Source organism: Acinetobacter boissieri, from assembly GCF_900096955.1.
In the GTDB taxonomy this organism is placed as follows: Bacteria; Pseudomonadota; Gammaproteobacteria; order Pseudomonadales; family Moraxellaceae; genus Acinetobacter; species Acinetobacter boissieri.
The window spans coordinates 115,344-173,014 of the sequence record NZ_FMYL01000004.1 but is presented as its reverse complement, the minus strand read 5'-3'; the positions used below and the strand labels follow the sequence as shown (position 1 = coordinate 173,014).

Below are 57,671 nucleotides of genomic sequence, written 5' to 3'. Positions count from 1 at the left end.
ATGCCTGCTATACTCGGTAGCAATTTATATTATGACAGATAATGATTAGGAAAAAATAATGTCATCGTCATCTCAAAAAAGATACAACATTACTTTGGCTTTACTTGCGTCTTGTATTGCCCAATCTATTTATGCAGATACGCCTACAACACATGTAGAAACCCTAGCAACCATTTTGGTTGAGGCGACACGTACAAATACAGATTATTTAAATACACCTGCTTCAGTGTACCGAATTGATGCGCCAAAAAATAAAAATAGCCTTGGTGTAAACCTGACAGAAGTGGTGCAAGGTGTCCCAAGTTTACAGCTGAATAATCGTCAAAACTATGCGCAAGACTTGCAATTATCTATGCGTGGTTTTGGCGCACGCTCTACATTTGGGGTGAGAGGGATTCGTATTTATGTTGATGGTATTCCTTCTACCATGCCAGATGGGCAGGGTCAAACCTCAAATATTGACTTAAATAGTTTAGATCATGTTGAAGTACTTACTGGTGCATTTTCATCACTGTATGGTAATTCATCGGGTGGTACATTGTTAACCACGACCAAAGAAGGAACGGGCCCAGATAGTGTGGCGGTTAACTATGGCGGTGGCAGTCATGGCAGTAATCAATCGAATATAATTTTACAGGGCGGTGCAAAGACAGCGTCTCAGCCTGCATACGTGATCAGTTCTTCTTATTTTAATACCAATGGATTTCGTGATCATAGCGAAGCAGATAAAGTACAAAATAATGCCAAGCTGACATGGCATTTAGATGATGGCAGTAAAATTAATTGGGTCACCAATTACACCAAAATTAATGCAGCAGATCCAATGGGCCTAACCCGTCAAGACTGGTTGAAAAATGCCAAACAAGCGGTGACATCTGCATATACGTTTAATACTCGCAAAGCTGTAGAACAGCTACAAACAGGTGCGACATGGGATAAACCGCTGACAGATCACCAATCTATTTCAGTGATGGGGTATGTTGGCCAACGTGAAGTCACACAATATCAGTCTATTCCCAAGGCGACACAAACCAATCCTAAACATGCAGGTGGTGTGATTGACTTTAGCCGTAATTATTATGGTACAGATTTACGTTGGACGGGGCGTGATTTATTGCCTAAGACCACACTCAATATTGGTGTGGCAATTGATGCTATGAATGAAAGTCGAAAAGGCTATGAAAACTTTATTGGTAATCAGTTGGGTGTATTGGGTAAGTTGCGCCGTGATGAAAATAATACGTTGTGGAATGTCGATCCATACATGCAAGCCTCTTGGCAGTTTTTACCGACATGGCGTTTAGACACGGGAGTACGTTATAGCAATGTACATTATGAATCTAAAGACCACTATGTGACTGCGACTAATCCGAATGATAGTGGCAAGACCAAATATAATAAAGTATTGCCATCGGCAGCGTTAAGCTGGCAGATTCTGCCTCAGCTTACGGCATATGCAAGTTATGCCAAAGGCTTTGAAACGCCAACATTTACTGAAATGGCGTATCGAACTGATGGCAAGTCTGGATTTAACTTTGATTTGTTGGCATCAAGCAGCGATAACTATGAAGTCGGTTTGAAAACAGACAATACTTTCGGCTTCTTTACCCTTGCAGCGTTTCAAGCTCGTACAAAAAATGACATAGTTTCAGCAGGTACATTAGATGGTCGTGCTACATTTCGTAATGCAGATCAAACGTTACGTGAAGGTGTAGAGCTGAGTTGGAATAAAAAACTGTGGCAAGACCTAACTGCCCGTGCGAGTTATAGCTATTTAGATGCCACATTTAATGCAGACATTCCTGCAAAAGGCAGTTTAGCTCGAATAAATAAAGGGACGTATATTCCTGGCGTTGCAAAAAATCAAGCCTATGCAAGTTTGGCATGGCAACCTGATATGGGTTTTTATACTGGTGTAGATGTGCGCTATATGGATAAAATTTATGTAGATGACCAAAACTCGGATACAGCCCCAAGCTATGTCGTCACAGCACTGAATATGGGATATCGTTACAAAATTAAAGATTGGTCATTAAATACCTATGCACGTTTAGATAATGTTTTTAATCGTCATTATGTTGGCTCTGTGATTGTAAACGATGGAAATGGACGCTATTTTGAGCCCGCAGATGGGAGAAATTGGAGTGCAGGTCTAAGCATTACAAAACCCTTTTAATCCTTTATTTTTATTATGAAAAGAGGTTGTATATGAGTGAGTTATTTCAATCTATTGCGTTCGATTCATTAACTTTAGAAAATAAAATTATTATTGCACCCATGTGTCAATATACAGCAACTGAAACAGGTAAACTGAGTTACTGGCATGAGCAACAATGGGCAAGTTATGCACTTTCTGGTGCAGGCATGTGTATTATAGAAGCCACAGCAGTTAACCCCGCTGGGCGAATTAGCTATGCAGATCTAGGCTTATGGAATGATGGGCAAGGCGAAGCCATGAAAGAGCTATTGCATAAAATAAGCGCTCTTTCACCAATGCCATTTGCTATTCAGTTGGCACATGCAGGACGTAAAGCATCGACCGAAGTGCCTTGGAAAGGGCGTGGTCAAATTAAAGCTGAAGATGTATTGGGTTGGGAAACTGTTGCACCAAGTCCAATTCCTTTTGTATCGGATGATGTTGCTCCTCATGAGTTAAGTATTAAAGAGATTAAAGCCATTCAACAAGATTTTGTAGATGCAGCTAAACGTGCAGTAGATGCAGGCTTTGCTTTAATTGAGTTACATGCAGCACATGGTTATTTGTTACATCAGTTTTTATCGCCGTTGTCGAACCATCGTACCGACGAATATGGTGGCTCATTAGAAAACCGCATGCGTATGGTGTTAGAAACTTTTCAAGCCATAAAAAATGCAGTACCTGATTATTTCCCTGTGGGTGTGCGTGTGTCTGCAACAGATTGGATGCAGGTTGAAAGCTGGGATGTTGAGTCAACTGTGCAGTTATCACAAGTCTTAGAACAATTGGGCGTGGCATATATTCATGTATCTAGCGGTGGTTTACATGAGTATCAGGTCATTGATGTGAAAGAAAATTACCAAGTTCCTTTTGCCCAGCATGTGAAAGATGCAATAAAAACACCTGTCATTGCGGTAGGTTTAATTACAGCGCCTCAACAAGCTGAGGACATTTTACAAAAACACCAAGCAGACGCTATTGCTTTAGGGCGTGTTATGCAATATAACCCACGCTGGCCATGGCATGCGGCCGCAAGTTTGGGTGTGGAAATACACATTGCACCACAATATTTACGTTGCCAACCGCATGGGGTGAAAGATTTATTTCAACCCTTCAGAACGAGTTAAACTGATTTAGAGAGTGTCACGTGTTACTGAGCATTATGTTCCCCATTTTTATATTAATCCTGATGGGGTATGCCAGTGTTGGCATGGGGCTAATTCAATCAGATCAAATCAAAGCATTAGGCACTTTTGTGATGAAAGTGTCTTTGCCCGCATTTATGCTGTATTCATTGTCGCAAGATAAACAGCTAGATCACTTGAGCATTGTTTCTTACTTTACGGTGTACGGTGTTGCATCATTGGCTATCTTTTTTATAGCCTATTACTGTTTCAAACATTGGTTTTTACAACGATCTGCTTCTGCAATTGTATTGTCTCTAGGAGCAACAACATCAAATACAGGTTTAGTCGGCGCTGCAATTTTACCTTTGCTCATTGGGCAAGAGGTCATACATTATTTAGCCCTTACGATTTTGTTTGAAAGCTTTATTTTGACCAGTTTAATGCTTTTTTTAGCAGAATCTGGTTTGTCTGCTTCTACACAATTTGCTGTACTCTCTAAAAAAACATTACACCATATTTTTAAAAACCCATTAATTTTAGCTATTTTAATTGGGCTATTGTGCCTTGTTTTTGACTATAGATTCCCTGCATTTCTTATGGAACCCTTTGCATGGCTTAGTAAAGTGTCTGCACCACTTGCCTTATTTGTGATAGGCGGTACGCTCAGTAAATTACGCTTAAGACAGATAGATCGGCAAGCTATCTATTTAATGCTATTTAAAACGTTCTGTTTACCTACTTTAGTTTTTACTTTATTTTTAATTCTCCCTAAAGCAGATGAAGCGATGGTTCATACAGCCGTAATCATTGCTATGCTTCCTATGCCTACGTTATTTATGACTTTAGGGCAAATTTATGGCATTGAAAAGAGAACCAATAACGCTTTTATTTTAAGTAATATTTCTGCTTTATGTATGCTCAGCACATGTATTTACTTTTGGTATTAGCTTTACTTAGCAACGGAAGAAGACATTTTAATGGGTTAAGGTATTCAAACAGGTAAAATATGATGTTAATTGCAACTAAAAATAAAGGGTTGTAAATATCATTAATAGAAAATGAAATCTTCAATGAAGATAAGGTATATCAGTAAAAATAATAATAAGTCCATTTTTGATGATATTGTTTTATGTTAATTGTTTTTTATCAGTAGCTTATGTTTTTTGTGAAAATGAGAAACTAGCATTTAATAAGATAACTTTAGCAAAATTTATTTTATAGTTTTATTGCATAACCAATACAAAAAAAGATGCTTTTATAAAAAAACAACACACGATACGGTATAAAAATCAATCAATAACGTTTTAAGTGTAACGAGAAAATAATGATATATCAGCAAAAAAATTTAGCATGGGTCTTAGGTTTTACATCTTGTTCAATGATGTATATGTGATTGTAAATAACGCTCATCCAACCTTTTTATATTATTATTTTGAGATCACATATGACACATTTAAAATCTTGGGCACTGACTTTAACTGCTGTAAGTATTGGCTTAACCGCATGTGCTGAAAAAAAAGTAGAACCGACAGAGTCTGCTACAGTAAAAAAAGACGTTGATATATTAACCATTGGCTTTCAAAAATCATCACTTAGCTCGATTGTTTTAAAATCCGAGCAAGAACTTTTTAAAAAGCAATTTCCAAATACACAACTGCAGTGGCGTGAATTTCCTGCTGGTCCACAAATGCTAGAAGCATTGTCTGTGGGGGCGATTGACTTTGGTTCGGTAGGCAATACACCACCAGTATTTGCGCAAGCGGCCAATAAAAATATCACGTATGTGGGCTATGAAAATATTCATCCAAAGTGGCAATCCGTTTTAGTACCACAAGATAGCTCGATTACCAGTATTGAGCAGCTCAAAGGAAAACGAATTGCTGTACAAAAAGGATCGAGTGCCCATGACTTACTTGGCCGTGTATTGCAAAAAGCCAATCTTAAATGGTCAGATATTCAACCAATATGGTTAGCCCCTGCCGATGCCCGTGCCGCATTTGATAAAAAATCAGTTGATGCATGGGTCATTTGGGAACCATTTTTGAGTGCAGCTGAGGTTGAAGGCAAAGCACGCTCGGTAATCGATGGTTCTAGCTTTGAAACCACATATAACTTTTTAATTAGTCGCCCTGATTTTGTGAAAGCACACCCTGAAGAAGTGAAAAAATTTATTGCGGTGTCTAATGATGCTGCCCGTTGGATTGTTGATCATCCACAAGAAACGCTCAAACTATACTCACAAACCATTGGCTTGAATGAAAATATTGCCCAGCGCGTGTTAGATAAACGTGATAAACCCTCGTTAATTCACAACATGAATGAAACGGTCACTCAAGCACAACAGCACATTGCAGATCGTTTTTATACTGAGCAATTAATTCCACAAAAAATAGATGTTCAACAAGCGGTTTGGCAAAACTCAGCACAGTAAATAGATGGGGGCGGTATGAAAATTTTTTGGTTTATTCCAACACATGGTGATAGTCGTTATTTAGGTACAAGCAAAGGTGCTCGCCAAGTAGACCATGCCTATATGAAGCAAATTGCAGTATCTGCTGATCGGTTGGGCTATGAAGGTGTACTGATACCTACAGGCCGTTCTTGTGAAGACCCTTGGATTGTGGCAGCCAGTTTAATTGATGCAACAACACGCCTTAAATTTTTAGTGGCATTGCGACCTGGTGTAACAACACCTGCATTGGCTGCACGTATGGCAGCAACATTTGATCGTTTGTCTGGTGGTCGTGTGTTATTAAACTTGGTCACAGGAGGCGATGAGCAAGAACTCAAAGGTGATGGTATATACGAAGACCATGCAACGCGTTATGAAACAGCCAAAGAGTACGTGCATATCTGGCGTGAAATTTTGACCCGCTCACATACAGGTGAGGGGCTTACATTTCATGGTCAACGTTTAAGTGTAGATGATGCCAAACTATTATATCCGCCTATTCAAAAACCGTATCCACCATTATGGTTTGGTGGTTCATCGGAAGTCGCAACTGATCTGGCGGCAGATCAGGTAGATACCTATTTAACATGGGGTGAGCCACCTGCGGCAGTGAAAGAAAAACTAGCAGTGGTTCGTGAAAAAGCCAAAGCACGTGGCCGTACCCTTAATTATGGTATTCGCTTGCATGTGATTGTGCGTGAAACCAATGCCGAAGCATGGGCTGCCGCCAATGATCTGATTAGTTATCTAGATGATGAAACCATACAAGCTGCTCAAAAGAAGTTTGCTCAAATGGATTCGGTGGGTCAACAGCGTATGGCCGCATTGCATGGCGGTAATAAGGATCGTTTAGAAATTTCACCAAATTTATGGGCAGGTATTGGTTTGGTACGTGGTGGCGCAGGTACAGCATTGGTAGGAGATGCTGAAACAGTAGCAGCCCGTATTAAAGAATATGCAGATTTAGGTATAGATACCTTTATTTTTTCGGGTTATCCACACTTAGAAGAGTCTATTCGTTTTGCAGAACTGGTATTTCCTCTATTGCCTTTGAAAGTACAACAAAAACTGACACAGCCAAGTTTAACAGGGCCATTTGGTGAAATTATTGCGCACAACTACACACCGAGTGAAAAAAATAAAGCACAGCAGGTGGCTACATGAGTCAGCAAAAAACAAGGGGGAGGCTAAATCCCTTAAAATACCTTTTACCGTGGCTTGTTCCAATTGGACTCATTGCCATCTGGCAAATTGCTTCTTCTTCTGGCGTACTGAGTGCACAAATATTACCTGCACCTAGTGCAGTGGTATTGGCATTTTGGCATTTATTATTGAGTGGAGAGCTTTGGCAAAATGTCAAAGTGAGTGCAGGGCGAGCATTATTAGGTTTGTTGGTGGGTGGCGGTTTGGGTTTTGTGCTTGGCTTACTCAACGGTTCATCAAAAATTGCATCTACACTTTTTGATACTAGTATACAAATGGTGCGTAATATTCCTGCCTTAGCACTGATTCCTTTAGTGATTTTATGGTTTGGTATAGATGAATCAGCAAAGCTATTTTTAGTCGCTGTTGGCGTTTTTTTCCCAATCTATCTCAATACTTATCATGGTATTCGTTCGGTTGATCCAGATTTGATTGAAATGGGTAAAAGCTATGGTTTAACACGTTGGCAATTGTATAAAGACATTATTTTGCCTGGGGCAATGCCATCTATTTTAGTCGGTCTACGTTTTTCACTGGGTTTAGTATGGGTGTTATTAATTGTTGCAGAAACCATATCTGCCCAGTCTGGCATTGGTTATATGACCATGAATGCACGAGAGTTTTTGCAAACAGATGTGGTGTTGGTCGGTATTTTATTGTATGCCTTGTTAGGTAAGCTGGCCGATGTGTTTGCTCATTATTTAGAGCGTTATTTATTGCGATGGCATACAGGGTATCAGGGTAAATAGGAGCAGTGAACAATGTCAAATTTAAGTGTGACCCATTTAGAGCAACAGGTTTTAACACGTTCAAGCCCTGTAGCACATACACCAGATGCCAAAGGCATTGAAATTCAAATTAAAAAACTTCATAAATATTATGGGCAAGTGACCGTTTTAGAAAATCTAGATTTAGATATAAGAGCAGGTGAGTTTTTGGCAATTGTTGGGCGTAGTGGTTGTGGTAAAAGTACCTTATTACGTTTGATTGCAGACTTAGAGCAAAGTAGCTCAGGTCAAATTTATTTGAATGGTCAAAATGCAAGTCATGAGCCAGATGTACGGGTCATGTTTCAAGACCCAAGATTACTGCCGTGGCGAAGTGTGGTAGATAACGTGAACTTAGGTCGCTCAAAGGCAGAAAAAGTACAAGCGTTTACCTTATTGGAAAAAGTGGGTTTAAAAGAAAAAAGCCAATTATGGCCAACACAGCTTTCAGGTGGTCAGCGCCAACGGGCGGCACTCGCAAGAGCATTATTGCATCGGCCTAAGGTTTTATTATTAGATGAACCATTGGGAGCTTTAGATGCACTGACGCGTTTAGACATGCAACAACTGATCGAAAATTTATGGTTAGATCAGGGATTTACTGCAATCTTAGTCACGCATGATGTCAGCGAAGCAGTACAGCTTGCTGACCGTATTATTTTACTCAATCGTGGTGAAATTGAATCACAATTTGCAGTGAATTTGCCAAGACCAAGACAAAAAAATACAGCATTTACACAGTTGGAACAACGTGTATTAAATGCTGTATTGGCTACTTAATTGGACGTAGCCACTCGGTAAATTCAATAATCGAGTGGCTTATTTGTCAAAGACTTGCTTGATATGCGCGTGCACGAGCAGCATGTAATTTTTTATAGCTGTCGATTAAGCGTAAATGACGGTCTAAACCTTCAAGTTGCATATTGGTTGGGGTGAGGCCAAAGAATTTAACCGTACCTTGTACAGAACCCAGTACGGCATCTATACGCTCATGACCAAACATACGGCGGAAGTTAAATAGGTAGTCTTCTAGCTCAAGCTCATCATCTAACATGACTTCTAAAACAACATTCATGGCTTGATAAAATAAGCCACGCTCTACCGTGTTGGTGTTGTATTGTAAAAAGGCCTCGACTAAATCTTTGGCTTCTTCAAACTGTTGTAGTGCAACATAAATGAGTAATTTAAGCTCTAAAAGCGTGAGCTGACCCCATACCGTATTGTCATCAAACTCAATACCAATGAGGGTTTTAATCTCGGTATAATCGTCAAGCTCTGCTTCTTCTAAACGCTCAACCAAAGCCTCTAAAGCGTCATCATCAAGTCGGTGTAAGTTTAAAATGTCTTCACGGAATTGAAGTGCTTTATTGGTGTTGTCCCAAATGAGGTCTTCAACTAAATAGACTTCTGAGTAGTCTGGTACTAAAATACGGCAAGCTGTTGCCCCAAGTTGGTCATATACAGCCATATACACTTCTTTGCCCATGTCTTCTAAAATAGCAAATAGCGTGTCGGCTTCTTGTGCTGAAGCTTGCTCACCTTGTGCAGAAAAGTCCCACTCTACAAATTCAAAGTCAGATTTTGCACTAAAGAAATGCCAAGATACTACGCCAGTTGAGTCGATGAAATGCTCGACAAAGTTGTTGGGTTCAGTGACGGCATGACTGCTAAATGTAGGTTGAGGTAAGTCATTGAGCCCCTCAAAACTACGCCCTTGTAATAGCTCAGTTAAACTGCGTTCAAGTGCGACTTCTAGTTTTGGGTGTGCACCAAATGACGCAAACACACCGCCTGTACGTGGGTTCATGAGTGTCACGCACATGACAGGGAATTGCCCCCCCATAGAAGCATCTTTAACCAATACAGGAAAACCTTGTTCCTCTAAGGCTTGAATGCCTGCCAAAATGCTTGGGTACTTTGCCAATACCTCTTGAGGCACATCGGGTAAGGTGATTTCTTTTTCTAAAATTTCACGTTTTACTGCACGTTCAAAAATTTCAGATAAACACTGTACTTGTGCTTCAGCTAAGGTATTGCCAGCACTCATACCATTACTTAAAAATAAGTTTTCAATCAAATTTGATGGGAAATATACGGTTTCGCCGTCAGATTGGCGCGTATAAGGCAGGGCACAAATACCACGTTCAGTATTGCCTGAGTTGGTGTCAAATAAATGTGAGCCACAGAGTTCTTCGTCTGGGTTGTAAATCTCTAAACAATATTCGTCAAGTAAGTCACTTGGCAGCTCATCATTTGGGCCGGGCTTGAACCAACGCTCATTTGGGTAGTGAACAAAATCTGCGTGTGCAATCTCTTGACCCCAAAATTGATCGTTATAAAAGAAATTACAATTGAGGCGTTCAATAAATTCACCTAATGCAGAGGCTAAAGCACTTTCTTTGGTTGCTCCTTTACCATTGGTAAAGCACATTGGAGATTGCGCATCTCGAATATGTAATGACCATACATTTGGTACAATATTTCGCCATGATGCAATTTCAATTTTCATACCAAGGTCGGCTAAAATTGCAGACATATTGGCAATGGTTTGCTCAAGGGGTAAGTCTTTACCTGTAATGTAGGTTTGTGAGGTAGGATTTGCATCTGCAATCAGTAATGCTTGAGCATCTGCATCTAAATTGTCGACTTCTTCAATAATAAATTCAGGGCCTGTTTGTACTACACGCTTGACCGTGCAACGTTCAATCGAACGCAAAATACCTTGACGGTCTTTGTCTGAAATATCATGTGGTAATTCCACCTGAATTTTAAAGATTTGTTTATAGCGGTTTTCAGGGTCAACAATATTATTTTGTGACAAACGGATGTTTTCTGTCGGAATATCGCGTGTTGAGCAGTACAGTTTGACAAAATATGCGGCACAGAGTGCAGAAGATGCTAAAAAATAATCAAATGGGCCTGGTGCAGAGCCATCGCCTTTATAGCGAATGGGTTGGTCGGCAATGACTGTAAAGTCATCGAACTTTGCCTCGAGTCGAAGGTTGTCAAGAAAATTGACTTTGATTTCCATGTGGGCACCTAATTGTTCTTAATCCATCAGTACGATAATGTGCTAAGAATTGGAGATAAAATTGAAGGCTATCGCATATCGAATGATATGAAGGGAGCAATGATTGCCATATTATAGGGCCATTTTAGACGATTAATGACTTTTGTGACATTTTATCTGACATGGGGGATAATACGGGGTCGATCTGTTTAAAAATAATACTTGATGTATTGATCATTTAATGCATAAACAAACTGCATTTTTCTTTGACTTTGCATAGTTTTACTATAAAATGTGCGCTTCCTTACCTGCAGGGTGATTGCAATGGTGCAAACATACCGAACAGGTGCTCAAAAGAGATTACTATGGCTAAGTTAAAAACACGCCGTGGTGCAGCTAAACGTTTCAAAGCGACTGCAAACGGTTTCAAGCGTAAACAAGCGTTTAAACGCCACATTTTGACCAAAAAATCTGCTAAGCGTATTCGTCAATTACGCGGCTGTGTAATGGTTCACGTGAGTGACGTTGCTTCAGTTCGTCGTATGTGCCCGTACATCTAAGGAGATTATAAATGGCTCGTGTAAAACGTGGTGTAGTGGCGCATCGTCGTCATAAAAAAATTCTTGCTCGTGCAAAAGGTTACTATGGTGCTCGTTCACGTGTTTATCGTGTTGCGTTCCAAGCAGTAATTAAAGCGGGTCAATATGCTTACCGTGACCGTCGTCAAAAGAAACGTCAATTCCGCGCATTGTGGATTGCTCGTATCAACGCTGGTGCTCGTCTAAACGGTCTGTCTTACAGCCGTATGATCGCTGGCTTGAAAAAAGCACAAGTGATTGTAGACCGCCGTGTGCTTGCTGACATCGCTATGCATGATGCAGTTGCATTTACAGCTTTAGCTGAAAAAGCTAAAACTGCGCTTACTGCATAAGTGTAAAGATTCAAAAAAAGGGCCGCTATTTAGCGGTCTTTTTTTATTTGCTGATTTACTTTTCAGACTTCCTTAACGTGACTTATTAAAAATAAAAATAAAAAAATCTTGAAAAAACATGATTGCTTTGTACAGAAGCAAAGCTTTAAAGTACATTAAATCAAATAAAAGCTGTTAGAATAAAAAGAATTTTACGTTTATTACAAAGATGCTTTGAGAGTAACTATGTCATTGGAAAACTTGACCACGGAAGCACTAACAGCGATCGCTGCAACACAAGACTTAAATGCACTTGACCAAGCACGTGTGCAATTTACAGGTAAAAAAAGCCAACTTGCCGAGCAGTCAAAAGCATTAGGTAAAATGGACCCTGAACAGCGTAAAGTTGAAGGGGCAAAAATTCACGCCGTACGTGAAGCCATTCAACAGGCATTGACCGAACGTCAACAGGTTTTAGCACAATATGCACTAGCGCAAAAACTTGCCAATGAAACCATTGACATTACCTTGCCGGGGCATGGCCAACAGGTGGGTAGTATTCACCCTATTACTCAAGTGCAAGAGCGAATTTGCCAGTTCTTTACCAAAGCAGGTTTTACAGTAGCAACAGGGCCTGAAGTTGAAGATGACTATCACAACTTTGAAGCATTAAACATACCGGGGCATCACCCAGCACGTGCCATGCACGACACATTTTATTTCGATGCAACGCATTTGCTACGTACACATACATCTGGCGTGCAAATACGTACGATGGAAACTTCACAGCCTCCTATTCGTATTGTATGCCCAGGTCGAGTGTATCGTTGTGATTCAGATCAGACACACTCTCCAATGTTTCGTCAAATTGAAGGCTTATATGTGGCTGAAAATACAAATTTTGCCGAATTGAAAGGCTTACTGATTAACTTACTGAATGAGTTTTTTGAAAAAGAGTTGAAAGTGCGTTTTCGTCCATCTTATTTCCCGTTTACAGAGCCAAGCGCTGAAGTCGATATTATGGATGAGCGTGGCAAATGGCTTGAAGTGTTGGGTTGTGGCATGGTACACCCAAATGTATTGCAAGCGGCAGGTATTGACCCCGAAAAATACAAAGGCTTTGCTTTTGGTTTAGGGGTGGAGCGTTTTGCAATGCTACGTTATGGTATTAATGATTTACGTATGTTTTACCAAAATGACGTACGTTTTTTACGTCAGTTTGCTTAATTTATTTTAAATAAAACAATGCATTGATGCAGATATGTTTATTGAGCAAGTAAATAAAATTTTTAAGGTTATATTCAATGAAAATTAGCGAAAATTGGTTACGTACGTGGGTCAATCCACCTGTAGATAGCGATACTTTAGCCGACCAACTCACCATGTTGGGGTTAGAAATTGATGATGTTTTACCTGTAGCAAAGCCTTTTTCGGGTGTAGTTGTTGGTGAGGTATTAACAGTAGAGCAACATCCAGATGCAGACCGCTTGCGTGTAACGACTGTAAATGTAGGGCAAGATGAAGCACTACAAATTGTATGCGGTGCACCGAATGTACGTGTGGGTTTACGTGTACCTGTGGCATTGGTGGGTGCAGTATTGCCGGGCGACTTTAAAATTAAAAAAGGTAAACTACGCGGTGTGGCATCTCATGGCATGTTGTGTGGCGCATCTGAAATTGATTTAGAAGATAAAATAGATGGTTTGCTTGAGTTACCAGTAGATGCACCAATTGGTGTAAATATTCGTGACTACTTAAGTTTAGATGATCAAGTACTCGATATTTCAATCACGCCAAACCGTGGTGATTGTTTTAGCTTACGTGGTATTGCACGTGAAGTGGGTGTAATTAACCAGCTTGCTGTGAGCACACCCGAGATCAAAGATGTTGCTTCAATACTCAACGAAGAAAAAGCAGTTGAATTGGCAACAGATGGTACAGCACGTTATTTAGGACGAGTGGTTCGCAATATTGACTTTAATGCAGTTACGCCAGATTGGATGGTACAGGTATTACAACGCTCAGGCATTCGTACACATAGCTTGTTGGTTGATATTACTAACTATGTACTGCTTGAACTTGGTCAGCCTATGCATGCGTTTGATTTAGATAAAATTGCAGGTAAAGTAACTGTTCGTCAAGCTAAACAAGACGAGCAATTGATATTGCTAAATGAGCAGACTGTTAAATTATCATCAGACATCATGGTGATTGCAGATGATGAAAAAGCCCTTGCTTTGGCAGGAATTATGGGTGGTTTTGAGTCACGTGTGACCGAAGACACAAAAGCAATCTTTTTAGAAAGTGCCTTTTTTGACCCATTGGCAATCGCTGGTCGCGCACGCCGTTTTGGTTTACATACAGATTCATCACAGCGTTACGAGCGTGGTGTAGATTTTGAATTACCACTACAAGCTATGCAAAGAGCTTCTCAGCTTATTCAAGAGATTGCAGGTGGTGAGTTTGGCCCAATTACGATAGTACAAAAAACCGAAAACCTACCAAAACGTACACAGATTTATTTAGAGTACACTCAAGTTAAAGCACTACTTGGTTACGACATTGCTCAAGATTTCATTACAGATGCACTCATGCGTTTAGGCTGTGATGTTGTTACTCAAAATGACACTTGGACAGTTACACCGCCATCGTATCGCTATGATTTAGTGATTTATCAAGATTTAATTGAGGAGATTGTGCGTATTCATGGTTATGACCATATTGAAGTGGCATTACCGAAAATAGATGTAGCATTGTCTCGTTATCAAGACCAATTTGAATTGACACAGTTACGTCAAACAGTTGTCACTTTGGGTTATCAAGAAGCGATCAGTTTTAGCTTTGCAGATGCAAAACTTGAGAAGCAACTGAACCCAAGCGTACAGCCACTCATGCTTGCAAACCCAATTTCAAGTGATTTGGCGGCAATGCGTAGTACGCTATTATCTAGTTTGATTCCTTGTGTACAATATAATTTGAATCGTCAGCAAAATAGAGTGCGATTTTTCGAGTTAGGCCTACGTTTTGATTATCAAAATGCCAGTCATTTAGATGAGTTAAAGCAAATTCCAACACTTGCAATGATTGCTGTGGGTTCGCTAACACCAGAACAGTGGCATGCTAAACCACAAAACATGGATTTCTTTGACTTTAAGGGTGAAATTGAAGAAATACTTGCCGCAGGTCGTGTGAATGTGACATATGAGCGTTCAGAACGTGTTTGGCTGCATCCTGGACAATCAGCAGAAATTTTATTGAATGGTCAATCTATTGGCTATTTAGGGCGTTTGCATCCATCTTTAGAGTCAGATCTAGATTTGGGCGTAACGTGGGTTGCAGAACTTGATCAGAGTGCTGTTTTACAGACTTATGTATCTAATTTTACAGAATTATCACGTTTTCCTTCTGTTAGACGTGACATTGCGCTTTTAATTGATGATAAGATAACTGTAAAAGACATTCAGCAGTTAATTATAAACACGGGTGGTGAGTTACTGGATTCAACATGGTTGTTTGATGTATATACAGGTCAAGGTGTTGAAAAAGGTAAGCGTTCGTTGGCATTTGCATTGCTATGGCAACATCCATCACGTACTTTAGAAGATGCTGAAATTAAACTAGGTATGGATCAAATAATTAACGTGCTCGAAAGCACATATCAGGCAACATTGAGGGCGTCATGACAGCATTAACGAAAGCAGAAATGGCAGATCATTTGAGTGAGCTTACCGCATTAAACCGCCGTGAAGCGAAACAAATGGTTGAATTATTTTTTGATGAAATTAGTCGAGTGCTCGTTGAAGGTGAGCATGTAAAACTATCTGGCTTTGGTAATTTCGAGTTGCGTGATAAGCGTCAACGCCCAGGCCGTAATCCTAAAACAGGCGAAGAAATCCCAATTTCTGCACGCCGTGTTGTGACCTTTAGAGCAGGTCAGAAATTTAGGCAACGTGTGGGTACAGAACAAGAGTAATTATTACTTTATTTTCTGTATGACATGACAAAACCCCTCGTGTATTTATACGCTAGGGGTTTTATTGTTTTTGCCAACGGTAAAACTTTTGATCTGCTAAAGCCAACATTGCGCTGTCGTTGTTAGAATCACCATAAGCAAAAATCTGCTCATAGTCAGTTAGGTTGTAGCGTTGTTGTACTCGGCGCGCCTTTTCTTCGTAGCCACAATCCCCGCCAAGAAATACTCCTGTGTAATGTGTGCCATTATCCGTCATTTGATTACAAATCACATCAATGCCTTGTTTTTCACACCAAGGTTTTAAGTAAACATCTAAAGATGAAGAAACCACAACCACCCGATCGCCTTGTGATTGATGCCAAGTAAGGCGTTGTTTGGCATGTGGAGATATAATTTGGTCGAGGTAGGTATCTGCAAATGTTCGCCCAATCTCTAATAACTGTTTTTTATGATATTGAGCGAAGGCAGTTTGACAAATTTTTTGCCGTAGCTTTTGGTCTGTAATCATCTTACATTGATAACCTACAATATAGTGCAAGAGTTTAAAGTGGCCTTTATAGTATGCTGTTTTAGACAGGCTATAAGACAGAAAAGCTTTAAAGCTATCTGTGTGGGTAAGTGTATGATCAAAGTCAAATAACGCAAGATTTACCATATAAACCCATAAAAAAAAGAGCCTTGAGGCTCTTTTTTTCTAGTAAATCGAAAAATCGAATTACTTAGCAGCTTGAGAAGCAGCAGGAGCAGCGTCAGACGCAGCAGCTACAGCGACTACAGCAGAAGCAGTTGCTTGAGAAGCTACAGCAGTCGCTTCAGAAGCAGCAGCTACAGCTTGAGAAGCAGCAGCAGTTGCTTCAGATGCAGCAGCAGGAGCGCTTTCTTTTTTAGCACAACCAACGAAAGCTAGAGTTGTAGCAACAGCAGCTACGATAGCGAATTTTTTGAATAACATGGCATCACTCTCATAATATAATTGAGAAAAAAAAACCAACGCCAACCTCTTTAAGCTTTTATTATCACTATACGTTTTCGATAGGTAACAACGCATGGAGCAGGTTAACTGGTATGCGTGTATGCTATCACTGAGTATATGGAATTACTACTAGGTAGATGAAAAAAAAACAAAAAAAAGGGCCTTTGAAGCCAATTTTTTAACAGAAAAAAACAATCAAATATAGATAGTATATTGGTTTAATTACTGATTAAGTTGTTTAAATGGCTGTGGTTTTTTAAATCAATTGAAATTAAATGAGATGATATATTTAGTTGAAAAATAGCTTTGTTATTTTATGTAAAATAGAGTAAGCCGAAGCCTTTGATATTTAAAGACTTCGGCAAAACTAGTTATTGCTTACGTTTCATCTGTTCAAAGAAATCATCATTGGTTTTGGTTTCTTTCATACGGTCAAGTAAGAACTCCATTGCTGTAAGCTCGTCCATTGGATGGAGAAGTTTACGCAAGATCCATACTTTACGTAAGTTATCTTCAGACATTAAACGTTCTTCACGGCGTGTACCAGACTTTTTCAAATTCATGGCAGGGAAGACACGTTTTTCTGAAATACGGCGGTCTAAGGTGATCTCTTGGTTACCCGTACCTTTAAATTCTTCATAGATGACTTCATCCATTTTACTGCCTGTTTCAATGAGGGCAGTAGAGATGATCGTTAAAGAACCACCTTCTTCAATATTACGTGCTGCACCAAAGAAGCGCTTTGGTCTTTCTAAAGCATGAGCATCTACACCACCGGTGAGTACTTTTCCTGAAGACGGTACAACGGTGTTATAGGCACGTGCTAAACGTGTAATGGAGTCGAGTAGAATGACAACATCTTTTTTATGCTCAACCAGACGTTTTGCTTTTTCAATCACCATTTCTGCTACTTGAACGTGGCGTGCAGGGGATTCATCAAACGTTGAAGCAATGACTTCACCACGTACACTGCGTTGCATTTCAGTGACTTCTTCAGGGCGCTCATCAATAAGTAGCACAATGAGGAACACTTCAGGGTTATTACGAACGATTGATTGTGCAATATTTTGTAACAACATTGTTTTACCGGCTTTAGGAGGCGCAACAATAATTGAACGTTGGCCTTTACCGATAGGGGCAATCAAGTCTACGACTCGAGAGGTTAAATCTTCACGGCTACCGTTACCTAGCTCCATGATTAATTGTTCAGTTGGAAATAAGGGAGTAAGGTTTTCGAATAAAATTTTGTTGCGGGAGTTTTCAGGTGTGTCGTAGTTAATTTGATTGACTTTAAGTAATGCAAAATAACGTTCGCCTTCTTTAGGTGGGCGAATAGTTCCTTCAATATTATCGCCTGTACGTAAGTTAAAGCGACGAATTTGAGATGGGCTGACATAAATGTCATCAGGACCTGCAAGATATGACCCTGCTGCTGAGCGTAAAAAGCCAAAGCCATCTGAAAGGATTTCTAATACACCGTCACCAAAGATTTCTTCACCATTTAGGGCGTGACGCTTTAATATAGCAAAGATAATATCTTGTTTACGGTTACGTGCCATGCCATCAAGGCCCATAAACTCAGCAATTTTAATGAGTTCGCCAATCGGTTTTTTCTTGAGTTCTGTTAGATTCATAGGTGGTTCAGTATAGATAAGAACATTGAGGGTCAAAAAGAGAAAAGTATAAAATCGGTCGAATACAGCAAGCATTGATGAGCTGTCTGTCTATTGTACAATGTAAACTCAGATAGATGTTTATTTGAAAAGGAAATAAACGGTTCAATTGCTGTGCCGAACGGCGATTTTGTATGTTGTATCTTAAAAAAAAGAGCGAGCGAATGTGCTTTGCTTTTCTTAGAGTTGAAATATAAGTGACGTATTGAGAATTGTCAATTTTATTAAAGGTAAAATACGCTATAAATTAGCGTATTTTACGATTAGGCGGTAAATATTAAAAATTAGATGTTTTCGTCAATAAATGAGACTAATTTTGAGCGAGGTGATGCCCCAACTTGTTGTGCAACGACTTCACCGTTTTTAAACAGCAATAATGCAGGAATATTACGAATATTGTAATTCACAGCAGTACCTTCGCATGAAGTCACATCGACTTTAACAATTTTTACTTTACCTTCGTATTCACGAGATAGATCTTCTAAAACAGGCGCAATTGCTTTACATGGACCACACCAAGCTGCCCAAAAGTCTACAAGTACTGGGGTTTCTGCTTCAAGTACGTCTGATTGAAATTGAGAATCAGTTGTATTAATAATGTTTGACATGCGTTTGCTCCAAATGAGTATGGTATCTTCTGCACTAGTCTAGCTAAACACTACACTACACAGCAAATGATTTAGGAATATAGTAAATTTAAATCAATTTAATTGTCTACAGCGGATTTGTCTAATAGAGGTTTACGATATGTACAATTGTCTTGAACAATGATGTAAAAAAGCAAAAAACTTTGTTTCATTGTAACTAAAGCACTTTTCAATTCAAGGTAGGTGAATTACTCTAAGGAAAATTTACTTTTGAGCACTTTGCACAATGTCTGACTTTTTAATCGATGAAGAATTACTTGCAGCAATTGACATGGGCTCCAATAGCTTTCATTTAGCAATTGCCCGTTTAGATCATGGTGAAGTCAAAAAAGTCGTATCCATGTCAGAAAAAGTACAGCTTGCAGCAGGTCTAGATGACAATAATAATTTAACAGATGTTGCACAACAACGTGGGCTTGCCTGCTTATCTCGTTTTGTTGGGCGTTTAAGTTCTGTACAAGCCAACCGCTTACGTATTGTTGCGACCAATGCTTTACGCCAAGCTAAAAATGGCCAAGATTTTATAGATAAAGCTGCAAAAATTTTACCTAAACCCATTGAAATTATTGCAGGGCGAGAAGAAGCCCGTTTAATTTACTTGGGTGTTTCACATACTATGGCCAATGGTGGTCGCCGTTTAGTGATTGATATTGGTGGTGGTTCGACTGAGTTTATTATTGGTGAACAGTTTGAACCGATTTATACAGAATCTTTACAAATGGGTTGTGTGGCATTTACCAATAAGTTTTTTGCTGATGGTGAAATAAATGTAAAGAATTTTAATAAAGCGGTGTCGGCTGCAACGAAAGAATTACTAGCGATTGCAAATGTATATAAAGAAGAAGGTTGGGAGACGGTTGTTGGCTCTAGTGGTACCATTAAGGCATGTCGCCAAATAATTATTAATTTGGGATGGAGTGATGAAAAGCAAACCATTACTCGTACAGGTGTTGAAAAGCTTAAAGAAAAACTACTGAAGTACAAACATATTTCTGAGCTTGATTTCGAAGGCTTAAAGGAAGATAGACGAGCAGTTTTGCCAGCAGGTTTTGCCATTCTTTATGCCATTTTTAATGTTATGGACATTGATCGCATGATGTATTCAGATGGTGCATTACGAGAGGGCGTGATGTATGACTTGCTTGGGCGTTTTAAGCACGAGGACATTCGTGATCGTAGTGTGCAAGCATTAGTTGGTCGTTACAATATAGACATTAAACAAGCAGAACGCGTGGTTAAAACTGCACAAAAACTATTTGATGATGTTGCTGAATCATTAAAATTAACCAATGAAGACAGTGATTTACTGCGCCGAGCTGCTTATTTACATGAAATTGGTTTAGCCATTAGTCATGGTGGATATCATCGTCATGGGGCATATGTACTTGAACATTCCGATATTCCAGGGTTTTCTCAAATTGACCAAAATTGCTTATCCCATTTGGTGGCACATCACCGTAGAAAAATTAAAGCGGATTTAAAAAATGAGGTGTTAAAAGTCGGTACACCTGCATTGGTTTATTTGTGTTTATTGCTTCGTTTAGCTGTTTTATTAAACCATAGCCGTAGTGATCAGATGCTTCCTGCCATTGAATTAACCGTATTGAATGAGCAACAATGGTGCCTAACTGTTTCTGGTGATGCGAAACAATGGCCATTACTGGTTGCCGATTTGCACGATGAGCAAGCGCAATTTAAGCATTGGAACATTGATTTGATCATTCAGTCGGAAAAATTTATTGATTAACGCAATAAGTTAATTTAAGGATAATATTCGACCTATGAAAAATAAATCAGCCCAAGTAAAAGCATGGAAGACGGTGCAAACAGCCCGTCACCCTGAACGTCCACAGTTTTTGGACTATGCCAATGTGCTTTTTGATGACTTTGACGTGCTACATGGTGATCGCCTATTTGGTGACGACAGTGCAATGGTAGGTGGGCTTGCACGTTTTGAAGGTCAACCTGTAATGGTGGTTGGTCAGCATCGTGGACGCTCTACACGTGAGCGTTTAAAGTATAATTTTGGTATGTGTAACCCTGAAGGTTATCGCAAATCACAGCGTCTTTTAGATTTGGCAGAACGTTTTAATTTGCCAGTATTGACCTTTATTGACACGATGGGTGCGTACCCAGGTGTAGGTGCAGAAGAGCGTGGCCAAGCTGAAGCAATTGCAACAAGTTTGGCGCAATTGTCTCGTTTGAAAGTCCCTGTGATTGCGACTGTGCTTGGTGAAGGTGGCTCTGGCGGTGCATTAGGTATTGGTGTGGCTGACCGTGTGATTATGTTATCACACAGTATTTATTCAGTCATTTCACCTGAAGGCTGTGCTTCTATTTTATGGAAAACTGCAGACAAAGCAGAACAAGCCAGTGATGCGCTTGCACTAACAGCAGATAAACTCAAAAAAATGGGTATTGTTGAACATATTGTTGACGAAGGCGAAGGCGCGCATTTAAATGCAGATTTAGTGATGGAACGTTTGCGTCATGTCATTAAAGAAAACTTAGTTGAATTACAAAGCATGGATGCAGATGAACGATGCGAAGCACGTTATCAACGTTTAATGAAGTTTGGCAGCGAGAATCCAGGGCTGGCTTCGTAGCTGTTGCAGACAGTATTTTTACTGAAAAACGCTTTCTTATAGGGTGTAGTGGTGGCATGGATTCCATGCTGTTGCTGCACCTATTTTATTGTCTTTTTCCTGACCGTGTACGTGCGATTTATGTAGATCATCAGTTGCAAAGTGTGAGTGCGCAGTGGGGTGAACAAGTCAGGGAGTATTGCACACAGCTTGGTGTACGTTGTGAGTGCGTACCTGTGCATGTTCAGTCAGGTAATCTAGAGGCTGAAGCACGAAATGCACGTTATGATGCATTTAAGCAGCATATTCAGGTTAACGAAGTCTTGGTGTTGGCACACCATGAGCAAGACCAAGCAGAAACCTTGTTATTAAACTTATTGTCTGGTGCGGGGGTATCTGGTCTATCTGCCATGAAAGCCATAGATTGCCGTGATGATCTGCTGATATGGCGCCCCTTTTTGCGGTTATCTCGTGAAAGAATAAGCCAGTGGACAAATACTTTAAACCTACCTCATGTGAATGATCCGACCAATTTAGATACACATTACGATCGAGCATGGGCAAGGTCTGAGCTATGGCCGATATTATCAAGTCGTTTCCCACATATGCAAGCAGCAGTTGCTCGTACCGCATTACTTATGCAAGATGCAGAAGAAATTTTAAATGACATTGTATCTAATGACTTAAAACTGTGTGTTATCGCAAATAAATTAGATTTGAAGAAGTACCAAAATCTTTCATCTGCACGGCAACGTCAAATGTTGTCAGTCTGGTTAAAAGCTCAAGGCGTTTATCGGCCGAGTTATGCACTGGTTGAACGGTTACATCAAGAAGTAATTTATGCCAGAGCAGATGCTCAAGCCGCTTTATTTTGTAAGCCTTTTTGGTATGTGCGGTTTGGTGATTATGTTTATCAACTCTCTCAAACGCAATATTTAGCTAAAAAATATGACCAAATTGAAGCATCTAGTCTCTTAAAATTAAAACAGAATATGTCATTAGACTTGCTCAGTGGCACATTTGAAGTACAGCGGACACAAAATATAGGTTTATCATCACAAATTTTTGAAAGAGAACTGTTATTAAATCAAAGAGTAGGTGGTGAAAAAGTTCATTTATATGGTCGAGTAGGTCATTGGCCACTGAAAAAAGCCATTCAACAGGCGGAAATTTTCCCTTGGTTACGCCATAGAGTACAAATTTTGCAATCAGAAGGTGTTATTCTAGGGGTCTTTACCCCACATGGTTTTTGGCTTGCAGACTCTAAATTTTGTGAGCCATGTGGTTGGTTGCCAGTATTGGTGCAACAATAGATGATCAGGCGAAAAATATGAGTATTGCTTTGAGTTGCAATGTTGGTTTTTTGGGTGGTAGTGGTGTGGCACATGCTTTAATTGGCGGACTGCTGTCACGTGGATTTGCTCCCGAACAGATTAAAGTGGCTGATACAGATCAACATGTGCATGAGCTTTTACAAGAAAAGCATATTTTAGTGAGTACAGATTATATTGATGCATTACAAGATGTTGATATTATTGTAATTGCACTAGATTTTGATTTGCTTTCTCAGGTCGTGCCGAGTTTACTTCCTTATTTAAAAGATAAGCTCATTTTATCTTTACAACGTTGTGTGAATGTAAATACTTTAGCTCACCTGTTGGCGACAGATCGGATTGTTCGCGTAGTCAGTAATTTACCTGCATTGATTCAGACGGGTGCGCATGGTATGTATGCTGAGCCATCGGTAACTGAAGCTGATCGAACACTAGCAGCGCAAGTGATTTCAAGTACCGGTTTAACGGTATGGGTAACACAAGAAGCTGATTTAGATACGGTATCTGCTGTTTCTGGTTCAGGATCAGCTTACTTTTTTTATATGATGGAAAGTATGATTCGTGCAGGTCGTAATTTAGGCTTAGACGAAAAAGCAGCTACAGCACTGACGTTACAAACAGCTTTAGGTGCAGCACAAATGGCAATTAGTAGTGGACTATCACCTACAGATTTACGTAAAAATTTAATCTCTGCTCAAGATGAAACGAGAGCAGCTTTAGAGGTCTTTGACCGATTGTCAGTATCACAGAGTATTCAAATTGCTTTAGCTGCCGCACAAAAAAGTAGCCAAATGCAATTACAAGAACTTAGTGATCGTACTAAATCATCGAATTAGAGGTAGTGATATGGGTGCAGGTAGTGCGCTAATTTTCAGTGTTGTTGTAAATGCTGCAATTTTATTAGTATTTTTTAGATTTTTAACGCAGTTAGCAATGGTGAGTCCATATAATCCTGTGGTATTGGCTACGTTAAAATCGACACGCTTTGTAGATATGTTTAGTCGAATTTTTCCGACTTTAGCAAAAGGTCGCATCAATATTGCAGCAATTGTTTTATTACTCATCTTATTTTTATTTAAAGTTTGGGGGTACAGTAACTTTGGCAAAGGTATTGAAATTTTTGATGAAAAGTATGTCAATTTAGGTAGTAGCGTTGTTGGACTGTTGCTCGGTACATTTATGGCAGTCACTGAGAGTGTGATTTTATTTTGCCGTTATTTGATTTTTGCGACGATTATTTTAAGTTGGGTGGTGATGTTTACACAGTCACGTTCGCCTTATATTGAAGTGATTCAGGAGTTGGCAGAGCCTTTATTGGCACCGTTTCGTAAGATATTACCGAATATGGGTATGATTGACTTATCTCCAATTGTGGCTTTTTTAGCTTTAAAATTGATTGAAATGATTATGAGAGAAATCTCTATTGTACTGCTCGCAACATTTTAAAAATAAGGGCATAAAAAGTATGCCCTTATTTTTATATACTATATTTGGCAATCGCTAAGAAATGTGCGCCTGCGCCAAGTAGTACAAATATATGCCAAATGGCGTGGTTGAAGCGAATGCGTTCAATGGCATAAAAAATAGCACCTACTGTATAGGCTAACCCACCAATAACAATCAGCTGAAGGCATTCTGGTTTGAGGTAAATACGCATGTCATTGAACATTAGAACAGCAAGCCATCCCATGCCAATATAAGCAAATAAAGACATTTTCTCAAAACGGTGTGCGAAAAAAATCTTAAAAATAGTGCCTATTGCAGTAATCATCCATAAGGTAATCAAGATATAATGTGCTTTAGTGGTTGGAATGTTGATGTAAAGTAACGGTGTATATGTTCCTGCAATCAGATAATAAATTGCAGTGTGGTCTATTTTTTTATAGATCCGCCGTTGCTGTGGTGTTTTTGACCAGTGGTAGAGTGTCGAACTGCTGAGTACAAAGATTAAGCCGAAACAGTACACCCATAAACTTAGCCATGCGCCTGTTGCGAGTTCATGTTGTTGATACAGCACAATCGCGCTTGCAATGATCGCAATCACAGCACCAATGCCGTGGGTGAGTACATTCAATTTTTCTTCTGTCGAATCATAATCTAACGTTGCAATTTGGTTCATCATCAACACTTTATTTAAAAATACACTTGTATATTAATTGAAATTTCGCTGTGAAGTAAACATATTTACAGCGAAATTGTAACTATTTTAAAGGATCATGCCATGTCTACAGCCATCGTACTCTCTGAACAGGCCATCTCATTTGCGGCTTTACTCCGTCAGAGTTTTGCAAATGGGCATTTTGATCGTTTAATTTTAAGCCAATACACAGGTTCGGAGGTTGATTTAGAAAAAATTACCTTTCGTACAGTACAATTACAACAAGAACAAAAAATATCTGTGTTGTATCGTTATAAAACCCAAGATATCACTAAAAATTATACACTTGAGCAAGGTTTAGAAGTATTTGACGCATTATTTTTACACGTGAAACAAGCAAATTTTTGGGAGCTACAGCAACAGATACAGTTTAAGCGAGGTAAGAAAAGAGATTTAATGACCGTGCAGCCGTTAGTGCAACAAAAAATGATAGCCGTACAACATGATCGTGAAAAAAAACGTCTGATAGAACAAACAGCACCTTATTTATATACGCTTGGTATTACAGACCATGCTGGTGTTTTAGTGCCAAGCATGGCTAAAAAGTGGAAACAAATTAATAAATTTATTGAAATTTTCTCTCAAGCACTCTCTGAGCAAAAGCAAATCACCGATGAAATAAATGTGGTTGATTTTGGTTCTGGTAAAGGTTATTTAACTTTTGCAATGTATGACTATTTACAAAAAAATGCATGGGAACCACACATTACAGGCGTAGAGCTCAGAGAAAATTTAGTTAAATTTTGCCAAGATGTGGCAGAAAAAAACCAATTTAAATCATTAGATTTTTTTGAAGGCGATGTGAGAAGTTACCAGCCCGAACGCTTAGATGTAATGGTGGCTTTACATGCATGTGATATTGCAACAGATTTTGCAATTCATTGTGGTATACGTTTGAATGCATCACTGATTTTATGTGCGCCGTGTTGTCATAAAGAGCTTAGACCGCAACTAACTAGCCCAAACGTATTACAACCGATGTTGCAGTACGGAGTGCATGCAGGGCAACAGGCAGAAATGCTGACAGATACTATCAGAGCATTGTTGTTAAATGCATATGGGTATGAAACGAAAGTTTTTGAATTTGTTGCACTGACGCATACCAATAAAAATAAAATGATTTTGGCAGTAAAGAAAAGACATGTAGATAAACCTGATGAAAAAATTATGCATCAGATTCAAGCGTTGAAAGATATGTATGGCATAACTACACATAGTTTAGAGCAGTTATTAGCAAATGAATTGGTAGATCAAGACAAGCACGGGTGTCGTTGTTAAATAACCAGATATAAAAAATAGCCCAGTATAATACTGGGCTATTTTTTATATAGAGCCGTGTAGTTGGCGGTATAAACCAGGGGTTACACCCGTCCATTTTTTGAATGCACGATGGAAGGTACTGGTTTCACTAAATCCAACTTGTTGAGCAACATCTTCTAATGTCAGTTTTGGCTGTAATAGCAGGTGAATAGCAGCATCACGCCGTAAAGCATCTTTTACCCCTTGATAACTTCGTCCTTCTGCAGCAAGGCGACGACGTAAAGTTTGTGGTGAAAGATACAGCATCGATGCAACATCATTCAGTGTTGGCATTTCTTCGCCAATATGACTTTTTAATACATCTCTAATACGAGATGTGAGTGAGTTAGTGTTTTTAAACTTGACTAAGAGTTGGGTTGGGCCAGCTTTTAAAAACTCTTCTAAACTTTCTACATTTTGGCGAATAGGTAGGTCTAGATAATCTGCGGCAAAAGTGACTTCTGTACGAGACATACCAAATTGAATAAGAGGTGCAAAAAATAATGCATCATATTCGTCTGCTTGCTCTGGGCGAGCATAATTAAAGTGAACACGTTCAAGTGGAATACGACGGTCAATGAGCCAACATGCTAGGCCATGCCAAATCATGAGCATACTTTCAGTCATGTAATGGTCAGGGTCATCTGCTTGAGGAATAATGGGTACAAAGCGTGCTTCGTGCTTATCTTTTTCTACTGAAATAAACCAATCATCGCCAAACAAGCGGTAAAACTGACTTGAAAGCTCTAATGCTTCACCTAATGTTTTTGAGTGAATAATTAGTTGGCACATAATGGCAAATGTACCTAACTTACGAGGTTGTGGAGAAAACCCCGCATGCTCGTCTTGTGTGACCATCCATAACATTTTAACAAAGCGTGTATATTGTTCTGGAGAAATACGTGCTTTGGGTTGTTTGAGTAATTCGGCTTCAATACCCACATGTGACAGGAGTGTTTCAGCGTCCATGCCTAGTTTTTTTACGCCTTTTAAGGCCGCATTAACAAAGTAGATACTAATCGTATCACGGCTTACGCTTAATTCTTCAAGTGCTCTCATTATCACAGCAAGTTAACCTAAATGTTTGTCATATAATCATATTATGGTCGCAGACTTTTGGCTTTTTACCTACCGAGGTTATAATATATAACGTATCGGGCATTTTGGCATAAAGCTAAATAATTGCTAAACCTATAAACTGAGCAAGATATTAGCATGTTTTACATAAATAGAGTAAATACTTTATTTATTGAGCTATTTTGTGATTTTAAAAAGGCGATTAAATAAAATATTCTATTTAAAATAAATACTTAGTTGAATTTATTAATCATACATTACACTTTAAGCTATCTATCAAATGATTAATAAAATTTTATATTCTTAATATTCAATATCTTAACAAAATAAGCTACAAGTGTAACAAAATAAATAGTATGCTACGCAAATCAACAAATAACATAGGATGTGTAACGTTGAAAACAACAAAATTAACATTAACTAGTTGCGTATGTGTTGCCATATTAGCAGGATTAACACAAGCGCAAGCGTCAACTGCTTTTGACAGCAATAGCCCATATATGTTGGGTGATTGGAATGGGCAAAGAGAAGTACTTAAATCACAAGGTTATGACTTCTCATTGGGTTATACGGGTGAACTTGCAACAATTCTAGATTCAAAAAATACATCAAGCCACCCTACCAAGTATGCAGATCAGTTTAGTCTGGGTGCAGATTTAGACTTAAATAAAATTTTAGGTTGGCAAGATACGCAAGCAGGTATCACTTTAACGTATCGTAATGGTCAAAACTTAACAAGTAGCGCTGATGCACTACAACACCAAGTCAGCCAAGTCCAAGAAGTATATGGGCGTGGTCAAACATGGCGTTTAACGAATCTTTGGGTTAAAAAACAATTTTTTGATCAAAAGTTAGATATTAAAGTTGGGCGTTTTGGTGAAGCGAGTGAGTTTAATAGCGCAGATTGTAACTTCCAAAACCTTGCATTGTGTGGTGGACAGGTAGGTAACTGGGCAGGCGATCAATGGTATAATTGGCCAGTAAGCCAATGGGCAATACGTGTTAAGTACAATTTACAACCAGATCTTTTTGTACAAGTAGGTGCGTTTGAGCACAATGCTGAAAACTTAGATCGGGGTAAAGGATTTAACTTAAGCACAGATGGTTCAAATGGTGCATTAATTCCAGTGGAAATGGTATGGCAGCCAAAATTGACTGCACAGCATTTACCGGGTGAATACCGTGTAGGTTACTATTACAGCACAGTAGATAAAAACACAAGCGGTCAAAGGATTGACCATAAGCAAGGTGCTTGGGTTTCGGCGAAACAACAACTTACTGCTCAAGCTGGCGATACAAGCCGTGGTTTAACTGGTTTTGCAAGCGCATCTTTCTTTGATCATGACCCAACCAATAGTGATGATGGTCAAGTATCAAATATGCAAAATATTGGTTTAAGCTATGTTGGCTTATTTGATTCAAGAGCAAAGGATGAAATTGCATTAGGCTTTAGTCGTATACATAAAAACGTATCAGGGTATAATAGCGAATATAATGCTGAACTTTACTATGGTATGAATGTAACAAATTGGCTTACAGTTCGTCCAAATGTTCAATATGTACGCCATGTTGGTGCCTTGAAAGATGGTAATAATGCTTGGGTTGGCGGTGTAAAGTTCACCACAGCATTCTAATAAATGCTTGATACAACAATTTTGTAAAAAGTAATATATATTTTTCATCATAGATCGATGCTTGTGCGTTTTAACGCTGAATTAAAACCCAATACAAGCATGGATCTGTCCCTATTGATATAAAAGATTGGCAAAGTGAAAGTAAGGTGTATGTCTTCTTTACTTGGCTTTAGCCATAAACTAGAGGTGATTATGGATCAACCCTCAAAGAGCTCAGGAATGAGGAACTTTACTGCTTTTATCCTAGTGGTATTAGGTCTCATTGTACTCGGTTTTGGTGTTTATCTCGCAGTACTTGGCGGCTCGATGTATTACGTAATAGCTGGCTTGATGTTACTTGTATCAGGCGTTTTACTATTTCGTGGTTCAATCTTATCTTATCTAATTTATGCGGTTTTAATGCTAGGTACAATAATCTGGGGACTTTGGGAAGTCGGTTCAGATTTTTGGGCGTTGGTACCACGTTTAGATATTTTAGGTGTGATTGGTGTATGGATGTTAATTCCTGCGGTGACCCGTGGTCTTAAACAGCCAACAGCGCCAAGTCGACTCGTACTTGCTGGTTCGTTAATCATTGCTATTTTAGTTATGGTTTATTCTATTTTTAATGATCCGCAAGAGATTAATGGCGAAATTAAAACGCCACAACCAGCAAAAGCAACGACTATACCAGGTGTTGCAGATGCAGACTGGCCTGCGTATGGACGTACTCAAGACGGTCAACGTTATTCACCATTAGCGCAAATCGACGACAAAAATGTTAAAGATTTGAAAGAAGCATGGGTATTTCGTACAGGTGATTTTAAAACAGCAAATGATCCAGGCGAAATTACTAACCAAGTAACACCGATTAAGATCGGCGACAATATGTTTATTTGTACCGCGCATCAGTGGCTTATTGCACTTGATCCAAAAACAGGTAAAGAAAAATGGCGCTTTGATCCAAAAGTGAAGTCAGATATTACGTACCAGCATTTAACATGTCGTGGTGTGTCTTATTATGACGCGAACAATACACAAGAGTTTGCAACAAGCTTACAATTTAAGAAGTCAGAATCTACTCAATGTCCACGTAAAGTAATTTTACCAGTCAACGACGGTCGTCTTGTTGCTGTAAATGCAGACAATGGTAAAGTATGTACTGACTTTGGTAAAAATGGTGAAGTTGATCTACAAAAAGATATGCCATATGCGTATCCAGGTGGTTACAACCCAACATCACCGCCTGTTGTGACTGGTACAACAATTGTGATTGGTGGTGCAACAACAGATAACTTCTCTACTAAAGAGCCATCTGGTGTACTTCGTGGTTACGATGTGAACACTGGTAAGCTTCTTTGGGTGTTTGATACAGGTGCACAAGATCCAAACTTAATTCCTGGTCCAAACCAAAACTTTGTAAATAACTCACCAAATGCGTGGGCACCGCTTGCGTATGATGAAAAACTAGATATGGTTTATATTCCAACAGGTGTTGGTACGCCTGATATTTGGGGTGGTGACCGTACTGAGTTGAAAGAGCGTTATGCAAACTCTGTACTTGCATTGAATGCAACGACAGGTAAATTGGTTTGGAACTTCCAAACAACGCATCATGACCTTTGGGATATGGATGTACCTTCACAACCAACATTGGCTGACATTAAAGATAAGTCAGGTCAAATGGTTCCTGCTGTTTATGTAACAACTAAAACAGGTAACGTGTTTGTATTTGATCGCCGTAATGGTAAAGCAATTGTACCAATTACTGAGCGTCCAGTACCTCAAAAAACACTGATTGGCCCTGAAACTAAAGGTGAACGTTATTCACCAACACAGCCTTTCTCTGAACTTAATCTTGCACCAAAAGATAAGTTAACAGATAAAGACATGTGGGGCGCAACAATGTTTGATCAGTTGTACTGCCGTATTTACTTCAAAAAGTTAAACTACCAAGGTATTTATACGCCACCATCTGAAAATGGTACGTTGGTATTCCCTGGTAACTTAGGTGTGTTTGAATGGGGTGGTATTTCAATTAACCCTGATCGTCAAGTTGCGGTTACTAATCCACTTGCATTACCATTCGTTTCTCGTTTGATTCCGCAAGACCCTAACCGTGAAATTTCTGCAAAAGGTGCTGGTACTGAACATGGTATACAACCAATGTATGGCGTACCTTATGGCGTAGAAATTTCAGCATTCTTATCACCACTTGGTTTACCATGTAAACAACCAGGGTGGGGCTATGTTGCTGCAGTCGATTTAAATACGCATGAAGTTGCATGGAAAAAACGTATTGGTACGATTCGTGATAGTTTACCTAAACTATTCCAACTACCAGCACTTAAGATCGGTGTTCCTGGTCTAGGTGGTGCAATTTCAACTGCTGGTAATGTGATGTTTGTTGCGGGTACACAAGATAACTATATCCGTGCATACAATATTACAAATGGTGAAAAACTGTGGGAAGCTCGTCTACCTGCAGGTGGTCAAGCAACACCAATGACGTATGAAATTGGTGGCAAGCAATACCTTGTGATTATGGCTGGTGGTCATGGTTCATTTGGTACAAAAATGGGTGATTACCTTGTTGCTTATGCTTTACCTGATACAAAATAATTTAACTTAGTATAAAAAAGCCCAGTTTCGACTGGGCTTTTTTTATAGCTATATTTTTCTTTATAAGAAAAACCGCTATTAAATATGCAAAAAAAGCATTTCGCTGATAGATGAAATGCTCGTATGCTATGAGCATAAAATTAATTTTACTAGCTAGACGCCATGTATTTATATACCAATGATGACCAACAACTTGTAAATGAGCGAGTTGCTCAATTTAGAGATCAAACGCAACGCTACTTGGCCGGTACTTTGTCTGAAGATGAATATCGCCCATTGCGATTGCAAAATGGTTTGTATGTACAGCGCTATGCACCCATGTTGCGTATTGCTGTACCATATGGACTGATGAACTCAAAGCAACTGAGAAAAATTGCTGATATTTCTACACAGTACGACCGTGGCTACGCTCATATTTCAACACGGCAAAATATTCAATTGAATTGGCCAGCTTTAGAAGATGTACCAGATATTTTAGAAGAGTTAGCAACTGTACAAATGCATGCCATTCAAACCAGTGGCAACTGTATTCGTAATACGACTACTGACCAATATGCAGGTGTTGTTGCAGGTGAGGTGGCAGATCCTCGCCCGACTTGTGAGTTGATTCGCCAGTGGAGTACTTTCCACCCTGAATTTGCTTTTTTACCGCGTAAATTTAAAATTGCTGTTTCTGCTGTGGCTGAAAAAGACCGTGCAGCTGCTTCTTTTCATGATATTGGGGTATATATTGTTAAAAATGAAGCAGGTGAAATTGGTTATAAAATTAAAGCAGGTGGTGGCTTAGGCCGTACCCCAGTGATTGGAAGTGTAATTCGTGAGTATTTACCTCGCCAAGATTTAATTGCTTATCTTGATGCTGTTTTGCGTGTGTATAACTTACATGGTCGCCGCGACAATAAATATAAAGCACGTATTAAGATTTTAGTCAAAGCGATAACTCCTGAAGTTTTTGCTCAAAAAGTAGAAGCTGAATTTTTACACACGCGTGAGCATTTAACTGTAGCACCAAGCTTGCTTGAAAAAATGGATTGTGTGTTTAAACCATTTGAGTATAAAGATACGCCAGATGAAAATTTTGTAGCATTATTTAATACATACCCTAAGTTTAAACAATGGTTTAATGTGAACACACATGCACATAAAGTGTCTGGCTATCGTATTGTGAACATTAACTTGAAACGAGCGGGTATTGCCCCTGGCGATATGACCACTGAAGAAATGAATTTTATTGCAGATTTGGCAGATGAATACACTTTTGGTGAACTCAGAACCACACACGAGCAAAATATTTCTTTAGTAGATGTAGAGCAAGCGCGTTTGTTTGAGTTGTGGCAGAAGTTAGAAACAGCGAATATGGCAAGAGCACATATTGGATTTTTAACTGATATTATTTGTTGTCCGGGAGGCGATTATTGCTCACTCGCGAATGCAAAGTCAATTCCGATTTCTGAAGCAATTACTCGCCGTTTCGATGATTTAGACATGCTGTATAACCTAAGAGAAATAGATCTGAATATTTCTGGGTGTATGAATGCATGTGGACATCACCATGTTGGGAATATCGGTATTTTGGGTGTAGATAAAAAAGGTGAAGAGTTCTACCAAATTACATTGGGTGGACATTCAGACCATGATGCTTCAATTGGTAACATTTTAGGCCCATCTTTTGCAGCAGATGTTGTTCCTGATGTGATTGAAGAGATTTTAAATACCTACTTAGATATTCGAGAAAACGAAGAAAAGTTTATTGATACCTATCGCCGTGTTGGCATTAAACCATTTAAGGAGAGAGCATATGCTTAATCTTGATTTTCCTGTTTTACAAAAAGATGGTTTAGTTGCAGAAAATACCTATACGTTGGTAGAAGAGACGGGTGAGTTTCCATCTGCTGATGTTGTATTAACGACAGCACAGCTTGATTTACTTTCACAGGTCAAAGGTAAAAAAGCATTATTGATTACAGTAGATGATTCGCCTGAAGATCATGTTTTTCCACTGGCTGAGCTAGACAGTATTTTTATTGAATTTGCTGGCTTTAATGATGGAAGAGGTTATTCCTTCGCAGCCCTTTTACGCCGTCAAGGTTTTAAAGGCGAACTTCGCGCTGTAGGTGATATTTTTAAAGATGTTTTAAACTATCTAAAACGCTCAGGTTTTGACAGCTTTGTGTTAAAAGAAGGTAAGAGTTTGGAAGAAGCTAAATCTGGACTGAACGATTTTAAGCATCCGTATCAGATTTCAACTGCAGTGCCAAACCCAAATTATCAAACTGGTCAGATTCTATCTTAAACGATATATAAAATAAAAATAGAGCCTGTCAGGCTCTATTTTTTTAGGATAAATATGCCATTGTATCTTACATTGAACAGATTAGACTAAAACTTGATATGCATTGAATCGTAAGTGAGAAAGTCGAAATGCAATGCTCTGTAATTGTTTTTGATGTGTTTGGTACGTTGTTAACAATAGAAAAAAGGCGTTCTCCTTATAAACGACTATTACATGCCTTAGCCAAGCAGGGCCGTAGACCACAAGCCAATGATGTATCTATGGTAATGTCTCATTGTAAGAGTTTTGCTGAATTAGCAAAGTTTTGGGGGTATGAAATTTCAATAGATTTGGTTAAATCATTGGAGGCTGACTTGGCTGAAGAATTGGACTCTATTTGTTTATATGATGACACACGAGAGACATTGCTAAAGTTAAAATCTCAAGGATTTAAATTGGCTTTATGTTCGAACTTAGCCATGCCATATGGCAATGCAGTATTTAATCAACTTCCATCTTTTGATGCGTATGCTATGAGCTATGCAGTGGGTGCGACTAAACCTGATCCTAAGATTTATCAGCACTTGCTGAATGAGCTTCACTGTGATGCTAAAGAGATGTTGTTTATTGGAGATACACCCAAAGCAGATGTGGTTGGACCAACTGCATTTGGTATGTGTGCCCGATTGATTGAGCGTAAAAAAGGGCAAACTTTACGACAAGCAATGTCTGGTTGTGTTGATATTTAAAATTATTTTTTGTTTAATTTTATATGGTTTTTGCCTTTAATCTAAAAAATATAAAACTTGCTGCACAGGTCATGAGTCCTAAACAGACAAATGTGTATTGAAAAGATTGCAATATATGTATTTTTCCATACATTTGAGAAAAAGTATTGAGCGCAACACTGGCGAGCGCTATGCCCATACTCATAGAAAGCTGTTGTACAACGGAAAGTATACTGTTGCCTTGACCTGCTTTTTGATGTGTAAGGTCTTTAATACTCACAGTATTCATGGTGGTGAATTGGATTGAATTGACAACACCAAATAAGAAAAAGTGAATGACTTGCCACCAAATTGGGGTGCTAGTAGAAAGTAAAGCAAAGCTCATCATACCTAACCCAACGAATACAGTATTTACAGTCAGTACATAGCGATAGCCAAAGCGGTCCACCAAACGTGTGATATACTTTTTAATCAACATTGAACCCAATGCCAAAGGAATCATCATTAAACCGGCAATGGTTGGGTTTAAATTCAGCACAACTTGTAGCATGAGTGGCAGTAAAAATGGAATCGCACCATTGCCTAAGCGAGCGAAAAAATTACCTAAAATACCAATACGAAAACTACGAACATTAAAAATATCTGCTGCAAAAATTGCTGTCGGTTTCCTTTTGGCATGAAAATAATAAAGAACAGCTGCAATTACAGCAAAGCCCAATAAAATAAGCGTATTGGTCATTTGAGGACGAGATTCAGTTAAGTGCTCAAGTAAAAAAGATAAACTGAGCATGGTCGTGGCAATTAATATAAATCCAAGATAGTCAAAAGGCTGAAAGTTATCTTCTTTAAGATCTGGAAGTATTTTAAGGGTGAAAATTGCACCGATTAGACCAATAGGTACGTTGATGAGAAAAATCCAGTGCCAACTTGTCCATTCAACCAATACACCACCTAAACTTGGCCCAATTAAAGGGCCAATTAAACCCGGAATACTTACAAAGCTTAAAGCTGCAAGTAGTTGTGTTTTAGGCATGACTTTAAGTAAAGTCAGGCGACCTACAGGTTGGAGTAAAGCGCCACCAATACCTTGAAATACCCTAGCAACAATCAATTGCGTCAAACTGTGAGATAAAGCACAGGCGACTGAGGCTGTGCTAAACAAAATAATGGCTGCAAAATATGTTTTTTTTAAGCCATATTTGTCAGTCACCCAACCACTGATAGGAATGGTTACAGCCATGGCTAATACATAAGCCACCACAATGCCATGCATATTCAGTGGATCTTCATTTAAATTGAGCGCAATTTGAGGAAGTGCTGTGTTAATAATCGTACTGTCGAGCTGTTGCATGAAAAAACCAATCGCAACCAACCATAAAATCGCACGATATTGCTTTTCTATAGGTTGATGCTTACTTGTTTTCATGATTATTCTCTTTTTTGTACGAAGATATATTATATGAATCAGTTACAGCGTTTACTTATTTGGGTCTTGCAACATCACCTTGTAAATGCACAGGGAGTTCAAGTACAGATACTTCTGTGCTTTCTTCTAAGCTCTGCGGACGGGCAATCACTAAAGCGAGGTATTGATTCGATTCAAGAGCAATACGATTAACCACTTGTATACCTGTACCAATTTTAGATAATACATCAGGTGCTATACCAGTGCCTTCAATTAAATGTAGCCATTGTTTCGGCTGCGCTTTGAACCACAAACGTGCAATGACTTCTTGTCCAAGATAGCATCCTTTATCATACGCTATAGCATGTTGCTGATGTAAACGAAGCTCTTGTGGCTGAAAGGCGTGTGCAGTCGCTTGTGTAATCCAAGCTTGGCCATCTGCAATGGCTGCATGTTGCCATGCCACAATATCAGTTTTTTGTGCTGAAAATACAGTGCTGTGTTGTTGTAGTGTAGGAAAAACCTCACCAAGGGCAGTCAGAGTAATTTTAGCAAAAGCACCATATTTTCGAATATGTTGTTCAAAATCATGACTTTGATCTGATACAACCGTAATTTCAAAATGTTCTGAAGATATTTTTTTAAGCCAAATGCCAAAATGAATACGCCCTTTAAGATCGCAAATAACAGTATATTGTGTGATGTTATCTTCTAAACGTTCTGCATGAATGGTCACTTGCCCTTGTAAAAACTTGGTTGTATCTGAACCAACTAAGCTGTATTGAGTAAATGAAAGTGTGCTCATTTTAAATCTCTATTGATCAGTTATTTGCTTTATTCTGTCGGATTCTACAGAAAAAATCAGCCGTTAATTGTGATGGATGATATTTGGATAACACTAAAATAAAAATTAAAAAAGAAAATGGTTACAATATAGTCACTTTTAAAAAACTGCATCAGGCTTTATATTAATTGAACCGCAACATATTGTGTCGGTTTACAACATAAAGAATTGAACTAAATAATGAGGTGAGTATATGTCAGGTTGTTATGAAATTTCAAAAGCAAAAGATGATCAATTTCGTTTTGTACTTAAAGCAGGTAATGGGGAAATCATTTTAACGAGTGAACTATATAAAGCGAAAGCTTCGGCACAAACAGGTATTAGTTCAGTACAAAAAAATTCACTAGATGACAGTAAGTTTGATCGTTTAGAAGCAAAAAATGGTAAAGCTTATTTTAATTTAAAAGCAGCGAATCATCAGATTATTGGAACCAGTCAAATGTACGCTTCTGTCGCATCACGTGACAACGGAATTGAATCTGTGAAAAAAAATGGTCCAACAGAAAACATTAAAGATTTAACGCATGTAGAATCATAAATATAATGTGTTGCATCGCATTAAAACGCCTCGTTTAAATTATTTTTAAACGAGGCGTTTTAGTTTAACCAACCTACGCATTAAGGTAATAAGTAGGTTGGTATGAAAGACTTAGTCTTTTGATGCGCTTAAATCGGTTACAGGTGAAGAAATTTTATCTTTACATAAAAAGCTGTAGACCGTGAGTCCTAAAAATGCACCAATAAACCAGTTAAATGGTGCAATTGGGTGAAATGTAGGTACAAAAGTGAGAATGAGTCCAACTAAAACAGAAGGGATTAAAGTGAGAATTGCTTTAGGATTGAAACCATTTTTATACCAGTAACGCCCTGTTTTACTTTCACTGAATAATTCATCTGTAGACACTTTTTGTTTATTTACAAAATAAAAGTCTGCAATCAAAATACCAAATAGAGGCCCAATAAAAGCAGCTAAAGTATCTAGGGTGTAGTGAATTAACTCTGGTGAATGGAATAAATTCCATGGTGTAATCAGTACTGAACCGACAGCCGCAATCATGCCGCCTGTTCTAAAGCTAATTTTCTTTGGAAAAACATTCGAGAAGTCAAAACCTGCAGAAACGAAGTTCGCTACAATATTAATGCCAATGGTTGCAGTCAGTACAGTAACAAGACCAAGTACAACAGCAAAGGTACTGTCGACCAACGCAACAGTTTCAAGAGGGTCTGTGACCATTTTTCCGGTCATACTGTATGTTGCAGAGACTGTGACGACAGTAATAAGCGAGAAGAATATAAAGTTAAATGGTAAACCCCAAAAGTTCCCTTTTTTAATACTGTTCATGTCTTTTCCATAACGAGAAAAGTCACCAAAATTCAGTAATGGCCCAGAAAAGTAAGAGACAACCAATGCAACAGCAACAGCAAACTGCATCCATTGCTCAGAAGAAGACAGTACTTTATCTGTAAGGTTAAGTGAAATGTTTGACCATCCAACTTTACTGATTAGCCATGCGACAAGCGCTAGCATGACCACATAAACCATTGGGCCGGCCCAATCGATAAATACTTTAATGGCATTCATGCCTTTCCAAAACACAAGGACTTGTAATACCCACATAAAGCCAAAGCAAATCCAACCAATGGTCGTGAGTCCAACAAAACTAGTGGTGGTGAGTGGGGCAAGGCTTGGGAAGAACTTGAGTAACATGAGCATAAGTGCATTAGATGCTAACCATGTTTGTATACCATACCAAGAGACGGCAATCACACCTCGAATCAGTGCAGGAATATTGGCACCATATACGCCAAAAGCTTGACGGCTAATCACGGCATAAGGCACACCACTTACTTGGCTAGGTTTAGCGACTAAATTGGCACACAATTGTACAATGACAATTCCAAGTAGTAGAGCAACAAATACTTGCCAGCTAGCTAAGCCTAAAGTAAATAAACTTGCTGCAACAACGTAGCCCCCAATACTATGTACATCTGACATCCAAAAAGAAAAAATATTGTACCAAGACCAATTTTGTTTTGCTGGTTTTAAATCCTCATTAGTGAGGTTTGCGCTATATGACTGATCTGTCATGCTTGTATTCCTAAAACTTATTTTATAGTTGTTACTAAGCAGGAATCAGACCAAAAATAAGATTTAGTTGAATACAATACTAAGACTTAAGTCTAAATTAGATAAATAAACAATTTTTTACGTCTTTTTGTACTTAAATTAGGTATATAAATAAGAAAACTTAAGTATTCAAAGAGTAAATATTATGAAAATACAAGTGATTAACCCAAATACGTCTATAGAGATGACGCACTCGATTGATGCAAGTGCAAAGAATATTGCATCATTTTCGACAGAAATTGTGACTGTATGCCCAAAAAAAGGAGTTGAATCGATAGAAGGACACTACGATGAAGCAATTTCAGCCATTGGGGTACTTGAGTTAGTGCAACAAGGACGTTTAGATGGTATCGATGGACACATTATTGCGTGTTTTGGTGATCCAGCTTTGCATGCAGCGCGTGAAATTGCTGATGCACCTGTGATTGGTATTGCTGAAGCTGCTTTTCATGTGGCTTCACTCATTGCAACAAAATTTACGATTGTGACGACACTCAGTCGAACAAAAATTATTGCAGAGCATTTGTTACATGAATATGGTTTTTCCCATAAGTGTTCTAAAATCCGATGTATTGATTTACCTGTGCTTGCTCTAGAGCAAGATGAAAATAATACGTATCAACGATTGAAAGAAAGTTGTTTATTGGCAAAAGCGCAGGATGACATTGGGGCGATTGTTTTAGGGTGTGGTGGTATGTCTAAAATGGTTAATCAGTTGAGTCAGGACATTGGAATTCCTGTGGTTGATGGTGTTGGAGCTGCAGTGAAGTTGGTAGAAGCACTGGTAGGGCTTGGGGTGAAAACCAGTAAATGGGGTGATTATGCGTATCCAACAACAAAGTCATAGTATGTATGATCAGCCTATTCCAACTGCACATGATGTAGATTGGGGGAGAGTCTATGATCTACCGATTATAAATTCAGATGACCCCTTACAAGACACGAAATTATTGCTTAAATATGGTGTGTTTACCTCGCCGGCATATTATCTTCAAGGTATACAAGGGGCGTTAAATGAATGCTACATTCGTGCGTCTTTAATTCAACGGTTAGAATATGCGGCCTCTTTTTTGCCTAAAGGCATACACTTGTTGGTATTAGATGGTTGGAGGCCCTATAAGGTACAAATGGCATTGCGAGCATCATTTGCGAATTTTATTCAAAAGAATTACGCAGATTTATCCGCCTATAAGCAATTAGAATTATTAAATCAATTTGTTGCTGAGCCAAGTACCGATGTCTTTAAGCCAAGCCCACATTTAACAGGTGGTTCTGTCGATGTCACGTTGTGCGATGATCAAGGTAATCCACTTGATTTGGGCACAGCTTTTGATGAAATTTCGACTCAGAGTTATAGTCATGCTTTTGAAAATACACAACATGTATCTATACAAGCGCATCGACGCATGTTGTATTGGAGTATGGTTCAATCTGGGTTTAGTAATTTACCATCAGAATGGTGGCACTTTGACTACGGTAATCAATTGTGGGCACATCATTACAATATGCCCTCAGCACATTATGGTGTAGTCAGTCTATTAGATCATTGAAGGTGTTGCTTGAGATGAATAATCATTTCATCAACCGATTTAATTCTTTTCACGACTTGCCATAGATCTTGTGCTTCAGGATAGGCTTTACTCATCATACCTAGCCATTGTTTATAGCGCCCAACCATAGCGAGTTCAGTTTTGCTTGGGCCAGTGAGAAACTGAATTTGGAGTGTAATCAGTTCTGACCATGTGAGTAACGCTTTATGCGATTGCTGAAGAATACATTGGGTCAAATCTGGCGTAGTCACAGCGCCACGGCCTAACATGAGGTCATGACATCCTGACTGTTTACGGCAGTCAATTGCATGTTGGTAATTCCAAATTTCTCCATTGGCAATCACATTAATTTTTAATGCGTCTTGAATAGGATGAATTTTTTCCCAATATGCAGGTGGGGTATAGCCATCTGCTTTAGTACGCGCATGTACCGTGAGCCAATTTGCCCCTGCATCTTCAATTGCATGGGCATTTTCTAGCGTATGATTTTCATCTAAATAACCTAAACGCATTTTTGCAGACACAGGAATATGGGCAGATACAGCATCTCGTACCGCTTTAACTAAGGTATGTATAACTTCTGGTTCATCGAGTAATACTGCACCACCTTTGTGTTTGTTAACCGTTTTAGCAGGGCAACCAAAGTTTAAGTCAATGGCAGGTGCACCGAGTGATACAGCTCGTTCAGCATTAGCTGCTAGCATATTTGCATCATTACCTAAAAATTGTACATGTACGGGTGTACCTGATGCTGTTTTTCCATCCGTTTTAAGTTCGGGGCAATAATTGTAATAGACATGGTCTGGTAAGACGCTATTGGTTACTCGAATAAACTCTGTCACGCACCAATCAAAACTCCCAACCTGTGTGAGTACATCTCGCATGATTGGGTCAGTGAGTCCCTCCATAGGGGCTAAAATGAGTTTCAAAGGAACTCCATACATATAAAGCGCAAAAGTGAATGATATGATATTTGCAAATAGGTAATATAAATTTTATGAACGCCCTAAAATCACTTCTAAAATAAATTTACTACCAATAAAACCTAAAGCAAGTAAGAAAAATCCAATAATAGTAAATCGAATGGCTTTTTGACCACGCCAACCAAATTTGAAATGTCCAATCAATAATGTGGCATATACAAACCAAGAGATAATACTAAAAATAGTTTTATGGGCAAGGTGCTGTTGTATAAAATTATCGACCATGAAGAAGCCAAATAATAACGCTGCAGTGAGTGTAATGAACCCTGTAATGAGCATGTCAAAAAGCAATGATTCCATGACTTGCAATGGTGGTAGTAGATTAACCCAAAGACGTTTTTGTTTCTTTTTCAGTTCTTGGTTTTGTAGCCACATCATGACGGCTTGAATCGTTGCCATAAGTAATACAGCATAAGAAGACAGCGATAATATAATATGTAAATCTAAGCCAATGGTATGTTGGCTTGCATATTGATTTGGCTGACTAAAAACAAAGCCTAAAATTAGACCGCTGGCTGCAACAGGAATGCCGAGTAAGTTCAAGGCAGAAACGGGGCGGTAGCTACTATAGAGCATGCTTAGTACAAGCATAAGGCCTGAGGTAAATGACAATAAGTTAAATACATCATAATTAATGCCATATGCTGTGACCATATCGTTACGCAATACATAGGCATGCAACACAAGACCAATCAATAAAATGATGGCCATAAAAAGTGTATTGGCTTTACGTTTGGCTAAAAGATGCGTAAAGGTGTACCAAAATCCCGTGGTATAAGCCACTAAAGAGAGTATTGTGTAGACCAATGGAAGACTGATCATGTCAAACCTTTGTTACAATGATGAATATTCATGCTATACGATGTAAATTTTGAGAGAACTCAAGTATCCTATAGCAATTAATGCATAAATTTTCTATTTTGAAAAAGATTTTTTTGCAACAGACCATTTAAAGCGGAATTTGCAATGTTTGATACCTTAACAGAACGACTCACGCAGAGTCTAAAAAATGTCACTGGTTCTGGTCAACTGACTGAAGACAATATAAAAGATACCTTACGTGAAGTACGTATGGCACTTTTAGAAGCGGATGTTGCTTTGCCTGTGACCCGTGAGTTTATTGCCAAAGTCAAAGAACAAGCGTTAGGCCAAGAGGTGATGACACAACTGTCTCCAGGTCAAGCCTTTGTCAAGATTGTACACGATGAATTGACCCAAATGATGGGTGAAGAAAATAAAACGTTAGACCTTGCTGCAAAACCACCTGTTGTGGTGTTGCTTGCGGGCTTACAAGGTGCGGGTAAAACCACAACCGCAGCTAAATTGTCACGTTACTTAAAAGACCGTCAAAAGAAAAAAGTCATGACGGTTTCTGCAGATGTATATCGTCCTGCAGCGATTAAACAGCTCGAAATGGTATCGAATGAAGTGGGTGCAATCTTTATTCCATCTGACGCATCAGAAAAGCCAATTGATATTGTAAACCGTGCCATTGAGCAAGCAAAAATTCAATTTGCCGATGTACTCATTGTAGATACAGCAGGCCGTTTACATGTCGATGACGACATGATGGATGAAATTAAAGCATTACATCAAGCAGTAAACCCAACAGAAACGCTGTTTGTGGTCGATGCAATGACAGGGCAAGATGCGGCCAATACGGCCAAAGCGTTTAATGATGCTTTGCCACTTACAGGGGTGATCCTTACCAAGACGGATGGCGATGCACGCGGTGGCGCTGCATTATCTGTACGTGCGATTACAGGTAAGCCAATTAAGTTTTTAGGTATGGGTGAAAAGCTTGATGCATTAGAGCCATTCCATCCGGAGCGTATTGCCCAACGTATTTTAGGTATGGGCGATGTGCTGTCTTTGGTCGAAGAAGTTGAGCGTAAAATCGACAAAGAAAAAGCCGAAAAAATGGCAAAAAAACTGCAAAAAGGCGGTAGCTTCAATTTTGAAGATATGCTAATGCAGTTTGAGCAGATGAATAAAATGGGTGGCATGATGGGCTTTTTAGACAAACTGCCCGGTATGAGTAATGCAGGTATGCAACAAGCGCTTGAGCAGGCGAACCCAGAAAAACAAGTGAAAAAGATGCAGGCCATTATTCAGTCGATGACGGTCAAAGAACGCCGTAATCCAGACTTAATGAACCCGAGTCGTAAAAAACGTATTGCAGCAGGTTGTGGTACAGACGTTGCAGAAGTTAATAAACTGATTAAACAGCATACGCAAATGGCAAAAATGATGAAAAAATTTGCCAACCCAAGTGGTATGAGTAAAATGATGCGCTCTTTGAGTGGTATGCAAAAACAGTTTGGTGGTGGAGGAGGTGGCGGTCCATTGTTTGGCGATAAAAGTAAAAAATAACATATTTAAAAAAAGTAATAACTGACTCTGATACCACTAAAATGGTGTCAGAGTTTTTATTTTGATGTGTACTTAAAGAGAAGTAATTTTAATTTTTAAGATTAAATTAATAAATAAAATGTTAAATATTTAACATTTTTTATATAAAAAAGTGAATATTGTTGCCATATAATAGATTTTCTTTTCGTTATTTAGATTATTTTATCTTATGAAAGCTTACGTTTTATCTCCTATTTTATTTGCAACTATTTTTTTGAATACAACTCCAAGTTTTGCTGAACAGCATGTGCCAAAGATTACTCAGCTAGAAGTAGAAGCCCAGCAGCAAAAGTGGTGTAACTCTTTAGTCGCGATTAGTCAAACATATCTCAAAGATGGCCAATTGGCTGCAAAAAAAATGGCATCTGATGTGTTAGATGATCAGTATGGGTATAAAGACAATACGGTTCTATTTAAGCCAACCCTCAGCCAAAAACCACAAACATTCAGAACAACGAAAGAAGGCGCTTTGGCTTACTTTGTTGCAAATGATGAAAAATTCCCAAATGATACTGGTTTTGCATTAAAAGGCTGGCAAAAGTGCAGTGTGGAAAATGATGCTTTTAATATTTCTAATGATTATGCATTAGTGATGGGGAAAGTTTATTTGGAAGATGGTAAAGGTAAAATTACGACAGTCGATAAAACCTGGGGTTTTGTTAAAGATAAAAATAGTAAGTTGAAAATTGTTGTACATCATTCATCTTTAGAGTATCAGCCAAGTTAAACTATTTCGGGGTAGTTAGAGAAAGAGGTATTTTCATACTCTGGCTACTCTTGTTAATCTATGCTTTGAGTACGGTATATTTATAGTGTAAACAGAATTGGGGTGACCTAAAATCTATACAAGTTAATCACGAATAAAGAAATTTTTTATGAACATTTATTTAAAATCTATTTATCTGTATTTGAATATCAAATTTGTCATAAAGTAAGGTGACTGTTCAGGTCGTGAGTACTCTTGGTTTAAATAAGATTTAGGTTATTAAAAATGATATCTATAATAGATATTAGAGACAGAGTTTTGACTAATTATTAATCTTTTTTATGACTTATTAAAGCACTAAAGTTTATGGCTTTACTGTATAAAATAATCTCTTTTTCTTAATCTGTATTTTCTTTTTATTGCCTCCGTCCAAATAGATTTTTCTTTTAAAATATCTTCTTGAGTGAGCTGTGTTGATTGAATTCTAAAACTTAATTTGATTGATTCTTTTTCTTTTCGTATGTTATATTATAAATTAAGAGATAGTATTCTTACTTTTTTATTTTAAGAGTATCAGAGAAAAATTATAAACGTAGCCTCTCAAAAAACTCAACATAAAAAAGGAAAAATGAAATGATGGATATGATGCAATCCCTTGTGCTGACATATCCATTCACAATTTTTTTCATGTCACTCTTATTATTGTTAACTTATTTTCTAGTTGGCCAAGCCAAGTATTTAATACAGTTGGGTACTGCATTTTTATCTATTAGTATAGGTGTAGTGCTTCAAATTACACACTTCCCAAACCAAGACTCTTTAAATAGCGTACTCAGCGGACTATTTTTTTTAATTTTTAGTTATTCTATTGCTCAGGGTATTGTTTTATTAGAGGGCAAAAGCCTAAACCCGGTCATTTGCTGTATTGTATTTATTATTGCATTTGTAGTCCGTTGTATTAGTTCATTAATGCCACCACTAGACGAGTACTATTTTATATCTGTATTTAGTGTATATAGCGCTCTGGTTATTTTTTTAGGGAGTAGCTTGTGGAAAGTTAGGCATTTAATATTTGGTGATTTCTTAGAAAAAACATGGTGTTTTGTCATCACTATCTGGTTGTTATCTTTAGTGGTACGCCTCGCTTATGTGTCTTATTCGCCAGATATGTTACGTGTACTCTTATGGAAAAGCGGTAAAGTTTATTATTCATATCAGCAGTTTTCACTTTTACAACATTTATTTTATTTGATGGCACTATTTTTTAGTGTTCTTACAATCTTGTTGGCAGTTAAACGGCTGATCTTTGATATTAACCGTAAAAGTCGTTTAGATAGTTTAACAGGGGCTTATAATCGGCTTGGATTACAGTATTTTATTGAACTTGAGTTGCCAAAATTAGAGTCATTTAACTTAATTATGTTAGATATTGACTTTTTTAAGGCCGTCAATACTCGCTATGGTCATCCCATCGGCGATGCGGTAATTAAAGAAATGGTCCTGTTAATTAATAAGAATTTATCTGATGTAAAGCACCACACCATACGACTCGGTGGAGAGGAGTTTTTAATTATCTTACCTGACTTATCTGCCGAAGAGTTGCCTTATTTAGCAGATAAACTACGTACACGTATTGAAAAACATAACTTTTCTAAAATTGCGAATGGTTTGAATATCACTGTGAGTATGGGTGTTGGGCAATACCAGTCAGATTTATGTTTCCAAGAAGCCTATAAAGACATTGACTCTAAACTGGCAGTTGCTAAACAAAGTGGACGGAATCAAGTGGTTGAGTTTGTATAAATTATATTTTTTGCTGTTTCACATAGCACTGTAAGCCTTGTAATAGTAAGTCTTGCATAACGGTTGGGTTAAATTTAGGTAAATGCTGAGCAAATAAGGTGGCATCTCCACCTGTTAAAATGAGTGCTTGATTGGGTTTTTGTTGCATGACTTTTTCAATACTACTAACCAGTCCCAGTAAAATGCCGTGATGTACGCAGTCAATGGTATTTTCACCAGGGGTAAGTATTTGAAAGGCTGAATCTGGAATTTTAATGCCTTTGGTATTTTGAATCAGGGCATCTCGCTGTAAATACAAATTCGGTAAAATATAGCCCCCCAAGTGTTGCATGTCTTCTATTAAGTCAATGGTGAGTGCGGTACCACAACCAACCACACAATAGTTCTGCTCTGGTTTAGCAATAGCAAGCATTTGTAGCCAACGGTCAATACCAAGTTGTGCAGGTACATCATACCCACAACGTAATCCGGCACAGGTTTTGTCTACTGTAGCAAAAATGATTGGGCAATTAAGCTGTTGTAAAGTCTTGGCAATTTGGTTGTTATTGCGGGTATCTAGCACTGAGGAAATGCCAATTTGGTCGATATGTTGTTTTTTAAAATAACGCAATAATCCCAAAAGTAGGTCGGCAGGTGATTGCAAATGTAATTCAGCCAAATGATCTATGATTTGGTCATGTTCTGTAATCCAATATTTAAGCCGTGTATTGCCAATATCTAGCCAAAGACTTTTCATAAAATTTGCCTATATTATTGTGTTGTTGTACTTGGGCGTAAACGGCCTTGGTAGAAACAGTGTATTTGATCTGTCGATTGAATGCGTACTGCACCATCGTGTTGTATGCCCAAAAAAATCCCACTTTGTACGCCGTGTTGATGCTCGAAATCGACTTTTTGGTCTTTAAAATGTGCAGATTGGTTAAAGCGGTGGGCAAGATTTTGACTGTTGTGGTCAAACCATTGTCCTGCATGTTGTATGGCTAAATATATGTCTGCAATCACTTCTATTCTGCTATAGGCTAAGTGTCCAATTTGGGTCAGGGCTGTAGTTTCTTGATCGAGATTTTGAAGTGTTGGGTGTGAAAAAAGATTTACGCCAATGCCAACAATCGCCTGTGTTGTTGAAATAGGTTCAACCAAAATCCCCCCCCATTTACCTTGTGCGCTGTATAGGTCATTTGGCCATTTCACAGAAAGATTAAACCCTTCTAAACAAGGCATGTGTAGCACATTTAAAGCCACTTCAAGTGCGAGTCGTCCATCTAAAGGGCGTGTGGTTGTGAGAAGTGTACTTAAATAAATATTACCTGTAGGAGACACCCAGTGACGTTGGTGTTGGCCTCGTCCTTGTGTTTGAGATTCACTACAGACTAAAATACGCTGAAACCCTTGTTTAGCAAACATTTTTACATCATCGTTGGTTGATGTTGTGCTTTGCTTTAATAAAACAACATCAGGTGCATAGGCACTGGACTTAAGATGAGCTTTTAAGGTGGCGGTATCTGAGATCATTTAAACAATACATTGCAGGGGGTAGTTGTGGAGTTAATCATATATTTGGCCATTGGTGCAATTGCAGGATTCACCGCAGGGTTGTTTGGTGTGGGCGGTGGTTTAATTATTGTACCCATTTTATATATTGTGTTTCGTCATCAGGGCTATCCGAGTGATGTGTTGATGCATTTGGCTTTAGGTACATCTTTAGCCACAATTATGGTGACGTCAATTAGCTCAATTATGGCGCATCATAAAAAAAAGGCAGTGCTATGGCCTGTAGTGAAAAATCTTGCCATTGGCTTGTGTTTAGGCTCTTTTTTAGGGGCAGGTGTTGCCGACTTATTACCGAATTATATATTACAAGCTGTGATTGGTTTATTTGCCATCAGTGTGGCATCAAAAATGTATTTTAATAAAAAGTCAGAGATAGACCAATCACGTACACTTCCTTCACCTTTGCGCCAAGGTGGTGCAGGGGTTGGGATTGGGATTGCTTCAGCAATTTTTGGTATTGGTGGTGGGTCTTTAACTGTGCCATATTTAAATCGGCATGGTGTGGTCATGCAACAAGCTGTTGCGACATCGGCTGCTTGTGGTTTTCCAATTGCTGTGGCTGGTGCAATAGGCTTTATGTGGTTTGGTCATCATGGCAGTGTGAGTTTGCCTCATGCGATTGGTTATGTGCATGTGTATGCTTTTGTTGGTATTAGTTGTATGAGTTTTATCACTGCAAAATTTGGTGCGAAATTGGCACACCGTTTATCACCCCGTGGTTTACAGTGTTGTTTTGCTGCCATGCTTTGTGTTGTGGGCTGTTATTTTATCGTTCAGGCAATACAGCAGATGCTATAAAAGCGCCAATTGTTGTTGCAACTTCAATGGCATGCTGGGCAGCAAAGTGATGATCTGACGCCTCTATAACATGCAGTTTGGCCTGTGGTAAATACTGTTTTAAGCGTGTGGCAATGGTCAGTGGACTGATAGGGTCTTGGTCTGCCCAAATGAGTAAAATGGGTTGTTTAATCTGCTGTAGCAGAGCTTGATAATTTGGTGTGTTTTCAGTGAACCAGTGCGGTATGGTCGGGTGATCTTTTTTGTAGTGTTCACGCCAGTCTGTTAGGTCTAATCCATGAAGATCTATACCGCCAGACGTAGCGACCAAGACCAATGCTTGCACCAAATGTGGGTTTTTAAGGGCATGGCGAATGGCAAATAACCCACCCATAGATTGTGCAATAACAATGCCTTTTTTAGGCATGTGCTGAATGACATGGTCACTCAGTTGTTCAAAACTTTGAATATGTGCTAATGGTGGCGTGTTGTGAAAAGCAGGATAAGCCATCACTTGGCAATCATGCATTGGTAAATGCTCAATCACGGGTTGCCAAAAAGTGGTATTCCCTAATGCACCGGGTAAAAAATAGAGGGTATGATTCATATTGCTTTTGCCGTATTTTTAATCAAAAAGTGGTTCGAGTTGTACTTTATTGTATAAATCTGTGATTACTCTAGCATGAGATACTGACACATACGCATAGATATGGCTTAAAATACCGCAAAATTTATGCGAACACCGAGAACCCATGCGTTTAAGCAGTTTAAAAATTTCAGGCTTTAAATCATTTGCTGATAAAACCACATTGCACTTTAAAGCCAATCGAAGTGCGATTGTTGGCCCAAATGGCTGTGGTAAGTCAAATGTGATTGATGCAATACGTTGGGTGATGGGAGAGTCAAGTGCACGCCAGTTGCGTGGTGGCAACATGCAAGATGTGATTTTTACAGGCACAGCAAAGCGTAAACCTGTGGGTATGGCCAGTGTTGAATTAAAATTTGATAATACGGAAGGTAAACTGGGAGGGCAGTATGGTGCATACACTGAACTTGCAGTGCGTAGACAAGTCACACGAGAGGGTAAGTCGGAGTACTTTTTAAATGGTACACGCTGTAGACGCCGTGACATTACCGACATTTTTTTAGGTACAGGGCTTGGCCCTCGTTCGTATGCCATTATTGAGCAAGGCATGATTAACCGATTAGTCGATGCCAAACCCGATGAAATGCGGGTATTTATTGAAGAAGCAGCAGGTATTTCTAAATATCAAGCCAGACGAAAAGAAACTTTACAGCATTTAGAACATACTTCTCAAAATTTGGCACGTTTAGAAGACATTGCTTCAGAGTTAAATCATCAGCTAAAAACACTTAAAAAACAGTCAGAGTCTGCACTTAAACATAGTGAACTGAGTCAAGCGATTCATCAGCACAAAGTAGACATACTGTCTTTTCAATGTCAGCAGAGCCAACAGCAACAACAACACCGTATGGCTGAAATGGATATTTTAAGTGCACAGTTTAAACAAGCACGTATAAACCTTAAAGAGACAGAAGAGCAATTATCACAACGTAGTCAGTTATTTCAAAAGTTGCTTGAGCAGTCGTCCCCTTTACAGCAACAGTGGCAAACCGCAGACCAGAAGCGTCTACACTTGTCATTGCAACTTGAACAACAGCAAAAAGAATTGCAACACCACACCACACAGTTGACTGCCTTACAACAGCAATATACAGATATAAAACAAAAGATTAAGCACTTAGATATTCAGCTAGATGATGCCTATGCCAACCAAGAGCCTTTACAGATACAGTGCCAACAACTCAAACGACAACAGCAACAATTAGAGCAAGAGGGACAAACTACAGAGCAAAACTATAAACAGGTGACTGAAGACTATCAAAACATCAAACAGCAATACATGCAGTATCAGCAACAACAACAACAGTTGCTGAACCAACTTGATCAGCTTGATAAAAACTTACTTAGAATGCAACATCAGCAAGAAACCATGTTGTCACAAACACAGCGTATGCAGTGCTCAGAGCAAGAAAGCTGTCAGTCTTTACAGCAACAACATCAAGATGCATTGTCGCACGTGGCACTGACAGAGAAAATTTTACAAGATGATGCAAGTAAGTTAGAGCAGATTCAAAAGCAAACAGATGATGCTAAAAACCAACGCGATGAATTCAATATACAACTCAAAGCATTGATGGTTGAACAAAGCCATTTAAGTAAACGTATGCAAAAACGTGCAGGTGTTTCATCTGAGCACACACTTTTAAAAGCTTTACAGTTACAGCCACAGGCGAAACAGTATGCCAATTTGATTGAGCAATGTTTGGGAAATTGGTTGGGTGCAGATGTTTTAACGACAGAGCAGGCGTATCAATCTAATATTGCAAGACAAATAAAAATAGATCAAACCATACAAGCTATGCCAAATACATACAAAACACTGGCAACATGGGTTAAAGCACCGCAGTGGTCATGGCTAGAAAATATATGGCTTGCAGACGATTTAAAAACAGCGCTAACACAACAGGCACAACTTCAAACAGGTCAAAGTATACTCACGCTAGATGGTTATCATATGGGCGTAGATTGGCTGATTGCATTATCTTACGATACGCAAGCACAGAACACAGGTATTTTAAGTGATCTGGTGCGTTTTGAACAGATTGAAGCACAGGTAAGAGACTTAAAACAGCAACTAGAACAAAGTGCTGAGGTATTTAAAAGTGAACTAGATACACTGCAACAACATAAGCAAATCATACAGGCACAGCAGTTACAGTTAAAACAGCAACAGGCGCAGGCGCAGGTATTGGGTATTTCTGTGGCGAAAGCACAAAGTACTGAACAGGCACAGCAGCAGCAAAAACAACAGCTAGCCGAACAAGTCGCACAGTTGAATGTGCAAATTGAAGAAGATCGTATGCAAAAAGATGATTTAGAAATAGATTGTCATGCGTTGGGGTTGAAAATTGAACGTTTAGCGCCGCAGTATCAAACAGTACAACAGCAGTACTATGACTTAGAGCAACAACAAGAGCAGTCGCGTGAGCAACAGCGAGTAACTCAACAACAGTATTTACAATTGCATCAGCAAGTGACTGACCAGCAGCGTCAAATTGAACTTCTAGAAAAAGATTTGGCCTTTGCTAAAATGCAACAAGTACAGCTGAAAAGCCAAATGGATACCATACAGCCACAGCTTAATGCATGTGAGCAACACCTGCCACAACAGCAGAAAGACTATAACGAACAACAACAAGTTGTTGAAATACTGCATAAAAAATGGGATGCATGGCAATTTGAGCTCAATACAGCACAGTCTGAGCAACATGTATTGACACAGCAACGTCATGTACAAGAGCAACAAGAACAGCAACTCCGAGAAAAGTTAGAAACGCAGCGTTTGGCATGGCATCAAGCCAAATCAGATTATGAACATTTTTCTGAGCAACTCAGCACACTCGATGTAACGATATTGCCTGAAGTCAGCATTGATTTAGCACAACATCAGGCCAACTTAAAACTGTTACAACAGCGTTTTGATAAATTAGGTCCTGTAAATTTAGCGGCTTCTCAAGAATACAGTGAAGTACAGGATCGTTATGATACTTTGAAGCACCAAATGGATGACCTAGAGCAAAGTGGTGAGCAGTTAAAACAAGCCATGAGAAGCATAGATCTAGAGACTAAAAAACGCTTTATGACTACTTTCGACCAAGTCAATGCTGAGTTAAAACACCTGTTTCCAAAAGTTTTTCATGGTGGTGAGGCCAGTTTAAGCCTTGAAGATGATTGGCAGTCTGGAGTCAAACTGATGGCACGACCACCAGGTAAGCGAAACAGCTCATTGGCATTGTTGTCTGGGGGAGAAAAAGCAATGACTGCCTTGGCATTGGTTTTTGCAATTTTTAGATTAAACCCTGCGCCATTTTGCGTTTTAGACGAAGTTGATGCACCATTAGATGATGCAAATGTACAACGTTTTTGTAATCTGGTAAAAGAGCTTTCCGAACAGGTGCAATTCGTTTACATTACACATAATAAACTAGCCATGACCATGGCAACCGATTTACTTGGTGTAACTATGCCAGAACCAGGGACATCAGCACTTGTTACGGTCAATTTAGAGCAAGCAAAAGAACACGGTTTGGTTGCGGAGTCCTAAGAACATGGAACAAAATACAGTTATTGGCATTGTGATTGCCGTTTTAATCATTATTTTTGCTTTATATTTAATGTTAAGAAAACCAAAAGTAGATGAGCCATCGCTTGATGGTGAACTACAAATTAATGCTGAAAGTAACCAACCTGTATTGCCTAGATTTGTTCGTCAAAAACTAGATGCTGAACCTGTTGTGCAAAACACAGTACCCAACGTAGACAGTGAAAAGACAACAGATGCAGTGCAAACTGAAAAAGAAGCACCTCTTGTGCAAGAGCATAGCGAAAAAGTAGATACTGAAAAAAATAGCGAAGCTCAAACTGAAACAGCATCTGAACATAAACAGCCGTTGGTTGAAGATAAAAAAGCATTAGAGCAAACAAAAGAGGTTGAATACAAACTCAATCCACATATGGAAAAAGCACAGATTCAAGCATTTGAAGATGACAGTACAATCTTAGATCAGCATTTACATGAGCAACAACGCTTTGACGATGAAAGTGCTTTAGCGACTGCTAAAGAAATTATTGCCTTAAACGTATATTCAACGCATCAGCATGTGCTGTCAGGTGAAAAAGCATTAAAAGCATTGTTAAAATATGGACTACGTTTTGGCGAAATGTCTTGTTTTCATCGCCATGAACAGACAGACATACCAAGCTCACTGATGTTTTCAGTATTGCGTATTACTGAAGAAGGTCCAGTTGGATTTGATTTAGAAAGCCTATCTACTGAACAAATACATGGTTTAGCATTCTTTTTGGCCTTACCACATCCCCATGCACAGCAAGGTTTTGATATGATGGCAAGTATTGCAGGGCTAATTGCTCGTGATCTTGGTGGTAAAGTATTTGACGAAAATAATGTTGAATTATCGCCACAGATGAAAGATTATTTACGCCATCAAGTGATTGACTTCAAATAAAGTTAATCTGATGATGTATATAGGTTTATTGTTTAAGGTGGAAAATATTCCACCTTTTTACATGGTGAGTAATTTATGTTGGATCATGAAAAAAATAAGTTAATTGAGCGTATGCGTCAACTCATACAAGTACTTGCGCAGCATAACCATGCTTACTATGTTATGGATCAACCCAGCATTTCAGATCATGAATATGACCAAATTTTTCACCAACTCAAAGACCTAGAACAACAATATCCAGCATATGTACAAGCAGATACGCCTACGCAAAAAGTAGGGGGGAAAGCACTAAGTAAATTTGTAACAGTACAACATGCTGTGCCTATGCTTTCTTTGGGTAATGTTTTTAAACAAGAAGATCTATTTGCTTTCGCCCGCCGTGTAGAGGAGCGTTTACCTCAGCAAAACATTCAATACGATGTAGAACTTAAGCTTGATGGTTTAGCGATTTCTTTGTGGTATGAAAAGGGTGTGTTAGTCAAAGGTGTGACCCGTGGTGATGGTGAAACAGGCGAAGACATTACGCAAAATGTGAAAACTATTCGTAATTTACCAAAAGTACTTACTACAAAAAACTTTGTACCTGAGCTGTTAGAAGTCCGTGGCGAAGTGCTCATGCCAAAATCGGGCTTTGAAAAGTTAAATGTTTACAATGAAAGTGTTGGTGAAAAAACTTTTGCTAATCCTCGTAATGCAGCCGCGGGTAGTTTAAGGCAGTTAGACCCTACTATTGCAGCATCTAGACCATTAGCATTTTATGCATACGGCATTGCACAATGTGAACCTATGCATGAGCTAGACAGTATGCATGAAAGTTTACATTGGTTGACGACCTTTGGTTTTGAAATTGCAGAACGACAATTCTTGTGTGACTCTATTTCGGAAGTACAAGAAAAATATGAACAAATTCAGCAAGAGCGTGACGAACTTTCTGTTGAAATTGATGGTATGGTCATTAAAGTAGATAGCTTAAAACAACAAAAGCAACTGGGTTTTTTAAGCCGAGAGCCACGTTGGGCAACTGCTTATAAGTTTCCTGCGGTTGCAGCATTGACTAAAGTTGAACAGATTGACTGGCAAGTGGGGCGTACAGGGGCACTCACGCCTGTAGCTCGTTTGCAACCTGTGACAGTGGGTGGCGTAGAAGTTTCTAATGTGACATTACATAATATTGGCGAAATTCAAAAATTAGATGTTCGTGTAGGCGATACAGTGAGTGTGTACCGTGCAGGTGATGTGATTCCTAAGGTAGAACGTGTATGGCATGACTTACGCATTGATAAGTTGACTAAAGTGAATTTACCGTCACAGTGTCCTGTCTGTGACTCGCCTGTGGTCATGCCTGAAGGTGAAGCATTAGCACGTTGTTCTGGCGGTTTATTTTGTGCAGCTCAACGTATAGAAGCTATACGACACTTTGTCTCTCGTAAGGCGATGGACATTGAGGGTTTGGGCGATCGTTGGGTTGAGTCATTACTTCACTTAGAATTGCTCAAAGATGTTTCCGATATTTACCAGTTATATTTACACCGTGAACAGCTACTTAGTATTGAAAAAATGGGTGAAAAGTCTGTTCAAAATCTGATTGATGCTATTGAGCAAAGTAAAAAGACCACGTTAGCACGATTTATTTACGCTCTTGGTATACGAGGGGTAGGCGAAACGACTGCACGTATGTTGGCAAGCCATTTTCAAGGTTTAGATGCAATACGTTGTGCTAATGTAGAGGAACTGCAAAAAGTACCCGATGTGGGCGAAATTACTGCTGAGTGGATTATTGACTTCTTTCAAGCGCAACATAACATTGAAGTGATTGATCGGCTTATGACTGTAGGTTTAGTGTGGGACGTGCCTACAGCATCGACCACGCAACCATTAAATGGCCAAAGTTGGGTGCTTACGGGCACATTGTCTGAGTTAAACCGTGAACAAGCCACACAAATGCTACAGGCACTTGGCGCACGTGTGAGTGGCAGTGTGTCGAGCAAAACCAAATGCTTGGTTGCTGGTGAAAAAGCAGGTTCAAAATTAGATAAAGCTCAAAAACTTGGTATAGATATTTTATCTGAGCAAGAATTTATTGTGCTCATGAACAGCTATGGCCAGTCATCAAATACTTAATTTGAAATGGAAATAATAGCTATTCTTTTTAGTTACAAAAATATATATGGCATATTTTGATACTCTAACTGTTTAAATCGAAGTTGTATTTGGTTTAAACAGTTATTTTTTAATAATAAATTACTTTTTATTTTTTGTAAATGCGTATGCTTCTCATTTTAATTTTATATAAATCAGTAGTTTAGTTAATTTTTGCTTTTGCAATCCCTGTTGAATGTCCGCATAATGGTGATTATTGAATGAGGAGTAATAGCATGCGTGGAAACCCAGAAGTTATAGATTATCTGAATATGCTGATTGGCGGTGAGTTGGCAGCACGTGATCAGTATTTGATCCATTCACGTATGTATGAAGATTGGGGTCTAAATACAATTTATGAACGTATTAATCATGAAATGGAAGAAGAAGCAACTCATGCAGATGCAATCATTCGCAGAGTTCTTTTTCTAGGTGGTACGCCTAATATGGCACGAGATGGTCTAGATATTGGTCATGATGTTGTCTCGTGTTTAAAAGCAGATTTAGCGCTTGAGTATCATGTACGTGAGCAACTGGCTAAAGGCATTAAGTTGTGTGAAGAAAAAGGCGATTATATTTCACGTGATATGTTAAGACAGCAACTTGCAGATACTGAAGAAGATCATACATACTGGTTAGAAAAGCAACTACGTTTAATTGAATTAATTGGTTTACAAAACTATATTCAATCATTGATGTAAGTTTTGATATGCAATAAAAAACCGAAAACTTGAAATTTTCGGTTTTTTTATTGCATATTAGATCACTGAATTAATAGTTCATACTGATGAATTTCATCTTCTAAATATTGAAGTAAACTTTGCATTTTAGGTACAGTTTTTCTGCAAGCGACTAAGCCCACTTCTAACTGATCCAAATAGCTGGTTAACGTAATATTAAGTGCTTGACCATCAAAAATAACTGAAGCAGGATAGATTTCTTCGAGTTTAGCACCATTCCAATATAAGGCTTCTCTTGGGCCTGCAAGATTGGAAATCACAATATTGAATGGCTGTTTTTTGGGTCTTAAGCCCGAAATAACATTTATGCCAGCTGCAGCATATACGAAGGCACTATAACCCAAAATTTGATTTTGATTCATACGCTTAAAACGAGTTTTTGCAGTATTTACACTATTAGAAATAATCTGCGTACGTTCCTTACGATCACTAGAGTCTGTGGCCAAATTCGCTAGAATCATCGTAATGCGGTTGCTACTATCTGTTTGGTCACTGCGTACAGATGCTGGAACCATCGCAATCAGTGGTTTTTTAGGCAATTGATTAAGACCAATTAAATAGCTACGCAATGCACCTGAGCAAATCGATAAAATGACATCATTAACTGTGACATTGAGTGCTGTTGCAATATTGCGAATCCGTGCTAATGCAAAAGATTGGGCAGCAAAGCGTCTTGATGCTGAGATTTTTTGATTAAATATAGATTTTGGTGCTTGAAAGCTCGTAACGTAGTGTGGGTCTTCTTTACGGTCATGTAAAGTTTGTTTTAGTTCTTGATAAATGATTTGTGGTGATGTTTCAACCTGTTGTTTTAAGTCGGTTACTGTATGCCATATTTTTTTGATTTTAGACGTTTTTTCTTTTTCTTTTTTATGCTCTAGACACCAAGGTGGAATCATGC

50 protein-coding genes (1 of these 50 only partly in view) are annotated in these 57,671 nt (G+C 38.7%); 34 read left to right on the top strand and 16 right to left on the bottom strand.

What is annotated here, in order from left to right:
• Window positions 1–58 precede the first annotated feature (58 nt).
• The 7 genes from BLS38_RS05700 to BLS38_RS05670 all read left to right on the top strand — a co-directional run bounded on the left by BLS38_RS05700 (window position 59) and on the right by BLS38_RS05670 (window position 8,526).
• A complete protein-coding gene (locus BLS38_RS05700; protein ID WP_092747553.1) occupies window positions 59–2,176 on the top strand; it encodes a TonB-dependent receptor in 2,118 nt (705 codons plus the stop codon).
• A 32-nt stretch (window positions 2,177–2,208) separates the two neighbouring features.
• A complete protein-coding gene (locus BLS38_RS05695; protein WP_092747551.1) occupies window positions 2,209–3,324 on the top strand; it encodes an NADH:flavin oxidoreductase/NADH oxidase in 1,116 nt (371 codons plus the stop codon).
• A 20-nt stretch (window positions 3,325–3,344) separates the two neighbouring features.
• Complete coding sequence (locus tag BLS38_RS05690; protein WP_092747549.1) at window positions 3,345–4,271, top strand: AEC family transporter; 927 nt, start codon at window positions 3,345–3,347, stop codon at window positions 4,269–4,271.
• 497 nt (window positions 4,272–4,768) lie between these two features.
• Window positions 4,769–5,755: an aliphatic sulfonate ABC transporter substrate-binding protein gene (locus BLS38_RS05685; protein ID WP_092747547.1), complete on the top strand. Its 987-nt coding sequence runs from the start codon at window positions 4,769–4,771 to the stop codon at window positions 5,753–5,755.
• Between the two features lie 15 nt (window positions 5,756–5,770).
• Window positions 5,771–6,940, top strand: coding sequence for an FMNH2-dependent alkanesulfonate monooxygenase (ssuD, locus tag BLS38_RS05680; protein WP_092747545.1), 1,170 nt, complete (start codon window positions 5,771–5,773; stop codon window positions 6,938–6,940).
• Window positions 6,937–7,728 (top strand): aliphatic sulfonate ABC transporter permease SsuC, encoded by a 792-nt coding sequence (ssuC, locus tag BLS38_RS05675; RefSeq protein ID WP_092747543.1) that lies wholly within the window; start codon window positions 6,937–6,939, stop codon window positions 7,726–7,728. Before ssuD ends, ssuC begins: the two co-directional genes overlap by 4 nt.
• Window positions 7,729–7,740: 12 nt before the next feature.
• Window positions 7,741–8,526, top strand: coding sequence for an ABC transporter ATP-binding protein (locus BLS38_RS05670; protein WP_092747541.1), 786 nt, complete (start codon window positions 7,741–7,743; stop codon window positions 8,524–8,526).
• A gap of 46 nt (window positions 8,527–8,572) precedes the next feature.
• On the opposite strand, the gene BLS38_RS05665 is transcribed toward BLS38_RS05670, so the two are convergent.
• Window positions 8,573–10,777: an OsmC domain/YcaO domain-containing protein gene (locus BLS38_RS05665; protein ID WP_092747539.1), complete on the bottom strand. Its 2,205-nt coding sequence runs from the start codon at window positions 10,775–10,777 to the stop codon at window positions 8,573–8,575.
• 344 nt (window positions 10,778–11,121) lie between these two features.
• On the opposite strand from BLS38_RS05665, the gene rpmI reads away from it, so the two are divergent.
• From rpmI to BLS38_RS05640, 5 genes are all read left to right on the top strand, one after another.
• Complete coding sequence (rpmI, locus tag BLS38_RS05660) at window positions 11,122–11,316, top strand: 50S ribosomal protein L35 (RefSeq protein ID WP_001096359.1); 195 nt, start codon at window positions 11,122–11,124, stop codon at window positions 11,314–11,316.
• Between the two features lie 11 nt (window positions 11,317–11,327).
• Window positions 11,328–11,687, top strand: coding sequence for a 50S ribosomal protein L20 (gene rplT, locus BLS38_RS05655; protein ID WP_092747537.1), 360 nt, complete (start codon window positions 11,328–11,330; stop codon window positions 11,685–11,687).
• 225 nt (window positions 11,688–11,912) lie between these two features.
• Window positions 11,913–12,893 (top strand): phenylalanine--tRNA ligase subunit alpha, encoded by a 981-nt coding sequence (gene pheS, locus BLS38_RS05650; RefSeq protein WP_092747535.1) that lies wholly within the window; start codon window positions 11,913–11,915, stop codon window positions 12,891–12,893.
• Between the two features lie 77 nt (window positions 12,894–12,970).
• Window positions 12,971–15,349, top strand: coding sequence for a phenylalanine--tRNA ligase subunit beta (pheT, locus tag BLS38_RS05645; RefSeq protein WP_092747533.1), 2,379 nt, complete (start codon window positions 12,971–12,973; stop codon window positions 15,347–15,349).
• Complete coding sequence (locus tag BLS38_RS05640) at window positions 15,346–15,639, top strand: integration host factor subunit alpha (protein ID WP_092747531.1); 294 nt, start codon at window positions 15,346–15,348, stop codon at window positions 15,637–15,639. Before pheT ends, BLS38_RS05640 begins: the two co-directional genes overlap by 4 nt.
• A gap of 61 nt (window positions 15,640–15,700) precedes the next feature.
• On the opposite strand, the gene BLS38_RS05635 is transcribed toward BLS38_RS05640, so the two are convergent.
• The 4 genes from BLS38_RS05635 to trxA form a co-directional block, all read right to left on the bottom strand.
• Window positions 15,701–16,294: an HAD-IB family hydrolase gene (locus tag BLS38_RS05635; protein WP_092747529.1), complete on the bottom strand. Its 594-nt coding sequence runs from the start codon at window positions 16,292–16,294 to the stop codon at window positions 15,701–15,703.
• Between the two features lie 60 nt (window positions 16,295–16,354).
• Window positions 16,355–16,591: a hypothetical protein gene (locus tag BLS38_RS05630; protein ID WP_092747691.1), complete on the bottom strand. Its 237-nt coding sequence runs from the start codon at window positions 16,589–16,591 to the stop codon at window positions 16,355–16,357.
• 392 nt (window positions 16,592–16,983) lie between these two features.
• Window positions 16,984–18,246, bottom strand: coding sequence for a transcription termination factor Rho (gene rho, locus BLS38_RS05625; RefSeq protein WP_092747527.1), 1,263 nt, complete (start codon window positions 18,244–18,246; stop codon window positions 16,984–16,986).
• Between the two features lie 323 nt (window positions 18,247–18,569).
• The gene (gene trxA / locus BLS38_RS05620; RefSeq protein WP_092747525.1) at window positions 18,570–18,893 is read right to left on the bottom strand and encodes a thioredoxin; all 324 of its coding nucleotides are present in this window, start codon (window positions 18,891–18,893) and stop codon (window positions 18,570–18,572) included.
• A gap of 265 nt (window positions 18,894–19,158) precedes the next feature.
• Here trxA and ppx point away from each other — a divergent pair, with 265 nt between their 5' ends.
• The 5 genes from ppx to BLS38_RS05595 are packed head-to-tail and all read left to right on the top strand — an operon-like array spanning window position 19,159 to window position 24,297.
• Window positions 19,159–20,679, top strand: a complete 1,521-nt coding sequence (gene ppx / locus BLS38_RS05615; RefSeq protein WP_092747523.1) for an exopolyphosphatase — start codon at window positions 19,159–19,161, stop codon at window positions 20,677–20,679.
• A gap of 34 nt (window positions 20,680–20,713) precedes the next feature.
• Complete coding sequence (locus BLS38_RS05610) at window positions 20,714–21,538, top strand: acetyl-CoA carboxylase carboxyltransferase subunit alpha (protein WP_092747521.1); 825 nt, start codon at window positions 20,714–20,716, stop codon at window positions 21,536–21,538.
• Window positions 21,475–22,830 (top strand): tRNA lysidine(34) synthetase TilS, encoded by a 1,356-nt coding sequence (gene tilS, locus BLS38_RS05605; RefSeq protein ID WP_092747519.1) that lies wholly within the window; start codon window positions 21,475–21,477, stop codon window positions 22,828–22,830. Before BLS38_RS05610 ends, tilS begins: the two co-directional genes overlap by 64 nt.
• A gap of 17 nt (window positions 22,831–22,847) precedes the next feature.
• Window positions 22,848–23,687: a pyrroline-5-carboxylate reductase family protein gene (locus BLS38_RS05600; RefSeq protein ID WP_092747689.1), complete on the top strand. Its 840-nt coding sequence runs from the start codon at window positions 22,848–22,850 to the stop codon at window positions 23,685–23,687.
• 10 nt (window positions 23,688–23,697) lie between these two features.
• Window positions 23,698–24,297: a YggT family protein gene (locus BLS38_RS05595; RefSeq protein ID WP_092747517.1), complete on the top strand. Its 600-nt coding sequence runs from the start codon at window positions 23,698–23,700 to the stop codon at window positions 24,295–24,297.
• Between the two features lie 31 nt (window positions 24,298–24,328).
• Here BLS38_RS05595 and trhA read toward each other — a convergent pair whose 3' ends face one another.
• Window positions 24,329–24,970 (bottom strand): PAQR family membrane homeostasis protein TrhA, encoded by a 642-nt coding sequence (gene trhA / locus BLS38_RS05590; RefSeq protein ID WP_092747515.1) that lies wholly within the window; start codon window positions 24,968–24,970, stop codon window positions 24,329–24,331.
• A 102-nt stretch (window positions 24,971–25,072) separates the two neighbouring features.
• On the opposite strand from trhA, the gene BLS38_RS05585 reads away from it, so the two are divergent.
• Window positions 25,073–26,287 carry a class I SAM-dependent methyltransferase gene (locus BLS38_RS05585; RefSeq protein WP_092747513.1) on the top strand — a complete coding sequence of 405 codons (1,215 nt, stop codon included), beginning with the start codon at window positions 25,073–25,075 and terminating at the stop codon, window positions 26,285–26,287.
• Between the two features lie 45 nt (window positions 26,288–26,332).
• On the opposite strand, the gene BLS38_RS05580 is transcribed toward BLS38_RS05585, so the two are convergent.
• Window positions 26,333–27,367: an AraC family transcriptional regulator gene (locus BLS38_RS05580; RefSeq protein WP_092747511.1), complete on the bottom strand. Its 1,035-nt coding sequence runs from the start codon at window positions 27,365–27,367 to the stop codon at window positions 26,333–26,335.
• A 413-nt stretch (window positions 27,368–27,780) separates the two neighbouring features.
• Here BLS38_RS05580 and BLS38_RS05575 point away from each other — a divergent pair, with 413 nt between their 5' ends.
• The 5 genes from BLS38_RS05575 (at window position 27,781) to BLS38_RS05555 (ending at window position 34,641) form a co-directional block, all read left to right on the top strand.
• On the top strand, window positions 27,781–29,019 hold the full coding sequence (locus tag BLS38_RS05575; RefSeq protein ID WP_244518198.1) for a carbohydrate porin: 1,239 nt from the start codon (window positions 27,781–27,783) through the stop codon (window positions 29,017–29,019).
• Window positions 29,020–29,211: 192 nt separating this feature from the next.
• Window positions 29,212–31,620: a glucose/quinate/shikimate family membrane-bound PQQ-dependent dehydrogenase gene (locus BLS38_RS05570; protein ID WP_092747687.1), complete on the top strand. Its 2,409-nt coding sequence runs from the start codon at window positions 29,212–29,214 to the stop codon at window positions 31,618–31,620.
• 162 nt (window positions 31,621–31,782) lie between these two features.
• Complete coding sequence (locus BLS38_RS05565; RefSeq protein WP_092747507.1) at window positions 31,783–33,426, top strand: nitrite/sulfite reductase; 1,644 nt, start codon at window positions 31,783–31,785, stop codon at window positions 33,424–33,426.
• A complete protein-coding gene (locus BLS38_RS05560; protein WP_092747505.1) occupies window positions 33,419–33,913 on the top strand; it encodes a DUF934 domain-containing protein in 495 nt (164 codons plus the stop codon). Before BLS38_RS05565 ends, BLS38_RS05560 begins: the two co-directional genes overlap by 8 nt.
• Before the next feature lie 128 nt (window positions 33,914–34,041).
• Window positions 34,042–34,641 carry an HAD family hydrolase gene (locus tag BLS38_RS05555; RefSeq protein ID WP_092747503.1) on the top strand — a complete coding sequence of 200 codons (600 nt, stop codon included), beginning with the start codon at window positions 34,042–34,044 and terminating at the stop codon, window positions 34,639–34,641.
• A gap of 19 nt (window positions 34,642–34,660) precedes the next feature.
• Here BLS38_RS05555 and mdtD read toward each other — a convergent pair whose 3' ends face one another.
• Both mdtD and ygfZ read right to left on the bottom strand, forming a co-directional pair.
• Entirely contained in the window at window positions 34,661–36,046 is a 1,386-nt protein-coding gene (mdtD, locus tag BLS38_RS05550; RefSeq protein ID WP_092747501.1) for a multidrug transporter subunit MdtD, read from the bottom strand.
• A 55-nt stretch (window positions 36,047–36,101) separates the two neighbouring features.
• Window positions 36,102–36,830 (bottom strand): CAF17-like 4Fe-4S cluster assembly/insertion protein YgfZ, encoded by a 729-nt coding sequence (ygfZ, locus tag BLS38_RS05545; protein ID WP_092747499.1) that lies wholly within the window; start codon window positions 36,828–36,830, stop codon window positions 36,102–36,104.
• Between the two features lie 232 nt (window positions 36,831–37,062).
• On the opposite strand from ygfZ, the gene BLS38_RS05540 reads away from it, so the two are divergent.
• Entirely contained in the window at window positions 37,063–37,407 is a 345-nt protein-coding gene (locus BLS38_RS05540; protein ID WP_092747497.1) for a YegP family protein, read from the top strand.
• Between the two features lie 111 nt (window positions 37,408–37,518).
• Here BLS38_RS05540 and BLS38_RS05535 read toward each other — a convergent pair whose 3' ends face one another.
• On the bottom strand, window positions 37,519–38,958 hold the full coding sequence (locus tag BLS38_RS05535) for an NCS1 family nucleobase:cation symporter-1 (protein WP_092747495.1): 1,440 nt from the start codon (window positions 38,956–38,958) through the stop codon (window positions 37,519–37,521).
• Between the two features lie 184 nt (window positions 38,959–39,142).
• On the opposite strand from BLS38_RS05535, the gene BLS38_RS05530 reads away from it, so the two are divergent.
• Entirely contained in the window at window positions 39,143–39,844 is a 702-nt protein-coding gene (locus tag BLS38_RS05530) for an aspartate/glutamate racemase family protein (protein ID WP_092747493.1), read from the top strand.
• Window positions 39,819–40,547 (top strand): M15 family metallopeptidase, encoded by a 729-nt coding sequence (locus BLS38_RS05525; protein WP_092747491.1) that lies wholly within the window; start codon window positions 39,819–39,821, stop codon window positions 40,545–40,547. Before BLS38_RS05530 ends, BLS38_RS05525 begins: the two co-directional genes overlap by 26 nt.
• Here the strand turns inward: BLS38_RS05525 and BLS38_RS05520 are convergent.
• Both BLS38_RS05520 and BLS38_RS05515 read right to left on the bottom strand, forming a co-directional pair.
• On the bottom strand, window positions 40,541–41,476 hold the full coding sequence (locus tag BLS38_RS05520) for a tRNA dihydrouridine synthase (RefSeq protein WP_092747685.1): 936 nt from the start codon (window positions 41,474–41,476) through the stop codon (window positions 40,541–40,543). The genes BLS38_RS05525 and BLS38_RS05520 overlap by 7 nt on opposite strands.
• A 66-nt stretch (window positions 41,477–41,542) precedes the next feature.
• Entirely contained in the window at window positions 41,543–42,352 is an 810-nt protein-coding gene (locus BLS38_RS05515) for a cytochrome C assembly family protein (RefSeq protein WP_092747489.1), read from the bottom strand.
• Window positions 42,353–42,496: 144 nt separating this feature from the next.
• On the opposite strand from BLS38_RS05515, the gene ffh reads away from it, so the two are divergent.
• The 3 genes from ffh (at window position 42,497) to BLS38_RS05500 (ending at window position 46,451) form a co-directional block, all read left to right on the top strand.
• Entirely contained in the window at window positions 42,497–43,903 is a 1,407-nt protein-coding gene (gene ffh / locus BLS38_RS05510) for a signal recognition particle protein (RefSeq protein WP_092747487.1), read from the top strand.
• A 208-nt stretch (window positions 43,904–44,111) separates the two neighbouring features.
• On the top strand, window positions 44,112–44,669 hold the full coding sequence (locus BLS38_RS05505) for a hypothetical protein (RefSeq protein WP_092747485.1): 558 nt from the start codon (window positions 44,112–44,114) through the stop codon (window positions 44,667–44,669).
• A gap of 612 nt (window positions 44,670–45,281) precedes the next feature.
• Window positions 45,282–46,451, top strand: coding sequence for a GGDEF domain-containing protein (locus tag BLS38_RS05500; protein WP_092747483.1), 1,170 nt, complete (start codon window positions 45,282–45,284; stop codon window positions 46,449–46,451).
• A 1-nt stretch (window position 46,452) separates the two neighbouring features.
• Here the strand turns inward: BLS38_RS05500 and BLS38_RS05495 are convergent, their stop codons facing one another.
• Window positions 46,453–47,187, bottom strand: coding sequence for a type III pantothenate kinase (locus tag BLS38_RS05495; RefSeq protein WP_092747481.1), 735 nt, complete (start codon window positions 47,185–47,187; stop codon window positions 46,453–46,455).
• A gap of 14 nt (window positions 47,188–47,201) precedes the next feature.
• The gene (locus tag BLS38_RS05490) at window positions 47,202–47,963 is read right to left on the bottom strand and encodes a biotin--[acetyl-CoA-carboxylase] ligase (protein ID WP_092747479.1); all 762 of its coding nucleotides are present in this window, start codon (window positions 47,961–47,963) and stop codon (window positions 47,202–47,204) included.
• Between the two features lie 27 nt (window positions 47,964–47,990).
• Here BLS38_RS05490 and BLS38_RS05485 point away from each other — a divergent pair, with 27 nt between their 5' ends.
• A complete protein-coding gene (locus BLS38_RS05485; protein ID WP_092747477.1) occupies window positions 47,991–48,800 on the top strand; it encodes a sulfite exporter TauE/SafE family protein in 810 nt (269 codons plus the stop codon).
• Here BLS38_RS05485 and BLS38_RS05480 read toward each other — a convergent pair.
• Entirely contained in the window at window positions 48,769–49,386 is a 618-nt protein-coding gene (locus tag BLS38_RS05480; RefSeq protein WP_092747475.1) for an alpha/beta fold hydrolase, read from the bottom strand. The two genes, BLS38_RS05485 and BLS38_RS05480, sit on opposite strands and share 32 nt — an antisense overlap.
• 145 nt (window positions 49,387–49,531) lie before the next feature.
• Between BLS38_RS05480 and smc the strand changes: the two genes are divergently transcribed.
• The 4 genes from smc (at window position 49,532) to ftn (ending at window position 56,731) form a co-directional block, all read left to right on the top strand.
• Window positions 49,532–52,969, top strand: a complete 3,438-nt coding sequence (gene smc, locus BLS38_RS05475) for a chromosome segregation protein SMC (protein WP_092747474.1) — start codon at window positions 49,532–49,534, stop codon at window positions 52,967–52,969.
• Window positions 52,970–52,973: 4 nt separating this feature from the next.
• Complete coding sequence (locus tag BLS38_RS05470; protein ID WP_092747472.1) at window positions 52,974–53,891, top strand: cell division protein ZipA C-terminal FtsZ-binding domain-containing protein; 918 nt, start codon at window positions 52,974–52,976, stop codon at window positions 53,889–53,891.
• 75 nt (window positions 53,892–53,966) lie between these two features.
• On the top strand, window positions 53,967–56,012 hold the full coding sequence (gene ligA, locus BLS38_RS05465; protein ID WP_092747470.1) for an NAD-dependent DNA ligase LigA: 2,046 nt from the start codon (window positions 53,967–53,969) through the stop codon (window positions 56,010–56,012).
• Between the two features lie 254 nt (window positions 56,013–56,266).
• The gene (gene ftn / locus BLS38_RS05460) at window positions 56,267–56,731 is read left to right on the top strand and encodes a heteropolymeric bacterioferritin subunit Ftn (RefSeq protein ID WP_092747468.1); all 465 of its coding nucleotides are present in this window, start codon (window positions 56,267–56,269) and stop codon (window positions 56,729–56,731) included.
• Window positions 56,732–56,793: 62 nt separating this feature from the next.
• On the opposite strand, the gene BLS38_RS05455 is transcribed toward ftn, so the two are convergent.
• A protein-coding gene (locus BLS38_RS05455) for a WS/DGAT/MGAT family O-acyltransferase (RefSeq protein ID WP_092747466.1) crosses the window boundary here: on the bottom strand, window positions 56,794–57,671 show its 3' portion. Its footprint extends 469 nt past the window's final position; the window shows 878 of its 1,347 coding nt (coding positions 470–1,347); its start codon lies off the right edge, out of view; it ends in the stop codon at window positions 56,794–56,796.

Excerpts from the sequence above, each read along its gene's own strand:
- BLS38_RS05700 (WP_092747553.1), top strand. The coding sequence starts at position 59 with ATGTCATCGTCATCTCAAAAAAGATACAACATTACTTTGGCTTTACTT.
- BLS38_RS05695 (WP_092747551.1), top strand. The coding sequence starts at position 2,209 with ATGAGTGAGTTATTTCAATCTATTGCGTTCGATTCATTAACTTTAGAA.
- BLS38_RS05685 (WP_092747547.1), top strand. The coding sequence starts at position 4,769 with ATGACACATTTAAAATCTTGGGCACTGACTTTAACTGCTGTAAGTATT.
- ssuD (WP_092747545.1), top strand. The coding sequence starts at position 5,771 with ATGAAAATTTTTTGGTTTATTCCAACACATGGTGATAGTCGTTATTTA.
- ssuC (WP_092747543.1), top strand. The coding sequence starts at position 6,937 with ATGAGTCAGCAAAAAACAAGGGGGAGGCTAAATCCCTTAAAATACCTT.
- BLS38_RS05670 (WP_092747541.1), top strand. The coding sequence starts at position 7,741 with ATGTCAAATTTAAGTGTGACCCATTTAGAGCAACAGGTTTTAACACGT.
- BLS38_RS05665 (WP_092747539.1), bottom strand. The coding sequence starts at position 10,777 with ATGGAAATCAAAGTCAATTTTCTTGACAACCTTCGACTCGAGGCAAAG.
- rpmI (WP_001096359.1), top strand. The coding sequence starts at position 11,122 with ATGGCTAAGTTAAAAACACGCCGTGGTGCAGCTAAACGTTTCAAAGCG.
- rplT (WP_092747537.1), top strand. The coding sequence starts at position 11,328 with ATGGCTCGTGTAAAACGTGGTGTAGTGGCGCATCGTCGTCATAAAAAA.
- pheS (WP_092747535.1), top strand. The coding sequence starts at position 11,913 with ATGTCATTGGAAAACTTGACCACGGAAGCACTAACAGCGATCGCTGCA.
- pheT (WP_092747533.1), top strand. The coding sequence starts at position 12,971 with ATGAAAATTAGCGAAAATTGGTTACGTACGTGGGTCAATCCACCTGTA.
- BLS38_RS05640 (WP_092747531.1), top strand. The coding sequence starts at position 15,346 with ATGACAGCATTAACGAAAGCAGAAATGGCAGATCATTTGAGTGAGCTT.
- BLS38_RS05635 (WP_092747529.1), bottom strand. The coding sequence starts at position 16,294 with ATGGTAAATCTTGCGTTATTTGACTTTGATCATACACTTACCCACACA.
- BLS38_RS05630 (WP_092747691.1), bottom strand. The coding sequence starts at position 16,591 with ATGTTATTCAAAAAATTCGCTATCGTAGCTGCTGTTGCTACAACTCTA.
- rho (WP_092747527.1), bottom strand. The coding sequence starts at position 18,246 with ATGAATCTAACAGAACTCAAGAAAAAACCGATTGGCGAACTCATTAAA.
- trxA (WP_092747525.1), bottom strand. The coding sequence starts at position 18,893 with ATGTCAAACATTATTAATACAACTGATTCTCAATTTCAATCAGACGTA.
- ppx (WP_092747523.1), top strand. The coding sequence starts at position 19,159 with ATGTCTGACTTTTTAATCGATGAAGAATTACTTGCAGCAATTGACATG.
- BLS38_RS05610 (WP_092747521.1), top strand. The coding sequence starts at position 20,714 with ATGAAAAATAAATCAGCCCAAGTAAAAGCATGGAAGACGGTGCAAACA.
- tilS (WP_092747519.1), top strand. The coding sequence starts at position 21,475 with ATGCGAAGCACGTTATCAACGTTTAATGAAGTTTGGCAGCGAGAATCC.
- BLS38_RS05600 (WP_092747689.1), top strand. The coding sequence starts at position 22,848 with ATGAGTATTGCTTTGAGTTGCAATGTTGGTTTTTTGGGTGGTAGTGGT.
- BLS38_RS05595 (WP_092747517.1), top strand. The coding sequence starts at position 23,698 with ATGGGTGCAGGTAGTGCGCTAATTTTCAGTGTTGTTGTAAATGCTGCA.
- trhA (WP_092747515.1), bottom strand. The coding sequence starts at position 24,970 with ATGAACCAAATTGCAACGTTAGATTATGATTCGACAGAAGAAAAATTG.
- BLS38_RS05585 (WP_092747513.1), top strand. The coding sequence starts at position 25,073 with ATGTCTACAGCCATCGTACTCTCTGAACAGGCCATCTCATTTGCGGCT.
- BLS38_RS05580 (WP_092747511.1), bottom strand. The coding sequence starts at position 27,367 with ATGAGAGCACTTGAAGAATTAAGCGTAAGCCGTGATACGATTAGTATC.
- BLS38_RS05570 (WP_092747687.1), top strand. The coding sequence starts at position 29,212 with ATGGATCAACCCTCAAAGAGCTCAGGAATGAGGAACTTTACTGCTTTT.
- BLS38_RS05565 (WP_092747507.1), top strand. The coding sequence starts at position 31,783 with ATGTATTTATATACCAATGATGACCAACAACTTGTAAATGAGCGAGTT.
- BLS38_RS05560 (WP_092747505.1), top strand. The coding sequence starts at position 33,419 with ATGCTTAATCTTGATTTTCCTGTTTTACAAAAAGATGGTTTAGTTGCA.
- BLS38_RS05555 (WP_092747503.1), top strand. The coding sequence starts at position 34,042 with ATGCAATGCTCTGTAATTGTTTTTGATGTGTTTGGTACGTTGTTAACA.
- mdtD (WP_092747501.1), bottom strand. The coding sequence starts at position 36,046 with ATGAAAACAAGTAAGCATCAACCTATAGAAAAGCAATATCGTGCGATT.
- ygfZ (WP_092747499.1), bottom strand. The coding sequence starts at position 36,830 with ATGAGCACACTTTCATTTACTCAATACAGCTTAGTTGGTTCAGATACA.
- BLS38_RS05540 (WP_092747497.1), top strand. The coding sequence starts at position 37,063 with ATGTCAGGTTGTTATGAAATTTCAAAAGCAAAAGATGATCAATTTCGT.
- BLS38_RS05535 (WP_092747495.1), bottom strand. The coding sequence starts at position 38,958 with ATGACAGATCAGTCATATAGCGCAAACCTCACTAATGAGGATTTAAAA.
- BLS38_RS05530 (WP_092747493.1), top strand. The coding sequence starts at position 39,143 with ATGAAAATACAAGTGATTAACCCAAATACGTCTATAGAGATGACGCAC.
- BLS38_RS05525 (WP_092747491.1), top strand. The coding sequence starts at position 39,819 with ATGCGTATCCAACAACAAAGTCATAGTATGTATGATCAGCCTATTCCA.
- BLS38_RS05515 (WP_092747489.1), bottom strand. The coding sequence starts at position 42,352 with ATGATCAGTCTTCCATTGGTCTACACAATACTCTCTTTAGTGGCTTAT.
- ffh (WP_092747487.1), top strand. The coding sequence starts at position 42,497 with ATGTTTGATACCTTAACAGAACGACTCACGCAGAGTCTAAAAAATGTC.
- BLS38_RS05505 (WP_092747485.1), top strand. The coding sequence starts at position 44,112 with ATGAAAGCTTACGTTTTATCTCCTATTTTATTTGCAACTATTTTTTTG.
- BLS38_RS05500 (WP_092747483.1), top strand. The coding sequence starts at position 45,282 with ATGATGGATATGATGCAATCCCTTGTGCTGACATATCCATTCACAATT.
- BLS38_RS05495 (WP_092747481.1), bottom strand. The coding sequence starts at position 47,187 with ATGAAAAGTCTTTGGCTAGATATTGGCAATACACGGCTTAAATATTGG.
- BLS38_RS05490 (WP_092747479.1), bottom strand. The coding sequence starts at position 47,963 with ATGATCTCAGATACCGCCACCTTAAAAGCTCATCTTAAGTCCAGTGCC.
- BLS38_RS05480 (WP_092747475.1), bottom strand. The coding sequence starts at position 49,386 with ATGAATCATACCCTCTATTTTTTACCCGGTGCATTAGGGAATACCACT.
- smc (WP_092747474.1), top strand. The coding sequence starts at position 49,532 with ATGCGTTTAAGCAGTTTAAAAATTTCAGGCTTTAAATCATTTGCTGAT.
- BLS38_RS05470 (WP_092747472.1), top strand. The coding sequence starts at position 52,974 with ATGGAACAAAATACAGTTATTGGCATTGTGATTGCCGTTTTAATCATT.
- ligA (WP_092747470.1), top strand. The coding sequence starts at position 53,967 with ATGTTGGATCATGAAAAAAATAAGTTAATTGAGCGTATGCGTCAACTC.
- ftn (WP_092747468.1), top strand. The coding sequence starts at position 56,267 with ATGCGTGGAAACCCAGAAGTTATAGATTATCTGAATATGCTGATTGGC.